Below are 57671 nucleotides of genomic sequence, written 5' to 3'. Positions count from 1 at the left end.
ATCGGTTCGTCGAGGAGCAACAGTTTCGGGCGTTTTGCCAGACTTCTCGCCAGCGCCACGCGCTGACGCTGGCCGCCGGAAAGCTGATGCGGCTTACGTTTCGCAAACTCCTGCATGTGCACCAGGCTCAGCATTTCCGCCACGCGCGCGGCGATTTCCGCTTTCGGCAGCTTGTCCTGCTTGAGGCCAAAGGCAATGTTCTGCTCCACCGTCATGTGGGGAAACAGCGCGTAGGACTGGAACATCATATTGATCGGGCGTTCATAAGGTGGAACGCGGGAGAGATCGACACCATCCAGCATAATTTGTCCGGACGTCGGTTGTTCAAATCCGGCCAGCATGCGCAGCAGCGTGGATTTCCCGCAGCCTGATGCGCCAAGCAGCGCAAAAATTTCGCCTTTATAAATCGTCAGACTGACGTCATCCACGGCGTGCTGGCCGTCGAACGATTTGGTCAGATTACGGACTTCGAGGAGCGGAGTCAGCGCTTTACGGGTTTTCGCCTGCGGGCGGGGGATGGTTTCATTCACGGGGTGCTCTCCGGCAGAAATCTAAAATAGTGCAAACGCACCCGAACGGTGCGTTTTGCCGGGCAGCGCAACGCGTGCCCGGCCTGCATAACCGCTGTTATTTACCGCTTTTCACCTTCGTCCACGCGCGGGTACGCACGCGGTCGATTTTCGGATCCTGCACTTTCAGAGTGAACATTTTGGCGCGCACGTCAGCCGGTGGGTAAATCCCCGGATTATCACGCACTTCCGCGCTCACCAGCGGTGTCGCTTCTTTGTTGGCGTTGGCGTAGAAGACGTGGTCAGAGATATGCGCAATCACGTCCGGACGCAGCAGATAGTTAAGGAACTGATAGGCTTCGTCTTTGTTTTTCGCATCCGCAGGCATCGCGAAGACGTCGAAGAAGGCCATCGCCCCCTCTTTAGGAATCGAATAGGAGATGTTCACGCCGTTTTTGGCTTCTTTCGCGCGATTCGCCGCCTGCCAGACGTCACCCGCCCAGCCAATCGCCACGCAGATGTCACCGTTGGCGAGATCGTTAATGTACTGGGAGGAGTGGAAGTAACGAATGTTTGGACGCAGCTTCAGCAGCAGATCCGTCGCCGGGCCGGTGTAATCATCGGCTTTGGTACTGTTCGGATCTTTGCCGAGGTAGTTCAGCACGGTGGCGAACACCTCTTCAGGCGCATCAAGGAAGGAGACGCCGCAGCTTTTCAGTTTTTCGAGGTTTTCTGGTTTCAGCACCAGATCCCAGCTGTTCACCGGCGCATCCGCACCCAGCGCTTTTTTCACTTTGTCGACGTTATAGCCAATGCCGGTGGTCGCCCACATGTACGGCATGGCGAATTTGTTTTCCGGGTCATGTTTGGCGATAAGCTTCAGCAGCTCAGGATCGAGGTTTTTCCAGTTCGGCAGTTTGCTTTTGTCCAGCGGCTGGAACACGCCCGCGGTGAGCTGACGCTCAAGGAAGCTGGCTGACGGCACGACCAGGTCGAAGCCGGTGCTACCTGCCATCAGTTTGCCTTCCAGCACTTCGTTAGAGTCGAAGACGTCGTAAACCACTTTAATCCCGGTCTCTTTTTCGAAATTCGCAACCGTGTCCGGCGCGATATAATCAGACCAGTTATAGACATGCAGCGTTTTTTGTTCCGCAGCGAGCGTGCCGGCAGAGACAGCCATCAGAGCACCCGCAACCAGACCCGATAACCATTTTTTATTCAAGGCGATCATATCGTTATTCCTTATGAAAGCTCGTTAACTGTTGTTAACAAACGAACTACAACCATGCAATTGGTGATATGCAAGAATCATGCATACTTTGTCGCTCTGCCTGACGCAAAAGAAAAATTCTTTTGGCAGTTTTTGCTCGCTTTTTTAAGCTCCGCAAGAATAACTGTAGCCCGTGCCCCAGGCTATAGCCCAGATTAAAAAACGCCTTTTATCAATTTTTTATGCAGGATCTGTCTATGTGATAAGCCGAAATGGCCTGCGGTGAGGTGAATAATTCTTTAAAGAAAGGTTACAGCCAGAGGAAAATTTTGTGATGCGCAGCCGCCATGGCAGCGACTGCGTGCAGGTCGGAAAGGCTTAGTGCAGGAACGATTCGCGTGAATCGTTATTCTCCATTTCCTCTTCCGTGGTAAAGAGTAAATGGTGCGCGCTGGCTTCCAGCATGACCATGGAAATCTGCTCTTCGCTCTGGCGCATAAACCAGGCAAACTGCTTAAACGACACCCCTGCCCCAGCGAATAAAGACTGGCAAACCACCAGCTTTGGCAGATTATCGTCCTGTATGTCGAGAAATGCTTTCACCGTCAAAGAACCGGCATTAATAGCCGACAAATCAGACGCCAACGCCAGTAATGCCGAGGGCTTGACCTCCGCCAGCGCCGAGAAAAGCACAACGTCGTTAATCAGATCGATTTTGGCATCAAACACGCCGTCGAAATTTTGCATATGTGGCAGGTGCAACGCCTGACAGGAATCACACTCAAAATAGGTGATGCCTGCATCGTCGAGCCATTGACGTAACGTATCCAGTGTTGGAACGACCTGTAAATCCATAGCAGTGCAGCCTCTTAGATAAAAACTTCGCTTAGATTACGCAAAAAATGCAGCCCTAACCACCCGTTTTCAGGCAAAAGCCCGGCGTGGCGTGGCGTTCGATCCAGGAGATCATTTTACCGGCGATATCTATTCCGGTGGTTTTTTCGATGCCTTCAAGGCCGGGTGATGCATTGACTTCCATCACCAGCGGCCCGCGATGGGCGCGCAGAATATCGACGCCTGCAATATCCAGCCCCAGGGTTTGCGCCGCTTTGATGGCAATCTCGCGTTCGCGATCGCTGATGTCAGCGATACGCGCCACGCCGCCCCGGTGAAGATTCGAGCGAAAATCACCGTCTTTCGCCTGACGTTCAATGGCAGCCACCACTTCGTCGCCGACCACCAGGCAACGAATGTCGCGCCCTTTCGCCTCTTCAATATATTCCTGCACCAGAATGTGAGCATTGAGACCACGAAAGGCGTCGATCACGCTCTCGGCAGCCTGCCGCGTTTCTGCGAGCACCACGCCGATACCCTGTGTGCCTTCCACCAGTTTCACCACCAGCGGCGCGCCGCCGACCATGTCGATCAGATCGCTGGTGTCGTCCGGCGAATGGGCAATGCCGGTGACAGGCAGATCGATCCCCTGACGGGCGAGCAGTTGCAGGGAGCGGAGCTTGTCACGCGCGCGGGTAATGGCGACGGATTCATTCAGCGGATAGCTGCCGAGCATTTCAAACTGGCGCAGCGCGGCGGTGCCGTAGAAGGTAATTTGCGAGCCGATGCGGGGGATCACCGCATCGAAGTGCGGCAGATGGCGGCCTTTGTAATGTATCGAGGACGCCGCCGGGCTGATGTTCATATAGCACGACAGCGGATCGAGGATCTCAACCAGATGGCCACGCTTATTAGCTGCCTCAAGCAGACGTTTACACGAATAGAGCGTTCCATCCCGGGACAAAATGGCAATTTTCACCCTGCACCTCTCTAAAGACTCGATAAAAGCCTGCGTATCATACACGCAGGCTGGCACAGGATGAATGGACTTAACGCACAGCCCAGCCCTGTTTATGCAAATAGTCGAGAATAAACGGACGGTTTTCTTTAATGATGGTGCGACGGATGTGATCGCTCCAGGTATCGCGGCGATTATTGCTTCCGCGCGACAGATAGTAGCTGGCGAGCTCTTCGTCATACTGGGCGAGAACCTGCGCATCCACCGGCTGGTAGTGATTTTCGTGCACAAGCATCGCCGCTGGCATACGCGGCTTGAGATCCGGGTTATCTGCCGGCCAGCCGAGGCACAGGCCAAACAGCGGTAAAACATGTTTTGGCAACGCCAGCAGTTCGGTCACGTCGTTGATATTGTTACGCAGGCCGCCGATGTACACGCCGCCTAAACCCAGGGATTCCGCCGCCGTCAGCGCATTTTGCGCCATCATCGCCGTGTCCACGACGCCAAGCAGCAGTTGTTCCGCCAGGCCCAGTTGGGCATCCGGGCAGATTTGCAGATGGCGGTTGAAGTCGGCACAAAACACCCAAAACTCGGCGGCCTGCGCCACGTGCGGTTGACCGCCGGTGAGTGTCACCAGCTTTTCACGCATTGCGGGGTCGGTGATGCGGATAATCGACGTGCACTGCAAAAAGCTGGAGCTGGAGGTTGCTCTCGCGCTGTCCACAATCGCCTCGCGCTCGGCGTCGCTGATTGGCCGATCGGTAAAATGGCGGATGGAACGGTGGGCGCGAATGGTATCAATAGTCGGCGTCATTGGGTCTCACTTTTGTCTGTCTGAACGCGGTTTGACAGCCAGTATAGGCAAAGAAAAGTGTGATGTAATTGGCAAAACATAGTCTGTAAGTATTAAAGCGACAGGTAAAACCTGCTTTCCATGAGCAAGGGTTATCGGGCACACTAAGCGCCATTCGCCGTCGGGCTTACGTTTTGAGGAGAGAGATATGTTTGCAGTGATTTTTGGACGTCCGGGATGCCCTTACTGCGTCCGCGCTAAAGAACTGGCAGAAAAACTGACCGCCGAGCGCGATGATTTTAACTTCCGCTACGTGGATATCCACGCGGAAGGCATCAGCAAAGCCGATCTGGAAAAAACCGTGGGTAAACCTGTTGAAACTGTTCCGCAGATTTTCCTCGATCAGACGCACATTGGCGGCTTCACCGATTTCGAAGCCTACGCGAAAGAAAATCTGGGACTGTTTGCAGCCCAGTAACGCGATAACGCCCTCTCAGGAGGGCGTATTTATTTGTGTCGCCAGCGATGCACCAGGCTGCGTACAAACATAAAACAGAGCGCACCTAACGCACACCAGAAAATCCCGCTCAACAGCCACGCCAGCTCTTGCCATAACGAGCGCGGCGAGACAAAAACGATACGCATCACCACCAGACATAACGGTGCCGCGAGCATCGCGCCAATCAGCGGTTTGACCACTTCTCCCCCGCGCGAGAGAAAACTCGCCACCACGCCTGGCAAAATGAAAAAGAGTAAACCCAGTTCAGGATGACCTGATGCCCTGAATGCCCCCTTCACATGGAAGGCTAAAGAAAGGCATACGGCGATAAACAGTAGAAAACAGCAGACGACACCTGTCCAGTTCCGCTTGATGTTCAAAAATCCTCCTGACTCCATCACTATCGAATACACATTCGTCCAGAGGACGCCCAGTCAGATAATGCAATGTGGCATTCCTTGCCAAAGCTCATAGATTGTTACGCGATCTTTTCTGGCCCTGGATATCTAATACGATTAGACTATCGGCCAGTTATTGTTCTGTGGGATATATTCTGTATGGGCGAAAGGGAGAATCCCTTCACTCACATGGGATAAAACAGTAGCCTAAATCCCCCATCCTTTCAACAGCTTAACGGTAAAAAAGAAGTTAGCCTCCGTGAATATAAACGTCGCAGATTTGTTAAATGGGAATTACATCCTGTTATTATTTGTTGTACTGGCACTGGGACTGTGTCTGGGTAAATTACGCCTGGGTTCAGTTCAACTTGGTAATTCCATTGGCGTTTTAGTGGTCTCATTATTATTAGGCCAGCAGCATTTCAGCATTAACACGGATGCGCTTAATCTCGGTTTTATGCTGTTTATTTTTTGTGTTGGCGTGGAAGCAGGGCCGAACTTTTTTTCAATTTTTTTCCGCGACGGCAAAAATTATCTGATGCTGGCGCTGGTGATGGTCGGCAGCGCCCTGGTGATAGCGTTAGGGCTGGGTAAACTGTTTGGCTGGGATATCGGCCTAACCGCCGGGATGCTGGCCGGTTCGATGACTTCGACGCCCGTGTTGGTCGGTGCAGGTGATACGTTGCGCCACTCGGGTATGGAGAGCGGTCAGCTTTCGCTGGCGCTCGACCACCTGAGTCTTGGCTACGCCCTGACCTATCTGATTGGGCTGGTGAGCCTTATCGTCGCTGCGCGTTACCTGCCTAAACTGCAGCATCAGGATCTCCAGACCAGCGCCCAGCAGATTGCGCGCGAGCGCGGTCTGGACACCGATACCAAACGTAAAGTCTATCTGCCCGTCATTCGCGCCTATCGCGTCGGGCCGGAGCTGGTTGCCTGGGCCGACGGCAAAAACCTGCGCGAGCTGGGTATCTACCGCCAGACGGGCTGCTATATCGAACGTATTCGCCGCAACGGTATTCTGGCTAACCCGGACGGCGATGCAGTGCTGCAAATGGGGGATGATATCGCTCTGGTCGGCTACCCTGACGCGCACGCGCGCCTCGACCCGAGTTTCCGTAACGGTAAAGAGGTGTTCGACCGCGACCTGCTCGACATGCGTATCGTCACGGAAGAGATTGTGGTGAAAAACCATAACGCCGTCGGACGTCGTCTGGCACAGCTAAAGCTGACGGATCACGGCTGCTTCCTGAACCGGGTCATCCGCAGCCAGATTGAGATGCCCATCGACGATAACGTCGTGCTGAATAAAGGCGACGTTCTTCAGGTCAGTGGCGACGCGCGCCGCGTAAAAACCGTTGCCGACCGCATCGGCTTTATCTCCATTCACAGCCAGGTTACCGACCTGCTCGCCTTCTGCGCCTTCTTTATTGTCGGCCTGATGATTGGGATGATCACCTTCCAGTTCAGCAACTTTAGCTTCGGCGTGGGTAACGCTGCGGGTCTGTTGTTCGCCGGGATCATGCTCGGCTTCCTGCGAGCCAACCACCCGACCTTCGGCTATATCCCGCAGGGCGCGCTGAACATGGTGAAAGAGTTTGGCCTGATGGTCTTTATGGCGGGCGTGGGTTTGAGCGCAGGCAGCGGCATCGGACACAGTCTGGGTGCCGTCGGCTGGCAGATGCTGGTCGCCGGGTTGATCGTCAGCCTGCTGCCGGTGGTGATCTGCTTCCTGTTCGGCGCTTACGTGCTGCGCATGAACCGCGCAATGCTGTTTGGCGCCATGATGGGCGCGCGCACCTGTGCACCGGCGATGGAAATCATCAGCGACACCGCCCGCAGCAACATCCCGGCGCTGGGCTACGCAGGCACGTACGCCATCGCCAACGTCCTGCTGACGCTTGCCGGTACGCTGATTATCATTATCTGGCCCGCGCTCGGATAACTCTGAAGTTTGCGCATCCCCGAATTATTTTCGCGATGCGCAGAACTTTTTGTATATGAGGCAGTCATAACTATTGCCACTGCTTTTCTTTGATGTCCCCCATTTTGTGGAGCCCATCAACCCCGCCATTTTGGTTCAAGGTTGATGGGTTTTTTGTTGCCTGAAATTCATAGCCATTTCAAATCAGCTGCGTCCCCCTCCTTTCCTGCTCCGCAAATAACACCGTCGCACTAGCACCATTACCCCATGATATAAGCTGTAACCAGGTTCCTGTTTCCTCCACTTGCCCCTACTCCATTTGCACCCATACTTTGAATTCCCCCTGCCTCTTTAATTGAGAAAAGGCCATGCTGATGAAAACCAAAACCGTTGTCATTTTCGGTGCAAGCGGCGCGATAGGTAGCGAAACCGCGCGAGTACTGGCGCGAGAGGGAGCGCATGTTTTCCTCGTCGCCCGAAATCGGGAGAAGCTGGAGCGCGTGGCTAACGACATCCGTTCTGCCGGTGGAATCGCTGAATCACGTGTTATCGACGTCTTCGACGAACGTTCTGTTCTTGAGCAAACCGCAAAAATGGCTCAGCAGACCGGCGGCATTGATGTGGTCGTTAACGCAACAGGGTTTATGCACGATCAAGGTAAACGCCTCGCAGAGTTATCCCTGGCAGAGTTCAGGCAGGGATTTGATCCGTTTCTCACCGCCCTTTTCACTATATCAAAGGCCGTCGTCCCCTATATGGGTGGCGAGCGCGAGGGCGTGATAATCACCGTTGTCGCACCGGCAGGCCCGATGGCGATACCCGGTCATCTTGGGCATATCGTCGGCTGCGCGGGCATTGAGGCGTTCGTCAACGCGCTCGCCAGCGAACTGGGTCCGAAGAACATCCGCGTTACGGGCGTGCGCTCTCATGCCATCAGCGGCGCGGTTCAGGCGGGTTCTTACACAGGAGAGTTATTCGCGATAAAAGCGCAGTCGATGGGAGTGACGATCGAGCAATTTATGGAAGGTGCCGCGCAAAGCACAATGCTCAAGCGGCTGCCAACCCTGCCGCAGGTGGCCGGTGTGATTGCATTTTTGGCCTCTGAACATGCCCGTGCGATGACCGCGACGATGGTCAACGTGACGGCGGGTGCGACCCTCGGCTAATGCTAAAATCCTGCGATGCGCCTCACTATTGCTCTGATCTCTTCGCGTGACAGCGGCTCCCGGTCCGTCACAAAATGCAGGGTCATGCCCTCGATAAACGCATCGAGCGCACGCGTCGTCACCGGGTCAAACCACTGCTCAAGCGTGCTCTGGCTGGTTTGCATCCAGTCCTGCATCACTTTTTTTAGCGCCGGTTTACGGCTCATCAGCGCATACAGCTGGTACATCAGCTCCATATTGTGCGGCGTGGTCACTTCTGAGCTGTGGATCAGGGTGGTGATCGCCTCACAGGCCATTTCAGGGCCGGTAACACCGGCAAAAAAATCGCGGTATTGCAGCGACATTTGCTGGGTAAAGCCGGTGAACGCCTCTTCGAGCAGCGAGTCTATCCCGTCGAAATAATAGGTCATCGACCCCAGCGGCACGCCCGCGCAGCTGGCGATTTTACGGTGCGTCACGGCATTGATGCCATGCTCTGCAATGGACTCCAGGGTGGCCTGAAGGATCCGCTCCCGACGCTGCGGATCGTTTGGTCGTCTGCTCATCTTTTCCCCTTTCGGTTTGTGTACAAATGTACACAAACTTGCTAGTGTTGTCGCTATTGTTGTACTTCTGGTGCTCCTCAATGACGTTGATCTCTCCCCGTAAAGCCCTGCAGCGCCGCCTGTGGGCACTGTTTATGTTCTTTTTCATCCCCGGATTGCTGATGGCGTCCTGGGCGACGCGCACCCCCGCGATCCGCGATATTCTGTCGGTCTCGACGGCAGAGATGGGCATCGTGCTGTTTGGTCTGTCGATCGGTTCGATGAGCGGTATTCTCTGCTCGGCATGGCTGGTGAAGCGCTTTGGTACGCGTAAAGTGATTCGCACCACCATGTGCAGCGCCGTGGTCGGCATGCTGATCCTCAGCGCCGCCCTGTGGTTTGCATCGCCGGTAATGTTTGCCTTTGGTCTGATGGTCTTTGGTGGCAGCTTTGGCGCAGCAGAAGTGGCGATTAACGTCGAAGGCGCCGCCGTCGAGCGCGAGCTGAATAAAACCGTTCTGCCGATGATGCACGGCTTCTACAGCCTCGGCACGCTGGCCGGTGCCGGTGTGGGCATGGCGTTGACCGCTTTTGGTACCGCCGCGAGCCTGCACATTTTACTGGCGGCGCTGATCTGTATTGTGCCGATTTTGACCGGTATTACTTTCATTCCTGACGGCACGGGCAAAAACAGCGCGGAAGAGCAAAAGTCGACCGAGAAAGGGTTACCTTTTTATCGCGATATGCAGCTGATGCTGATTGGCGTAGTGGTGCTGGCGATGGCGTTTGCCGAAGGCTCCGCGAACGACTGGCTGCCGCTGCTGATGGTCGATGGCCACGGTTTTAGCCCTACCTCAGGTTCACTGATCTACGCCGGATTTACCCTCGGGATGACCGTCGGGCGCTTTACGGGCGGCTGGTTTATCGATCGTTACAGCCGCGTGGCCGTGGTGCGCGCCAGCGCGATGATGGGCGCGCTCGGTATCGCGCTGATTATTTTTGTCGACGTGGACTGGATCGCCGGTGTCTCGGTCATTCTGTGGGGCGCCGGTGCGTCACTCGGATTCCCGCTCACCATTTCGGCGGCCAGCGATACCGGCCCGGACGCCCCGACGCGCGTCAGCGTGGTTGCCACCACCGGCTATCTCGCCTTCCTGGTCGGCCCGCCGCTGCTCGGGTTCCTCGGCGAACATTACGGGTTACGCAGCGCCATGCTGGTGGTGTTAGCCCTGGTCATTGTCGCCGCGCTGGTCGCAAAAGCCGTGGCAAAACCTACAACACAAGATTCAGCAATGGAGAAGGGATATGAGCGTTAAGTTAATCGCCGTCGACATGGATGGAACCTTCCTGAGCGACGCCAAAACCTATAACCGCGAGCGCTTTCTGGCGCAGTATGCGCGCATGAAAGCACAAGATATTCGCTTTGTGGTTGCCAGCGGGAATCAGTATTACCAGCTCATCTCCTTTTTCCCGGAGATTGCCGATGAGATCGCTTTTGTCGCCGAAAACGGCGGCTGGGTGGTGAACGCTCGCGAAGATGTGTTTAACGGTGAACTCACCAAAAGCCAGTTCGACACGGTGGCGCGTTTCCTCTGCTCTCTGCCGGAAGTGGAAGTGATCGCCTGCGGTAAGAGCAGCGCCTATACCCTGAAATCTTATGATGACAGCCTCAAAGAGATGGCGGCGAAGTATTACCATCGTCTGGAAATGGTTGATAACTTTGACCATCTTGACGACATCTTCTTTAAGTTTGGATTGAATCTGCCGGACAGCGAAATCCCGCGCGTGCAGGCGCTGATCCATCAGGAACTGAGCGACATTATGGTTCCGGTGACCACCGGCCATGGCAATATCGATCTGATAATTCCGGGCGTGCACAAGGCGAACGGACTGCGTATTTTGCAGCAGCACTGGGGTATCGACGATAGCGAAGTGGTGGCGTTTGGCGACAGCGGGAATGACGTTGAGATGCTGCGTCAGGCGGGCTTTAGCTTTGCGATGGCAAACGCCAAACCGCATATCAAAGCCGAGGCGCGTTTCGAGGCGCCGCACAATAACGACGAAGGCGTGCTGGACGTGATCGAAAAAGCGTTGAACGGGGAAGCGCCGTTTAACTAGCGCGCGAATTGCCCGGTAAGCGTAACGCCACCGGGCAACAACTTACTGTAACGCGCTGCCGACGCGTTTATCTTTCAGGAACATCACCATCAGCCCCAGCCACAGCACGCCATTGGCGAGGTTAAACAGGCTGAACAGCCCGTTACCGCCAAAGCTGTAGGCGTGTTTACTGACTTCAATGCCCACGGTAAAGATCAGCATCTGCAGCATCCCCATTGCGGCGGATACGGTGCCTTTACTCATCTCGCTGGCAAACAGCGTCAGGCGCACCAGCCCGGCATTCGCCAGACCAATCCCAAAGGCATAAATACTCAGCCCGGCCGTCATCCACAGATAGGCGTGGGAAGAGGCGACGGTCGCCACCGCTGCAACCACCAGCCCGGCCACAATCGGCCAGCCGCCCATAATGATCAGCGAGCGCACGCTGCGACGGGAAGTGAGGCGTGCCAGCACCAGGTTACCGATAATCAGCGCGCCAAAAACAGGCACCTGCAGCAGACCGTATTCATAGCTGCTGAGCTTCTCGCCACTAATAATAATGACCGGTGACTGGGCAATCCACGCCAGCAGCGGCAGGCTGACAAAACCGGTGGCCAGCGCCCCCGCCACAAAGCGGCCATTCCTGAGCACCTCTTTGTAGTCGCGCCCCAGCTCTTTTAGGGACAGTTTTTCGCCCAGGCGGGTGGCGGTCTCTGGCATTGCGCGGTGCAAGCCGAAGAACGAAATCGCCGCCAATGCCGCGAACAGCACAAACATCCCTTCCCACGGCGCAACGTGCACCCACGCCGCGCCCACCAGCGGGCCGAGCAGCGGCGCAATCAGCGCCACGTTCGCCATCAGGGCGGTGATTTTGATACACACCGCCTCCTCGAAAGACTCTTGAATAGCGGCATACCCTACGGCGCCGATAAAGCACAGGCTCACCCCCTGCAAGAATCGCAGCAGCGTGAATTGTTCAATCGTTTGTGCCAGCAGAATGGCGAGGCAGGTGACGATAAACCACACCACGCCGGTCAGCATCACCGGGCGACGGCCAATGCGATCCGACAGCGGCCCCAGCAGCCACTGTAAAAACATGCCGCCAGCCAGATAGGCGGTCATGGATGTCGGTACCCACTCGATCCCGGCGTTGTACTGCTCCACCACGGCCAGCATACCCGGCTGGATCATATCGTTGCCGATATAGGTGGAGAATTCGTAAAGCACCAGACACAGAGGGAAAAGTAACGCCTGACGACCCAGACGGTTACCGGAAGAAGAACGGTTTAACATGCAGTCTCTTTTTGATGAAAAAATCGCGATGAGTTTAATGAAATGACCGGTCGCGAGATAGTGAATTATCGAAGATAAACAGAAATAAAGCACATATCGTCGTCGTTTAAGGTTTCCTTAAGTTGACACCTTTATGATGGGCCTATTTCCCGTCAACGAACGTCATTATGGCTCAACATACTGCCCCTTCGGATTTATCTAAGTCACCGACAACTAAGATAAAACCCCTTTACCGTTTACCGGTGCGCTTTTATGGTTATCAGCTTTTCGCGCTACTGCTGATGGCGGTGCTGTTTACCTGTCTTTCGCGCGATGAGACGCTCGACCGCTGGATCACGGGTTTCTGGTATGACGCCGCCAGCCACCATTTCCCGCTGCAGCAAAACGCGCTGCTGGATCTGCTGAACCATCGACTGGCGAAGTACGTTGCGATTGCGACGGCGGCCGTGGCGCTGATTTATGGCGCCTTTCGTCGCAACATGCCGCTGGTCACCGGAGCGCTGCTGATGGGCCTTGGCACCCTGGTGGTCGGTGTGCTGAAAAGTACCAGCCATCACAGCTGTCCGTGGGATCTGCTGGAGTACGGCGGCAAAGCGGTTTCGTATCCGCTGTTTAGCAGTACGCCTGATGGCAGCGGCCCCGGTCGTTGCTTCCCTGGCGGGCACGCATCGAGCGGCTTTATGGTAATGGGGCTGTTTTTCGCCTTCTGGCGCGAGCGCCCTCGTCTGGCGTGGTGTTTCGTGGCGCTGGGTGCGGTGGCGGGCCTGACGATGGGCTTCGGCCAGGTCATGCGCGGCGCCCATTTCTTCTCTCACAACCTGTGGGCAGGTTGGTGGGTTTGGTTTTCTCAGGTCGTGGCTTACGGCCTTGTTTCTGCCTGGTTTGCAAAAGAGTGAGTTGGAATGCTAGAGAATCTCAATTACGGACTGTTTTATCTGATTAATGCCACCCCGGCGTCACCGGAGTGGATGATTATGTTTGCCAAATTTGTGGCAAAGGATCTGATTAACATCGTGCCCTTGCTGATCGCGATACTCTGGCTGTGGGGGCCACGCAAGCAGGTCAGCGCGCAGCGTCAGCTGGTGATAAAGGTGGCGATGGCGCTGGCGGTTAGCATGACCGCCTCCTGGACGCTGGGGCATCTGTTCCCGCACGACCGTCCATTTGTCGATCATATCGGTTCAAACTTCCTGCACCATGCGGCTGACGACTCCTTCCCGAGCGATCACGGTACCGTGATTTTCACCTTCGCACTGGCCTTTTTGTTCTGGCACCGCGTCTGGTCGGGCGTGGTTCTGATGGCGATCGCACTCGGCATTGCCTGGTCGCGCGTTTATCTCGGCGTCCACTGGCCGCTGGATATGCTGGGCGGACTGCTGGTCGGAATGATGGGCTGCCTGAGCGCACAAATCCTGTGGAATATCATGGGACAGCAGATTTATCGCGGGCTGCAGCGCGTCTACCGTATCTGCTTTGCTCTCCCGATCCGCAAAGGCTGGATACGTGACTAATCCCGGTCCGACAGGTTACACTTGAACCCCCACATTGTGGGGGTTCACCTTTTCGCCCCGAGGATCTATGGAAACACGACGCGACGACCGCATCTCCCAGCTGCTGCAAGCCCTGAAGCGCAGCGATAAGCTGCATCTCAAAGAAGCTGCTACTCTGCTCGGCGTTTCCGAGATGACCATCCGTCGCGACCTGAACAGCGAGAGTGCCCCCGTGGTGCTGCTCGGCGGCTATATCGTACTGGAGCCACGCAGCGGCAGCCACTATCTGCTGAGCGATCAGAAAACCCGCCTGGTTGAGGAAAAACGCAAAGCCGCACGGCTGGCCGCCTCCCTCGTGCAACCGCATCAGACTCTGTTTTTCGACTGCGGCACCACCACACCCTGGATTATCGAAGCCATCGATAACGCGCTGCCGTTCACGGCGGTGTGCTACTCCCTAAATACCTTTCTGGCTCTCCAGGAGAAACCTGAGTGTCGGGTGATCCTCTGCGGCGGTGAGTTTCACGCCAGCAACGCCATTTTCAAGCCGTTGAATCTTCAGGACACCCTGAGCAATCTCTGTCCGGATATCGCCTTTTACTCAGCGGCAGGCGTGAGCGTGCGCCAGGGCGCAACCTGTTTTAACCTCGAAGAGTTAACGGTGAAGCATTGGGCGATGAACGCCGCGCAGTATCATGTGCTGGTGGTGGATCACAGCAAATTTGGCAAAGTGCGTTCAGCAAGAATGGGCGATCTGGCACGCTTTGATGCGATTGTCAGCGACTGCCGCCCTGATGACGAGCTGGTCGCGCACGCCAAAGCGCAGCAGATTAAATTGATGTACTGAGTGGAGGTTTTGCCGGGCTTGGCCGCCAGCGCGGTCTGATGCTCTCACCCTATCCCTCCCCCGTCGGGGGACGAGGCAAACACTCAAAACGATAACCTTGCGGTTATCGTTTTGCTTTTATGAGAACCAGCTACCAAACCACGAGTGGAATTTCATCATCACGAAGTCCCACATCCGGCTGAAGAATCCACCCTCTTCCACCGCTTCCATCACGATCAGCGGACGCTGCTCAATAGATTTGCCGTTAAGCTGGAAATCGATCGTGCCGACCACCTGGCCCTTTTTCAGCGGCGCGGTCAGCTGTGGATCGGTCAGGGTGTAGCTCGCTTTCAGATTTTTCAACTGACCACGCGGGATCGTCACAGAACCCGCTTCACCCGCGCCCAGATTCACTTCACTCTTATCGCCGAACCAGACGCGCTGGCTGATAAAGGTCGCGTCAGGTTTAATTGGCGTCACCGTTTCGAAGAAGCGGAAGCCCCAGGTCAGCAGTTTTTCGGATTCATTAAAGCGGATGCGGTCGGTTTTGGTGCCAAGCACCACGGAGATCAAACGCATATCGCCCTGGGTCGCAGAGGCCACCAGGTTATAGCCTGCGCCTGCGGTGGTGCCGGTTTTCATGCCGTCTACATTCACGTTGCTGCTCCACAGCAGACGGTTGCGGTTCGGCTGGCGGATCTTGTTGAACGTAAACTCTTTCTCTTTATGGATGGCGTACTCATCCGGCACGTCGTGGATCAGCGCTTTGCCCAGCAGCGCCATATCGCGGGCGGTACTGAACTGCCCCGGCGCGTCCAGGCCGTGGACCGTTTTGAAGGTGGTTTTGGTCAGGCCGAGTTTTTGCGCGTAACCATTCATCAGGCCGATAAAGGAGTCCTGGCTGCCCGCGACGTAATCCGCCAGCGCGATACAAGCGTCGTTCCCCGACTGAATAATCACCCCTTTATTCAGATCCGACACGGAAACCTGGTCACCCGGTTTCAGAAACATCACGGACGAGCCGCGCAGGGCCGGGTTGCCGGTGGCCCAGGCGTCTTTGCCAATGGTCACCATGTCGTCGAGCTTAATTTTGTTCGCTTTGAGCGCCTGCCCCACCACGTAGCTGGTCATGATTTTGGTCAGACTCGCCGGATCGAGCTGTTCGTCCGCGTTGCCTTCCGCCAGCACTTTACCGCTAGCGTAGTCCATCAGGATCCACGCGCGCGCGTCGACCGGAGGCGCTTCTGGTGCTGCCGTTTCAGCCGCAAAAAGTGTGGGGGAAAACAGGAAAAGCAGTGCGGAGCCTGCCGCCAGGCTGCGCAGAGAAGAAGTTGTATGCGTCATAAATGCCACCCGAGTGTCCTTTCTAAAAAATCACGTCACATCACCGTGTCGCAAGAAGCGATGAGTAATAACGTACTAATGAGTCTAAAGAAACCTAAACCAGGTAAAGTTTTTAAAGTTTACGCAATAACGGGCCGGGGTGCTGTCCCGGATGCGATTTTTTTGTCTTCTGTTGCGTAAATGTTAGGTTTATCTCACCATGTGCAATCGCAGGCTTTGATTCACCACTCAGGTTATTTCACTCATTCAGGAGTCAATATGATTACGCTGTGGGGCAGGAACAATTCAACCAACGTCAAGAAAGTGCTCTGGACGCTGGAAGAGCTGGATTTACCGTTTAACCAGATCATGGCCGGTTTGCAGTTTGGCGTGAATAACGATGCCGAGTATCTGGCGATGAACCCCAACGGACTGGTGCCGCTGCTGCGCGACGATGAAACCGACTTAACCCTGTGGGAATCGAACGCCATTGTGCGCTATCTGGCAGCGCAGTACGGGCAAAACCGCCTGTGGGTGGACAATCCTGCCCGCCGTGCCGAGGGTGAAAAATGGATGGATTGGGCAAACCAGACGCTCTCCCCCGCGCACCGCCCGATCCTGATGGGCCTGGTCAGAACCCCGGAAGCCGAGCGTGATTATGCGGCGATCGACGCCGGAAAAGCGGCGTGCGAAAAACTGTTTGCCCTGCTGGATGACGCACTCGCGAACCAGCCATATCTCTCAGGCTCCGCGTTTGGCGTGGGCGATATCGCGGTCGCGCCGTTTATCTGGAACCTGACCAACATCGGTCTGGAGTGGGGATCGTATCCAAACCTGGAGCGCTGGTTCGCACAACTCAAAACGCGCCCAGCCTTCCAAAAAGCGATCATGATCCCCGTGAGCTAATCACGCCCCGGACGGGCTGACTTTCAACAGTTGCCCGTCTGATTCATCCGTTAATACATACAGATAGCCATCCGGCCCCACCCGCACATCGCGGATGCGGTTGCCTTTATCTCCCAGAATCCGCCCGTCTTCCGTCACCTTATTGCCGTCCACGCTCAGGACAATCACGTCTTTCTCTTTCAGCGCACCCATGAACAGTTTGTTTTTCCACTGCGGGAAGACGTCGCTGTTGTAGAACGCCATGCCGCTCACCGCGGGCGATACTTTCCAGACAAACAGCGGCGGCTCTGTGCCTTCGACGTGCTCGCCTTTGGCTTCCGGAATTTTCAGGCCGCTGTAGTTAATCCCGTGCGTCGCCAGCGGCCAGCCGTAGTTTTTGCCTTTTTCAGGGATGTTGATCTCATCACCGCCACGCGGGCCGTGCTCGTTCAGCCACAGCGCGTCGGTCCAGGGGTTCATCGCCATCCCCTGCGGATTGCGGATGCCGTATGACCAGATTTCCGGGCGTGCGCCTGCTTTATCGACGAACGGATTATCTGCGGGCACTTTGCCCTGATCCGTCAGGCGTACCACTTTCCCTTGCAGCTTATCCAGATCCTGCGCCGTCGGACGTTGATTGTTTTCACCCAGGCCGATAAACAGATAGCCTTTTCCGTCGAACACCAGTCGCCCGCCGAAGTGATTTCCCGTCGACAGTTTTGGCATCTGGCGGAACACCACCTGGAAAGCCTCGACGCGCGAGAGATCCTCGCTCAGGCGGCCATATCCTACTGCCGTGCCCGCTTTACCATCGTTGCCGGCTTCGGCGTAGCTGAGCCAGATGCGGCGCGACTGTTCAAAATCCGGAGCCAGCACCACGTCCAACAGACCGCCCTGCCCGCTATCCCACACTTTCGGTATCCCGACGATCGGATCTGACAGCCCTTTTCCCGCCTGCCAGTGCTTGAGCTGCCCACCCCTGAGGGTGATCAGCATGCCCTGATTATCTGGCAAAAAGGCCAGCGACCACGGGTGATCGAGTTTAGTTTGCAGCACATCGACTTTAACTGCGCCGGGTGCCGCCATTACGTAAGCGGAGAGAAAGAAGAGAGACAGAGGAATCAGCGAAGATCGGCGCATTACGCACTCCTTTTTTCGACGTTTGGCATAAAGAGTAGCCAGGCCGACCGGGCGCGTGAGCACTTTTACAAAAGCTTAATCAGAAGGGGGAGTCGCCTCCCCCGGAGTTTAGTGCTGATGGAGCGCGGCGTGCTCTTTCAGGCACATAATGCAGAGAGTCAGTGTCGTCAGGGAGTGTTCCAGTTTCTCCGCGCTGACGGCGACAAACGTTGGACAATCATGGTGTCCGGTCATCAGGCATACGGCAGCTTTTGACAACGCGTCAGCCGCGCGTTGCAGGACAAGCTGTTCATCAGCGTCGTAATAATCCCGCAGGATCGGCGCTTTTTCACGCATGTAGTCACACAGTTCAAAACAATTATCACGCAGATGGTCGCTTTCGCTGACTGACATATACCCTTTTGCCATCCTTAACTGCAGGTATGCCGCAAGGTCAATCCGGGCATTGATCAGCTTGTTCAGTAGATCGCGTTTCAGTCTGTCAACGGACATGCTATTTCCTCCCTTGTCAGCCATTGTGCACGATCAGAATAAGCTCATTTTTTGACCAGATTAATGCGTCAGGTCAATAAATCGTAACTGATTAACATTCTTTACAATGTTACAACGTCCAGCCCCCAGCCCTACCCTTTAATCTTCGGGTCCAGCGCGTCGCGCAGGCCGTCACCTAACAGGTTAAAGGCCAGTACGGTAAAGAAGATCGCGAGGCTTGGGAATATCGCCACGTGAGGCGCAATCACCATGTCAGCCCGCGCTTCATTGAGCATCGCGCCCCACTCCGGCGTCGGCGGCTGTGCGCCTAATCCCAGGAATGAGAGGCTCGCCGCTGAGATAATCGACACGCCGATACGCATGGTGAAATAGACCACAATGGACGAGACCGTGCCGGGCAGGATGTGGTTAAACAGGATGGTTGCATCGCTGGCGCCAATACTGCGCGCCGACTCGATAAACGTCTGTTGCTTCAGCACCAGCGTATTTCCGCGCACCAGACGGGCAAACGCCGGAATGGAAAAGACCGCCACGGCGATGATCACGTTAGCCATCCCGCTGCCCATTATTGCGACGACGGCGATCGCCAGCAAAATGCCGGGAAAGGCAAAAAGCACATCGCAGATACGCATGATGATGCGGTCCCACCAGCCTTCGTAGAACCCCGCCAGCAGGCCCAGCACCGTACCGATGGCAGCGCCAATCAGCACCGCGAAAACGCCCGCCGCGAGTGAGATTTGTGCGCCGACCAGCACGCGGCTAAAGATATCGCGCCCGAGAGAGTCCACGCCAAACCAGTGCATCATTGACGGGCCATCGTTCAGTCGATCGTAATCGAAGTAGTTTTCGGCATCGAACGGCGTGATCCAGGGTGCCAGTATCGCCACTACGATCAGCAGCAGCACAAACAGTCCGGCGGTCATTGCCACCGGCTGACGACGAAATCGCCGCCAGAACTCCAGCCACGGCGTGCGGATATGGTCCGGTTTTAACCCCGGCATAGCCTTTAAAATGGCCTGACGACGCCAGTTAAACAATCGCATGTTACTTGTACCTGATAGCCGGGTTAATGGCGGCGTAGAGCACATCCACCACTAAGTTGATAAGAATAAATTCCAGTGAAAATAGCAGCACCTCTGCCTGAATCACCGGATAGTCGCGCATGTCGACGGAATCGACCAGCAAACGACCCAGCCCCGGCCAGTTAAAGACCTTCTCCACCACAATCGAACCGCCAAGCAGGAAGCCAAACTGCAGGCCCATCATCGTGACAACCGGAATCATCGAATTGCGCAGGCCATGCTTGAGGATCACCCACTTTTCGCTCACACCTTTGGCGCGCGCGGTGCGCATATAGTCTTCACTCAGCACATCGACGAACGAGGCGCGCGTAAATCGCGCCATCACGGCGGCCACCGCTGCGCCTAAAGTGAGCGACGGCAGAATGTAGTGCTTCCACGTATCCGCCCCCACCGTCGGCAGCCAGCCCAGTTCGACAGAGAAGATCTGCATCAGCAGCATCCCCAGCGCAAACGCCGGGAAAGAGATCCCGGTGACGGCCAGTGCCATGCCGAGCTTATCCGGCCAGCGGTTGCGCCAGACGGCGGCAATAATCCCCGCGGCAAGACCAAAAATCATCGCCCAGATCATACTGGCAAGAGTGAGCCAGAACGTCGGCATAAAGCGGCTGGCAATCTCCTCAGAAACCGGACGTCGCGACACCATCGAGATGCCGAAATCGCCCTGCAACACGTTGGTGATGTAGTGCCAGAACTGCACATACAGCGGCCGATCAAGACCCAGCTGCTGGCGCACCATGTCGATCACCGTCGCATCCGCCTCCGGCCCGGCGATGAGTCGCGCCGGATCGCCGGGCAGCATATGGACGAACAGAAACACCAGCACCGCCACAATCAGCAGCGTTGGGATCAGCCCCAGCAGGCGTTTAAAAACGTAATTCAGCATGCCTTTCCCTCTCATCCCGCAGACTATCGCCTGCGGGAATGAGTTCTGTTATTTCAAATCCGCGTCTTCAAAACTGAAGCCCGTATCCGGCATGATGTAGAACCCGGTCAGCGCCTTGTTGTGGGCGGAAACCAGTTTTTCCACCACCAGCGGCACCCACGGCGACTCTTTCCACAGAATATCCTGAGCATCCTTGTACAGACGCGCTTTCTCGTCGGTTTTGGTGGTTTTCAGGGCATCCGTCAGATCTTTATCCACCTGCGGATTGCTGTAGAACGCGGTGTTAAACTGCGTCGGCGGCCAGTTTTGCGAGGCAAACAGCGGCGAAAGCGCCCAGTCTGCTTCACCCGTTGATGCCGTCCAGCCGGTGTAGAACATGCGCACACCGCTCTCTTTCTGCCCTTTGCCTTCCACTTCCGCCGCACGCTGGCCCGCGTCCATCGCTGTCAGCTGCGCTTTGATGCCCACCTGCGCCAGCTGCTGCTGGGTGAACTGCAGCACTTTCTGCGCGGTGCTGTGATTATGAGATGACCACAGCGTGGTGCTAAAGCCGTTCGGGAAACCGGCCTCTTTCAGCAGCTCGCGCGCTTTCGCCGGATCGTATGGCCAGGGTTTGTAGCTCTGGGCGTAGGCAATCGACGGCGGCACAATGCCCGTCGCCGGGGTCGCATAGCCCGCAAAAGCCACTTTCACCAGCGCCTGACGGTTAATGGCGTAGTTGATCGCCTCGCGCACTTTTGGATTATCAAACGGCTTTTGCGTCACGTTCATGCTGATGTAGCGCTGCATGATCGACGGGCTGGCCACCAGCTCCAGCTTGCTGTTTTTCTCAAGGATTGCCGCCTGCTCGTAAGGGATCGGGAAAGCAAACTGCGCTTCGCCGGTTTGCAGCATCGCCGCACGGGTGTTGTTGTCGACAACCGGACGCCAGGTGATAGAGTCCAGCTTCGGCAGGCCCTTCTGCCAGTACCCGGCGAATTTCTTCACCTTCACGAAATCGGTCTGATTCCAGGTCACCAGCTCGTACGGCCCGGTGCCGACCGGGTGGAAACCAATCTCTTTGCCGTATTTTTTCAGCGCTTCCGGGGAGATCATCGCCGTCGCCGGGTGCGCCAGGATATTGATAAACGCCGAGAACGGCTCTTTGAGGGTGATTTTCACCGTCGTCGGATCGACGGCCTCGGTGCTGGCGATGTTTTTGTAGAGGTTATAGCGCTTGAGACTGTTTTCTTTATTGCTGGCGCGATCGAGGTTCACCTTCACGGCTTCAGCGTTGAAATCAGTCCCATCCTGGAACTTCACGCCGCTGCGCAGTTTGATGGTGTAGACCAGCCCGTCATCGGAGACGGTATAGCTTTCGGCCAGCACGTTCTTTAGCTTCATCTCTTTATCAAGGCCAAACAGCCCCTGATAGAACGACTTCGCCACCGCCTGCGACAGCGTATCGTTGGCGTCATACGGGTCCAGCGTGGTGAAGTTGGACGCCACGGCGACCACCACATCTTTGGCCGCAAATGCAGGCGTTGCCGCCAGTGCGGCCGTCACGCTCGCGGCTAACAGCCATGAACGAGCAACAAATTTTGTCATTGTATTCTCCTGTTGTTCCCTGTCTGTCAAAAGCTATAAGCGTGAAAAGGCGTTGTGTTGATGCGGCGGTGCCACGAAATGTCCGGGGCCCACTTCGCGCAGAACCACACGCTCCGTCGCCTCGCCGCGTTTACGAATATTGCCCGGCATCTCATCCTGCAACAGCACGCGGTGGCCGTGCCGGTGCGCCGGGTCGGCCACCGGAACGGCGGCCATCAGTTTGCGGGTGTACGGGTGCTGCGGGTTTTCAAACACCGCGCGACGCGGGCCAATCTCCACGATTTGTCCCATGTACATCACCGCCACGCGATGGCTGATGCGCTCTACCACCGCCATATCGTGTGAGATAAACAAAAAGGCGATGCCCAGCTCGCGCTGGAGATCGAGCAGTAAGTTGATGATTTGTGCGCGGATGGAGACATCCAGCGCCGAGACGGATTCGTCGGCAATCACCACCTTCGGATTCAACGCCAGCGCGCGGGCAATGCAGATGCGCTGACGCTGTCCGCCGGAAAACTCGTGTGGGTAACGCCAGGCATGTTCCGGCTTCAACCCCACGCGTTCCAGAAGCCAGGCGACGCGCCGCTGCCCCTCTTCGCCTTTCAGCAGGCCATGCACCCGCAACGGCTCCATGATCGAGTAACCGACCGTCTGGCGCGGATCGAGGGAGGCATAGGGGTCCTGGAAGATAAACTGAATATCCCGGCGCAGGTGCTGTAGCTTGCTGGCAGGCAACGTGTCGATGCGCTCACCGTTAAAGGTAATGCTGCCCTCCTGGGAGTCGACCAGACGCAGCAGCGCCCGTCCGGTGGTGGATTTCCCGCAGCCCGATTCGCCCACCAGCGCCAGGGTTTCGCCCGGCCACAGGTCGAAACTGACGTTTTCCACCGCGTGCACTTCGCGCTTTACGCGGTTAAGCAGCCCGCCGCGCAGTGGGAAACGGGTCACCAGATCGCGCACCTGCAGAATCGGCTCGCCCGGTACCACCGTGTCTTGTTCGGTCTCTTCGCTTTGCGCCACGCCCGGCGAAAGCAGCGGGAAACGACGTGGCAAATCGCTGCCGTTCATCGCCCCGAGACGCGGAACCGCCGCCAGCAGCGCTTTGGTGTAAGGGTGTTCCGGCGCGTGGAAGATCTGCTCCACGCTGCCCGTTTCAACGGCCTCGCCCTGGTACATCACCAGCACCCGATCGGCGATATCCGCCACCACGCCCATATCGTGGGTGATAAAAATCACCCCCATCTCCATCTCCTGTTGCAGCACTTTGATGAGCTGCAGGATCTGCGCCTGAATGGTCACATCCAGCGCGGTGGTTGGTTCATCGGCGATCAGCACCGCCGGACGGCACGACAGCGCCATGGCGATCATCACCCGCTGGCGCATGCCGCCGGAGAGCTGATGCGGGTAGCGCCCGAGAATGGTTTGCGCTTCCGGAATACGCACCAGATCCAGCATGCGTTTGGCTTCTGCCAGCGCCTGCTCGCGGGATAATCCCTGGTGCAGGCGAATAGATTCGGCAATCTGCTCGCCCACCGGAAACACCGGATTGAGCGAGGTCATCGGCTCCTGGAAAATCATCGCCATGTCCGCGCCGCGCACGCTCTGCATTTGCGACTGGCTCAGCTCGGTGAGATCGATGACCTGCTGGTTGCGACGGCGCAAAAGCAGGCTGTCACAGTTGATCATCCCGCCGGCCTGCTCCAGCAAACGCATCAGCGACAGGGCCGTGACGGATTTACCGGAACCGGATTCACCGACAATCGCCAGCGTTTCGCCTCGCTTGAGAGAGAACGAAAGCTGTTTTACCGCCGGGACAGGCCGCCGCTCTTCCTGAAACGCGATGTTCAGGTTGTGGACGGCCAGAACTTCCCGGCTATCCAGATCGTTACTGTGCGGCACGCAGGCTCCCCTTATTCACGATAAATTCCCGTCGAGGGTGCATCGCCCGCATAACCCCAGGCGCGATACATCCCTTCACTGTTAAACGGCAACGCGACGTTGCCCTCACGATCCACAGCAATCAGCCCGCCGCTGCCGCCGAGCGCCGGGAGTTTTTCCATCACCACGCGCTCGCAGGCCTCGGCCAGACTTAAGTTTCCGTAATCCATCAAGGCGGCAATGTCATACGCCGCGAGCGTGCGGATAAACACTTCGCCCGTACCGGTGCAGGACACGGCCACATTGGCGTTATTGGCGTAACATCCCGCGCCCGGCAGAGGGCTGTCCCCGACCCGGCCCGGTAGTTTGTTGGTCATTCCGCCGGTAGAGGTGGCCGCCGCGAGATTGCCCGCTTTGTCCAGCGCCACCGCTCCAACGGTACCCATTTTGGTGCTCTCATCGAGCGGTGCCGCGTGATCGAGCTGGGTGATCCCGGCGCTGCGGGCGTCCAGTAATTGCTGATAACGCTCGGGCGTCGAGAAGGTCTCAGCAGGCACCCGTTCCATGCCGTTTTCTGCGGCAAACTGCTCCGCGCCAGCTCCCGTCATCAGGACGTGCGGGCTTTGCTCCATCACCAGACGCGCTGCCAGAATCGGGTTACGCAGATGGCTGACACCCGCCACCGCACCGGCTTTCAGGCTATTGCCGTCCATCACGCAGGCGTCCAGTTCATGGGTTTCGTCGCGAGTAAATACCGACCCAATGCCCGCGTTAAACAGCGGGCACTCTTCCAGCAAACGTACCGCCTCGGTGACGACATCAAGCGCGCTCTCGCCCGCCTCCAGCATCCGCTGGCCCGTTTCAACAATGGCAGAAAGCGCGTCAACGTAGCGTTTTTCCTGCTCCGGACTCAGCTTCGCACGGGTAATTGCCCCTGCGCCGCCATGAATTGCGATCACCGCATTAACCATTTCCATCACCCATCAGCACAGAGGCGCCGCTTTTTCTATAAATATCATTATCGTTGTCAGATCTTCAGACGAATTTTGAATATAGAAAGACGCAAGGGTGATGTAAAGACTACACCCTCTGTGTCATACAGTTAGGGGCACTTTTCTGTCATAATGCCCGCTTTCGCTGTTATCCCGCAGGAGTAAACCATGGATTTTACCGCCGGACTGATGCCGCTTGAAACGGCACTCACGCAGATGCTCGCCCCCGTCACCCCGTTGAAAGAGCACGAAACGCTGCCTTTGCTGCGCGGCTTTGGGCGAGTGCTGGCGCGCGACGTTGTCTCTCCGCTCAATGTGCCGGGGTTTGATAACTCGGCGATGGACGGTTACGCGGTGCGCCTTGCGGATATTCAGGCGGGAAATGCCTTACCGGTCGCCGGAAAAGCCTTCGCCGGTCAGCCGTTCGCGGGTGAGTGGCCGCAGGGGACCTGCATTCGCATCATGACCGGTGCGCCAGTGCCTGACGGGTGCGACGCGGTGGTGATGCAGGAAGAGACCGAACAGACCGACGCGGGCGTGCGTTTTACCGCCAGCGTTAAAGCGAATCAGAACATCCGCCGCGCCGGGGAAGATATCGCCCAGGGCGCAACGGTGTTCGCGGCCGGAACCAAACTGACAGTCGCAGAGCTGCCGGTGCTGGCCTCTCTCGGCATTGCGGAGATCGACGTGGTGCGCAAAGTGCGCGTCGCGCTTTTCTCGACGGGCGACGAGCTGCAGCTGCCGGGCCAGCCATTGCAGGCGGGCCAAATCTACGACACCAACCGTCTGGCCGTGCATCTGATGCTGGAACAGCTGGGCTGCGAGGTGATCAACCTCGGTATCATTCCAGACGATCCGGAAAAACTGCGCGCGGCCTTTATCGAAGCGGATAACAGAGCCGACGTGGTGATAAGCTCCGGCGGCGTCTCCGTCGGCGAAGCGGATTACACCAAAACCATTCTCGATGAGCTGGGTGAAATCAGCTTCTGGAAACTGGCGATCAAACCGGGCAAGCCGTTTGCCTTTGGCACGCTGGCTAACAGCTGGTTCTGCGGTCTGCCTGGCAATCCGGTTTCGGCGGCACTGACCTTTTATCAGCTGGTGCAGCCGCTGCTGGCGAAACTCTCCGGCGATAACGCCTCAGGCCTTCCTCCTCGCCAGCGCGTGCGAGCGGCGACGCGACTGAAAAAATCCCCGGGACGTCTGGATTTCCAGCGCGGTATTCTGACGCGTAACGCCGACGGCGAGCTGGAAGTGAGCACCACCGGGCATCAGGGCTCGCATATCTTTAGCTCATTCAGCCTGGGTAACTGCTTCATCGTGCTGGAGCGTGAGCGCGGCAACGTCGAAGCCGGTGAATGGGTTGAGGTCGAAGCCTTTAACCATCTGTTCGGAGGCTAAAATGGCGGTGGAGCTGAACGATCAGGAGATGCTGCGTTATAACCGTCAGATTGTCCTGCGCGGGTTTGATTTTGACGGGCAGGAAGCACTAAAGGCGGCGAACGTGCTGGTCGTTGGCCTTGGCGGGCTGGGCTGTGCCGCCGCGCAGTATCTGGCGGCAGCGGGCGTTGGCAGGATGACGCTGCTGGATTTCGATACGGTATCGGTGTCGAACTTACAGCGTCAGACACTGCACAGCGATGCGACCGTTGGCGAGCCGAAAGTGATCTCGGCGCGCGATGCCCTGGCGCGGATCAACCCGAATGTTCACTTTACCCTCATTGATGCGATGCTGGACGATGCCGCGCTGTCCGCCCACATCGCGCAGCACGATATTGTGCTCGATTGCACCGACAACGTGGCGGTGCGCAATCAACTCAACGCGGGTTGTTTTACCCATAAAACACCGCTGATCTCCGGGGCGGCGATCCGCATGGAAGGGCAGATCAGCGTCTTTACCTATGCGGATGGCGAGCCGTGCTATCGCTGCTTGAGCCGACTGTTTGGCGAGAACGCCCTCACCTGCGTGGAAGCAGGCGTCATGGCGCCGCTGGTGGGGGTGATCGGTTCATTGCAGGCGATGGAAGCGATTAAAGTGCTGACCCATTACGGCACACCTGCCGCCGGAAAAATCCTGATGTACGACGCGATGACCTGTCAGTTTCGTGAGATGAAATTGATGCGTAATCCTGGCTGCGAGGTATGCGGGGGGTAACGCTTACCGGGTGAGGCGACGCCAGCACCCGGTTTATTGGGTCAAATCGACGTGCGCCCAAACGCGGTCTGCCAGTCCTGCTCAAACTTCACTACCGCCGCATCCACTGCCGGAGAGCTAATAAACTGCTGCGCCACGTCCAGCGGCAGGGTGATAGATTCACACCCGGCCAGCAGGCAGTCCAGCGCCTGACGCGGCGTTTTGAAGCTGGCGGCCAGCACTTTAGCGTGCGGCGCGTGCAGCGTCAGCAGCTGCTGGAGTTCCACCACGGTCTGAATTCCGTCGCCGCCCTGAGCATCAAGGCGATTTACATAGGGTGCGACATAATCCGCGCCTGCTAATGCCGACAGCATCCCTTGCGCCGCGCCATACACCGCCGTCCCAAGCGTTGGGATCCCTTCCGCTTTCAGCATTTTGATCGCCGCCAGCCCTTCTGCCGTGACCGGCACTTTCACCACCAGATCGTTAATGATGGCGCGCAGTTTACGTGCGTCTGCCACCATGCCCTCTGCGGTCGTCGCCATCACTTGGGCAAACAGACGCCCTTTTCCGCCGAGCGCGTCATGCAGCTCCGGCAGGAGCACCTCCAGCGGCTTTTTACCTGCTGCGACGATGCCCGGGTTGGTCGTTACACCGGCTAACGGGAAAACGCGTGCCAGTTTTTTGACTGCGGCTACGTCAGATGTGTCGAGATAAAATTCCATGATGTCACCCTCAAAATTAACCTGCCGTAACACTACCACGTAAAAACCTTCCTCAGAGTTGACGCACATCAAAATAACTTTCATTCGAAAGTTATTTAATCTTCATACGCAACAAGAGGCGAAAATATGATCTTCAATATTCAGCGTTACTCCACCCACGACGGCCCAGGTATTCGTACCGTGGTGTTCCTGAAAGGCTGCTCCCTCGGCTGTCGCTGGTGTCAGAACCCGGAGAGCCGCTCCCGCACGCGGGATGTGCTGTTTGATGCCCGCCTGTGCCTCGAAGGCTGCGACCTGTGTCAGCAGGCTGCGCCAGGGATTATCGACCGTGCGCTGAACGGAGTGATCATCCATCGCGAAAAACTCAATGACGACCATCTCGACGCCCTCACCGACTGCTGCCCGACCCAGGCGCTAACGGTCTGTGGGGAAGAGAAACAGGTGGCCGATATTATGGCAACCGTCCTGCGCGATAAACCCTTTTACGATCGCAGCGGCGGCGGTATCACCCTCTCCGGCGGCGAACCCTTTATGAGCCCGGAGCTGGCCCATTCTCTGTTTAAAGCCAGCCACGATCAGGGCATACACACGGCGGTCGAAACCTGTCTGCATGTGCCATGGCACTATATCGAACCGTCGTTACCCTATGTCGATCTGTTCCTCGCCGACCTTAAGCATGTCGATAGCGAGGTGTTTAAACAGTGGACTGACGGCTCGGCAAAACGGGTGCTGGAGAACTTAAAACGCCTGGCTGCTGCCGGAAAACAGCTGACCATTCGCGTCCCGCTGATTCAGGGCTTTAACGCCGATGAAGCGTCGATTAAAGCCATCACCCGTTTTGCCGCCGACAAACTGAACGTCCGCGATATCCACTTTTTGCCGTACCACACCCTTGGCATGAACAAATACACCCTGCTCGGCCAACCCTACTCTGCCCCTGACAAACCGCTCGATAACCCTGAGTTACTGGAGTTTGCCCAACAGTATGCGGCCCAGAATGGGTTAACTGCGACCCTACGAGGATAAAGATATGACACAGCTGAATCTGAACACCCTGACAGACCGCATTAAGGCGCACAAAACCGCTCTGGTGCATATCGTGAAACCGCCGGTCTGTACCGAGCGCGCGCAGCATTACACCGAAATGTACCAGCAGCACATGGACAAACCGATCCCGGTGCGTCGCGCGCTGGCGCTGGCGCATCATCTGGCAAAACGCACCATCTGGATCAAACACGACGAGCTGATTATCGGCAACCAGGCAAGCGAAGTGCGCGCCGCGCCAATCTTCCCGGAATACACCGTTTCGTGGATTGAAAAAGAGATCGACGATCTGGCCGACCGTCCGGGCGCTGGCTTTGCGGTGAGCGAAGAGAACAAGCGCGTGCTGCATGACGTCTGCCCATGGTGGCGCGGCCAGACGGTACAGGATCGCTGCTACGGTATGTTTACCGACGAGCAAAAAGGGCTGCTGGAAACCGGCATCATCAAAGCCGAAGGCAACATGACCTCCGGCGATGCGCACCTGGCGGTGAACTTCCCGCTGCTGCTGGAGAAAGGTCTCGACGGCATGCGCGCGAAAGTCGCGGAGCGCCGTACCCGCATCAACCTGACCGTGCTGGAGGATTTGCACGGCGATCAGTTCCTGAAAGCGATTGATATCGTACTGGAAGCCGTCACGCTGCACATCCAGCGTTTTGCCGATCTGGCGCGTGAGATGGCGAAAAATGAGATCCGCGAAAGCCGCCGCGACGAGCTGCTGGCAATGGCGGAAAACTGCGATGTCATTGCCCACCAGCCGCCAAAAACCTTCTGGCAGGCGCTACAGCTGTGCTATTTCATCCAGCTGATCCTGCAAATTGAGTCCAACGGCCACTCGGTCTCCTTCGCGCGTATGGACCAGTATCTCTATCCGTACTACCGCCGCGACGTGGAGCTGAATCAGTCTCTCGACCGCGAACATGCGATTGAGCTGCTGCACAGCTGCTGGCTGAAGCTGCTGGAAGTGAACAAAATCCGTTCCGGCTCGCACTCTAAAGCCTCGGCGGGTAGCCCGCTGTATCAGAACGTCACCATTGGCGGTCAGAAACTGGTGAACGGTGAGCCGATGGACGCGGTGAACCCCCTCTCCTACGCGATTCTGGAATCCTGCGGACGCCTGCGCTCCACCCAGCCAAACCTGAGCGTGCGTTATCACGCGGGCATGAGCAACGATTTCCTCGACGCCTGCGTGCAGGTGATCCGCTGTGGCTTCGGGATGCCCGCGTTTAACAACGACGAAATCGTCATCTCCGAGTTCATTAAACTCGGCGTGGAAAAAGAGGACGCCTACGATTACGCGGCAATCGGCTGCATCGAAACCGCCGTCGGCGGCAAGTGGGGCTATCGCTGTACCGGCATGAGTTTTATCAACTTCGCGCGCGTGATGCTGGCGGCGATGGAAGGTGGCCGCGACGCCACCAGCGGCAAGGTGTTCCTGCCGCAGGAGAAAGCGCTGTCTGCGGGCAATTTCGACAACTTCGACGAGGTGATGGCCGCCTGGGATCACCAGATCCGCTACTACACCCGCAAATCGATTGAAATTGAGTACGTGGTCGACACCATGCTGGAAGAGAACGTGCACGATATTCTCTGCTCGGCGCTGGTAGACGACTGCATCGAACGCGCGAAAAGCATCAAGCAAGGTGGCGCGAAATATGACTGGGTATCAGGTTTGCAGGTGGGCATCGCCAACCTCGGCAACAGCCTCGCCGCCGTGAAGAAACTGGTGTTCGAGCAGGGAGCGATTGGTCAGCAACAGCTGGCGAAAGCGCTGGCGGAGGACTACGAAGGGCTGACGCATGAGCAGCTCCGCCAGCGTTTGATCAACGGCGCGCCGAAATACGGTAACGACGATGACAGCGTGGATCTGCTGCTGGCCCGTGCGTATGAGACGTATATTGAAGAGCTGAAGCAGTATCACAACCCGCGCTACGGCCGTGGTCCGATTGGCGGGAATTACTATGCCGGTACGTCGTCCATCTCCGCGAACGTGCCGTTTGGCACCGCAACCATGGCAACGCCGGATGGCCGTAAGGCGCATACTCCGCTGGCGGAAGGGGCCAGCCCGGCATCCGGTACCGACCACCTCGGGCCGACGGCGGTGATCGGTTCCGTTGGCAAGCTGCCAACAGAGGCGATTCTGGGCGGCGTGCTGCTGAACCAGAAGCTGAACCCGGCGACGCTGGAGAACGATTCGGACCGTCAGAAGCTGATGATTCTGCTGCGGACCTTCTTCGAGGTGCATAAGGGCTGGCATATTCAATACAACATCGTGTCACGTGAAACGCTGCTAGAAGCGAAGAAACACCCTGACCAGTACCGTGACCTGGTGGTGCGCGTCGCGGGCTATTCCGCCTTCTTCACCGCCCTGTCCCCGGATGCGCAGGACGACATTATTGCGCGTACCGAGCATACGCTGTAATTTCACCCGCAACCCCTCTCCCACGCGGGAGAGGCTGAGCACACCAACAACAGCAACCCAAGGGTTGCTGTTTTGCGTTTACTTTCATTCGAAATAAATTTGTGGTTCGGGTCACATTGTTATTAGAATGTTGCTGGTCGCAGTAATATTCTGGAGAGCAATGTATGACCGTAAAAGTTATCGTCACCGATATGGACGGAACTTTCCTTGATGATGCCAAGCAGTACGATCGTGACCGCTTTATGGCGCAATTTCAGCAGCTTCAGGCCCGTGACATCGAGTTCGTGGTCGCCAGCGGAAACCAGTATTACCAGCTCATCTCCTTCTTTCCGGAACTGAAAGAACAGATCTCCTTCGTGGCGGAAAACGGCGCGCTGGTCTTCGATCATGGCGAGCAGATTTTCCACGGCGAACTGACGCGTCACGAATCGCAAATCGTGATTGGCGAATTACTGAAAGACAAACAGCTTAACTTCGTCGCCTGTGGGCTGAAGAGCGCCTACGTCAGCCAACACGCGCCGGACGAGTTTGTCGCGCTGATGTCAAAACACTACCACCGCTTACAGCGCATCAGCGATTATCATGAGATCGACGACGTGCTGTTCAAGTTCTCCCTGAACCTGCCGGACAGCGACATCCCAGGTCTTATCGACAAACTGCACGTCTCGTTAGATGGCATCATGAAACCAGTCACCAGCGGTTTTGGCTTCGTTGATTTGATCATTCCCGGCCTGCATAAAGCGAATGGGATTAGCCGCCTGCTGAAACGCTGGTCGGTCTCTCCGCAGGAGTGTGTGGCCATTGGCGACAGCGGCAACGACGCGGAAATGCTGAAGCTGGTGAAATACTCGTTCGCCATGGGCAACGCGGCGGAAAGCATCAAAACGATCAGCACCTTCAGCACCGATGACAATAACCACCAGGGCGCGCTGAACGTTATTCAGGCCGTACTCGACAAAACCGCTCCGTTTTAACCTCTGATTCCTCCCCTGCCGGGGCAACGCTCCGGCACCTCACTCTTTTTTCATCCTGTGCTGCCCGTCAAGTTTTTAAACTTGCATTAACTTATTTTTAACTTAAAGTATCACTTGTAGATACTTTTACTTTCGAATGAAAGATAGCGAGGCAGTTATGACCTTCTCCAGTGAAATTTTGCCTGCGGACCACAAAGCCGCCATTCGCCAGTTAAAACGTGAATTGCGTGCCCAGATCGGCGACGTTCAGGCCGTTTTTGACCGGCTCAGCGATAAGATTGCGACACGCGTGGCGGAAATTAACGCCATGAAGAATAACGGTGAAACCGTCTGGCCTGTGATTCCGTTCGAGGACGTAAAGAACGGAACGATTACCACGGCCCAGCGTGAAGCGGTAAAACGCCGCGGCTGTGCGGTGATCAAAGGTCACTTCCCGCGCGAGCAGGCGCTGGCGTGGGATAACGCGATGCTCGACTATCTCGATCTCAATCAGTTTGACGACGTGTACAAAGGGCCGGGTGATAACTTCTTCGGCACCTTAACCGCGTCACGTCCGGAAATTTTCCCGATCTACTGGTCGCAGGCACAGATGCAGGCGCGTCAGAGTGAAGAGATGGCGCAGGTACAGTCGTTCCTGAACCGTTTATGGACTTTTGAGAACAACGGCAAACAGTGGTTTAACCCGGACGTCAGCGTGATCTACCCGGATCGTATTCGCCGTCGCCCACCGGGAACCACCTCTAAAGGGCTGGGAGCGCATACGGATTCCGGCGCGCTGGAACGCTGGCTGCTGCCGGCCTATCAGCAGGTGTTTGCCCGCGTGTTTGACGGCAATGTCGATCAGTACGATCCGTGGAATGCGGCGCACCGTACCGAAGTGGAAGAGTACACCGTGGATAACACCACCAAATGCTCGGTGTTCCGTACGTTCCAGGGCTGGACTGCCCTGTCGGATATGATCCCGAATCAGGGTCTGCTGCACGTGGTGCCGATCCCGGAAGCCATGGCCTACATTCTGCTGCGTCCTCTGCTGGATGATGTGCCAGAAGACGAACTCTGCGGCGTCGCGCCGGGTCGCGTTCTGCCGATTTCCGAGAAGTGGCATCCGTTGCTCATCGACGCGTTAACCAGCATTCCGGCACTGGATGCGGGGGATTCCGTGTGGTGGCACTGCGATGTGATCCACTCGGTCGCACCGGTAGATAATCAGCAGGGCTGGGGGAACGTGATGTACATTCCTGCCGCGCCGATGTGCGAGAAAAACCTCGCCTATGCGAAGAAGGTGAAAGCGGCACTGGAAACCGGCGCTTCTCCGGGCGATTTCCCGCGCGAAGATTACGAAAAAAACTGGCAGGACCGCTTTACCCTGGACGATCTTAACATCCACGGTAAACGCGCCCTCGGCATGGCCTAAGCGTCGTACAGCCCTTCCCGCTCCACGGCGGTGCGTCTTTTCCCCTGACGTATCCGCCGTACCGACTCCCGCACCGCCAGCGTGCCGTTCAGTAATAAGGTTCCAACCGGCGCATCCGGGCGCATGAGCCTCTGCTGGAGCATATGCACCGCTTCGGTTCCCAGCTCGTCGCGCGGGACATGCACCGCCGTTAAGGGCACATCCTGAATCGCGGCCAGATTAAAACCGTCAATACTCATTACCGACACATCCTGTGGGACGCGCAGGCCGTGCTTCTGCAGCGCGCGAATGGTGCCCTCCGCCATAAAATCTCCGCCGACCAAAAAAGCGGTGGGCAGCGCTTTTTCCGGCATCTGACTTAGCCACTCGCTCACCTGCTGCTCGGTCTCTTTGGCACTGAAACTGGGGACCACCAGCAGATCGCGTTTGTCATTGAATTTCATATTATGCCCCCGCCATCCGTCGCGGATCCCTGCCAGGCGCAGCTCCATGGTGTAGCGCCGCAGGCACAGGACGTTCATCACTTCCCGGTGCCCCATCTCGAACAGATACTCCGCTGCGCGCTCGCCAATGGCGCGATGATCGGGAGCCACGGCGGGCAACCGCATCCGCTGATCGCGACAGTTAATCAGCATGCAAGGCTTGCCGATATCGACGGCCAGATCGTGAATATGCGGATCGTCGATACCGAGCAAGATCGCCGCCTGGGTATCCGCTTCATTCATACGCGCCAGGAAAAGCTGCGCGTCGCTGTCGTTCTCCTCCAGCGCGCAGTAGCGGAGCCTGACTTCATGTGATGCCAGCCCTTTGCTCACGCTCTGGATCACGCGGTAGTAAAAGATGTCGGACCGCTCGTCAAACGCGCGCTGCGGAGCAAAGACCACCAGACTGTTAAGCAGCAGTCGCCCGGCCGCCATGCCGTCCATCACCCCCAGCTCCCGCGCGCAGGCCAGCACTTTAGTGCGTGCTTTTTCGCTGGTATTGGACTTCCCCGCCAGCACGCGGGAAACGGTGCTAATAGAGAGCTGGGTACGGGCGGCAATTTCCGCGATTTTGAGTCTTTTATCCATTTTGTGATCTCGCTCCATTTGCCAAATGAAAAAATTTTCATAGCGTGAGATTGCGGTAACAGCAGGCTTAAAAGGCATCATGCCAAAATAAGCTGCGCAGTTATGAGAAAGCTTGCACAAAATCCGCTATTTCCCGCTCATTTTCTCCCTTAAGGTGAACTTGTCACACCACTTCCATACTAGTTGTATAGCAACTTGAAGTCATAAAACTGATAACGATCAAAGGCATAAAACCGGTGTGACACCCGATACGTTCATCCCCCTACCGTCCGTCTTGTGGAGAGAAAAATGAGTCAGGACATCAATACCCCTGTCGTGGCAAGCAAAGCCCGCCGCGTCATCAAGAATCTGCGCTGGTACGTGCTGGTGCTGTTTTTACTGGGCGTCACCGTTAACTACATTACCCGTAACTCGTTAGGCATCCTCGCGCCGGAGCTGAAAGAGAGCATGGGGATCACCACCGAGCAGTACTCGTGGATCGTAGGTGCTTTCCAGATTGCCTATACCCTCTTCCAGCCTCTGTGCGGCTGGCTGATCGACGTGATTGGCCTGAAGATTGGCTTTATGGTGTGCGCCGGGATTTGGGCGCTGATGTGTATTTTCCACGCTGGTGCCAGCAGCTGGCTGCATCTGGCAGTGCTGCGCTTCTTTATGGGCGCGTCCGAAGCGGCCGCCACACCGGCGAACGCCAAGACCATCGGCGAATGGTTCCCGAAATCAGAGCGTCCGGTGGCCGCCGGTTGGGCTGGCGTTGGCTTCTCCATCGGTGCGATGCTGGCTCCGCCTATCATCTACTTCGCCCATGCCTCTTTTGGCTGGCAGGGTGCGTTTATGTTTACCGGCGTACTGGCGCTGCTGTGGGTGATTCTGTGGTGGGCGTTCTACCATAACCCGGAACAGCACCCGAATCTGGGCAAGGACGAGCTGGCGTTTATCAAGCAGGATAACGAACCGCCTGCCGTGAAGATGCCGTTCCTGACGGCGCTGAAAACCGTCTCCAAAAACAAACATTTTTACGGCATCGCCATTCCGGCGTTTATGGCGGAACCGGCCTGGGCCGTGCTGAGCTTCTGGGTACCGCTGTATCTGGCGAAAGAGCACGGTATGGATCTGAAACAGATTGCGATGTTCGCCTGGCTGCCGTTCCTGGCCGCCGATCTGGGCAGCGTGGCCAGTGGCTACCTCACCCGCCTGTATACCCGCTGGTTCGGCTGCACTCGCGTGAACTCGGTCGTTGCCAGCTCCGTCACCGGTGCCTTCCTGATGATCTCCCTGGCCGCCGTGGCGATCACTCGCGACCCGTACGTCACCATCGTGCTGATTTCGATTGGCGGTTTCGGCCACCAGATTATCTCCTGCATGTTAAGCGCCCTGGTGGTGGAGTCGTTCGACAAAGGCCAGATGGCCACCGTCAACGGCATGCGCGGCTCGGCGGCGTGGATCGCAAGCTTCTTGTTCTCTCTGTTAATTGGTGTCACCGCCGACAAAATCGGCTTCAACCCGCTCTTCATTGCCATGGGCTTCTTTGACCTGATTGGCGCATTTTTCCTGGTAGCATTTATTGCTGAACGTCGCGCCAAGCGCGCCTGATAGTGGATGTATTGCATATGAAAACCCTGAAAAACTGGACCCTTCTTGAACAGTCCGCGAACCATCTGGAACTGCTCGTCGATAATCAGCACCGTCTGTGTCTGTATATGCTGGAAGAGAATCTGTTCCGCGTGCTGATCAAACGCAAAGGCGAGCTGTCGCTGGATAAAACCTGGAGTATCGCGCCCGCTCAGGACGTGCCGTGGGAGGGCCGCCAGCGCGACGATCTCAGCGGATTTAGCTGCCCGACGTGGACGCTCACGCAGCCAGACGACACGCTCGTCGTCGCGACGGAACAGCTGCGCGTCACCGTCCACCAGCCTCTGTGGCTGGAGTGGCACTACCGCAATGAGGACGGTGAATGGCTGGAGCTGGCGCACGACCGCCCGACCAGCGCGTACCTGCTGAACGCCCACGGCGACGGCGCGGCGCACTATCTGAGCCGCCGCAAGGACGAGCGTTTTTACGGTTTGGGCGAAAAAGCGGGTGATTTGCAGCGCAACGGTAAACGCTACGAGATGCGTAACCTCGACGCGATGGGCTATAACGCCGTCAGCACCGACCCACTGTACAAGCACATTCCGTTCACTATCACCCGCCGCGACGACGTGAGCTACGGTCTGTTTTACGACAACCTGAGCAGCTGCTGGCTGGATCTGGGTAACGAAATCGACAACTACCACACGGCATATCGCCGCTGGCAGGCGGAAGCGGGCGATATCGATTACTACATCTTCACCGGTAAACGCGTGCTGGACGTGACCAAAGCTTTTGTCCGGCTGACCGGGAAAACGCTGTTCGGCCCGAAATGGAGCCTCGGCTACAGCGGTTCGACCATGCACTACACCGACGCACCGGACGCGCAAAACCAGCTGATGAACTTTATCCGCCTGTGTGAAGAGCATGCGATTCCGTGCGATTCGTTCCAGCTTTCGTCCGGTTACACCTCCATCAACGGCAAGCGCTACGTCTTCAACTGGAACTATGACAAAGTGCCGCAGCCGAAGGTGATGAGCCAGGCATTCCACGACGCGGGGCTGAAACTCGCGGCAAACATAAAACCATGCCTGCTGCAGGACCACCCGCGCTATAACGAAGTGGCGGAGCGCGGGTTGTTTATCCGTGATTCAGAAACCGATGCACCGGAACGTTCAAGCTTCTGGGATGACGAGGGTTCTCACCTCGATTTCACCCATCCGCAGACCATCAAATGGTGGCAGGAAGGCGTGACCACGCAGCTGCTGGAGATGGGTATCGACTCCACCTGGAACGACAACAACGAGTTTGAAGTCTGGGACGGCGAGGCGCGCTGCCATGGTTTTGGCCAGGAGATTGCTATCAAGCATATTCGCCCGGTGATGCCGCTGCTGATGATGCGCGCCTCGATGGAAGCCCAGCAGCGCTTTGCGCCGGATAAACGTCCGTACCTGATCTCCCGCTCAGGCTGCGCCGGGATGCAGCGCTACGTCCAGACCTGGAGCGGCGATAACCGCACCAACTGGGACACCCTGCGCTATAACACCCGCATGGGGCTGGGGATGAGCCTCTCCGGGCTGTTCAACGTCGGCCACGATGTCGGCGGTTTCTCCGGCGATAAGCCGGACGCGGAGCTGTTTGTGCGCTGGGTTCAGAACGGCGTGATGCACCCTCGCTTCACCATTCACTCGTGGAATGACGATCACACGGTGAACGAGCCGTGGATGTATCCGGGCGTGACGCCTGCGATCCGTGGCGCAATTGAGCTGCGCTATCGTCTGCTGCCGTATCTTTATACTCTGCTGTGGCAGGCCCATGCCGATGACGAGCCAATGCTGCGTCCGACTTTCCTCGATCACGAGCATGATGCCCAGACATTCAAAGAGTGTGACGATTTCCTGCTCGGGCGCGATCTGCTGGTGGCCAGCGTCGTTGAACAAGGCCAGCGCGAGCGCCGCCTCTGGCTGCCGGACAACGAAACGGGCTGGTACGATTTTTACACCCACGAGTGGTTCTCCGGCGGCCAGTGGATCGTCCGCGATGCGCCGCTGGAAAAACTGCCGCTGCTGGTACGCGCAGGGGCCGGGCTGCCGCTTAGCGAACGCATTACCCATGTGAGCGCCGGGAAAGATGATACCCGCGAGCTGAAACTGTTTCCGGTGAAGGGCGTGGGCACAACGTCGGGCCTGCTGTTTGAGGATGATGGCGAGAGCTGGGGCTATCAGAAAGGAAATGCGCTGTGGTTGGAGTGGGAGATGGTGTGCGATGGCACCACAATCAATCTGAAGGTCGCGGCACGCGGCGATTATCGTCCGGCGTGGCACGCGCTGAAGGTGTCGTTGCCGGTGGGCGAGAAGCGTAAATTGTTGATTAATGGTGAAGCGTGCAGTGAGTGGGCACTCTAATCACTGATTGCCGGGTGGCTGTTGCACCTTAGCCGCCCTGCGTGTTCGGTGCGATGTAAAACACCCATAAAAAACGGCAACCCGTGGGTTGCCGTTTTGCTGTTGCCTGATAGACCAGTTAGCCTTCGATGCCTTTGCTGCGCAGGTAATCTTCATAATTACCGGTGAAGTCCACGATGCGTTCCGGTGTGATTTCAATCACGCGGGTCGCCAGGGAGCTTACGAACTCACGGTCGTGGGAGACGAAGATCAGGGTGCCCTGATACATTTCCAGCGCCATGTTCAGGGATTCGATAGATTCCATGTCCAGGTGGTTAGTCGGTTCGTCCATTATCAGGATGTTAGGTTTTTCCATCATCAGCTTACCGAACAGCATGCGCCCTTTTTCACCACCGGAGAGCACTTTGGCAGGCTTTTTGATGTCGTCCTGGCTGAACAGCAGACGGCCCAGAATGCCGCGCACGGCCTGCTCGTCGTCGCCTTCCTGCTTCCACTGGCTCATCCAGTCGAAGACGGTCAGATCGTTTTCGAATTCAAATTCATGGTCCTGCGCGTAGTAACCGAGCTGGGCGTTTTCCGACCACTTCACGGTACCGTTATCTGGCGCCAGTTCACCCACCAGGGTTTTCAGCAGGGTTGATTTACCCACACCGTTTGCGCCCAGTACCGCAATCTTCTCGCCCACTTCCAGCAGCAGATTGAAGTTTTTAAACAGCGGACCGTTATCAAAACCTTTCGCCAGCGCTTCCACTTCCAGCGCGTTACGGAACAGTTTCTTGTCCTGCTCGAAGCGAATGAACGGGTTCTGACGGCTGGAGGCTTTCACTTCGTCCAGCTTAATTTTATCAATCTGACGCGCACGAGACGTCGCCTGACGAGATTTAGAGGCGTTAGCACTGAAGCGGCTGACGAAGGATTGCAGGTCAGCAATCTGCGCTTTTTTCTTGGCGTTGTCAGACAGCAGACGCTCACGCGCCTGGGTGGCAGCCGTCATGTACTCGTCGTAGTTGCCCGGATAAACGCGCAGCTCGCCGTAGTCCAGATCGGCCATGTGGGTGCAGACCATGTTCAGGAAGTGACGGTCGTGCGAAATGATGATCATAGTGCTGTCGCGGTCGTTCAGCGTCTGCTCCAGCCAGCGGATGGTGTCGATGTCCAGGTTGTTCGTCGGTTCATCGAGCAGCAGAATGTCCGGGTTTGAGAACAGCGCCTGCGCCAGAAGCACACGCAGTTTCCAGCCCGGTGCGACTTCGCTCATCAGGCCGTAGTGTTGCTCAACCGGAATACCGACGCCGAGCAGCAGTTCACCGGCACGGGATTCGGCAGAGTAACCGTCCATTTCGCCGTAAAGCACTTCGAGATCGGCCACTTTATAGCCGTCTTCTTCGCTCATTTCAGCCAGACCGTAGATGCGGTCGCGCTCTTGCTTCACTTCCCACAGTTCCCCGTGTCCCATGATCACGGTGTCGAGCACAGTAAACTCTTCGAAGGCGAACTGGTCCTGACGCAGCTTACCGATACGCTCGTTCGGATCGAGCGACACGTTGCCGAGCGTCGGCTCTAAATCGCCGCCGAGGATTTTCATGTAGGTGGATTTTCCGCTACCGTTGGCACCAATCAGGCCGTAACGGTTGCCGCCGCCAAATTTGACGGAAATGTTTTCGAACAGCGGCTTACTGCCAAACTGCATAGTGACGTTGCTGGTAACTAACACGGGGAGATTCCTGCGAAAAAGTGTGATAAACACGGCATTATGCCACAATTCCGAATTGAAATCCCGTGTTGCAACCAACCACTAAACTTTAACAAAATCGAAAAAAATGTGATTTCGTACACATCTGAATTCCATGCGCGAGGGAATGCACATATAATGCGCTCCCATCAATGATTCAGACTCATCAACTAATCGCCAGAGTGGCAAAGATACCTCGCATAACATGAATATGAAATTATCAACGCTTTTTGCGGCGGCGTTAGCCGTAGTAGGTTTTTGCAATACCGCTTCTGCGGTGACTTATCCGCTGCCGACAGACGGTAGCCGTCTGGTGGGTCAAAACCAGGTGGTTATTGTTCCGGAAGGCAACTCCCAGCCGCTGGAATATTACGCCGCTGAATACCAGCTGGGCCTGTCCAACATGCTCGAAGCAAACCCGGGCGTTGACCCGTATCTGCCGAAGGCCGGTACCGTGCTGAACATTCCTCAGCAGCTGATCCTGCCGGACACCGTCCACGAAGGTATCGTGATCAACAGCGCTGAAATGCGCCTGTATTACTACCCGAAAGGCACCAATACCGTGATCGTTCTGCCGATTGGTATCGGTCAGCTGGGCAAAGACACCCCGCTGAACTGGACCACCAAAGTAGAACGTAAGAAAGCAGGCCCAACCTGGACGCCAACCGCCAAGATGCACGCCGAGTACATCGCTGCCGGTGAGCCGCTGCCAGCCGTTGTTCCTGCCGGCCCGGACAACCCTATGGGCCTGTACGCGCTGTACATCGGTCGTCTGTATGCGATCCACGGTACCAACGCCAACTTCGGTATCGGCCTGCGCGTGAGCCACGGCTGTGTGCGTCTGCGTAACGACGATATCAAGTTCCTGTTCGAGAATGTGCCGGTCGGTACCCGCGTTCAGTTCATCAACGAACCGGTGAAAGCGACCTCTGAGCCAGATGGCAGCCGCTATATCGAAGTGCACAACCCGCTGTCTACCAGCGAAGATCAGATTAACAACAACGAGATCGTGCCGATTACCCTGAAGAGCAACGTGCAGGCTGTCACCAGCCAGGCCGACGTTGAAACCACCGTTGTGGATCAGGCGGTACAGAACCGTTCCGGTATGCCGGTACGTCTGAACTGATTGACTCAGCTTCAAACAAAAAAGCGGGCTGCTTAGCCCGCTTTTTTATTACCCGTTATTCACGATGACGATTCCACCGTGATCGTACCGGTAGTGGCAATGGGCGTATTCCAGCGGCGTGCCATCCTCCAGATAGATCACCTGCTCCACCTCCAGCACCGGGTCGGTTTGCTCGCAGATCAGATGCTGCATATCCAGCGCGTTCGGTTTTAGCGCCCGCACCACCCGATATGACCCCATAATTTTCAGCCCCAGCGTCTCCTGCACGTACTGGAACACCGAGCTTTCAAGATGGGTTTTATTCAGCCCCGGCACCAGATTCAGCGGCATGACGGTGGAATCAAGCGACATCGGCTCACCGTTAAGGCTGCGCAGGCGAATAAAATCATAGATCGGCGTATCGTCGTTTATCATCAGGGACGACTGCTCTTTCTCGTTCGGAAAGCGCAGTTCGAAATGGACCACTTTACTGCTCACCGTACCCAGATGTTCCCAGGTTTTGGTGGCGCCGAAATAGTCGCTGCCGGAGAGATCCCACTGGGAAAGCTGCAGGAAGTTTTTACGAATGAACGTCCCCTGCCCCTGTCGCGTATAGACCAGCCCTTCCACAATCAGCTGGCGCATCGCCTGCTGAATGGTCATCCGGCTGGTGCTGAACTCCGCCGCCAGCGCAAACTGGTCCGGCAGCGGTTCATTGGCGGCATACTGCTGGCTAATAATGCGTTTCTTAATTTCCCGCGCTATGGTGATGTACTTCGCCGCCATCGCCTTTTCCTTATGATTAATCCGCTATCGCACTGTTTTTCAATGCCACCCTCTCAGCAATCTTGAGGAAAGGCAGGTAGAAGAATACACCAAATACAATGATTGCCAACTGAACCACCACCGCCCGCCAGTCCCCCGCCGTCGCCAGCCAGGCGCTGAGTATTGGCGGCGTGGTCCAGGGGATCATGACTACACAGCGCGACATCAGGCCGAGCGTGGTACACAGCCAGGCAAAGTAAATCCCTATCGCTGGCAGCAGCACAAACGGAATCATCAGCGGCAGGTTAAAGACAATCGGCAGGCCGAAAATCACCGGTTCGTTGATGTTAAAGAGCCCCGGAGCCAGCGACAGCCGCGCCACCTGTTTGGCCGATTTTTGCCGTGAGAAGATAAAAATGGCGATCAGCAGCGAGATGGTGCTGCCCGTCCCGCCGATCATCCCGAACGTCGGGACAAAAATGTTATTGATGATATGCGGAATCGGCTGTCCGTTGGCGAAGGCCAGCATGTTCTCATTGGTGTTGATTAACAGGAACGGTTCCAGAATCACGCTGTTCACTACCGACTGGTGAATACCCAGCGTAAACAGGAAATTACCGAAGCTGTAGATAAAAATTGTGCCGGGCAAACTGGTATTAATGAGTCTGAGAGGCTGCTGGATAAAATGGGTGATCAGGTGAATCAGATCCGTATGCAGCACGTTCGCCAGCAGCGCCGCCAGAATGGCGAACAGGGAAAGCGTGATGATCGTCGGGATCAGCGCGGTAAAGGATTTGCTCACCGCAGGCGGGACGTTCTCGCCCAGCGAAATGTGCAACACTTTCAGGCGCGAAATCGCAATAAACACTTCCGTTGAAATCAGACCAATCAGCACCCCGGCAAATATGCCCGTTGAGCCGATATTGCTGAACGTCAGCACCTGGGTGACATTCACCGTCGCCTGGCTGCCGACGGGCACCAGCTGGAGCTGCATCGGCATCATAATGATAAAACTGCTTACGGCGATAACCACTGCCGAAACCGGGTTGTCGAAATCTTTGTTGCGCGCCAGCGACCAGGCAATCATCGGGGCGAGTAACAGCGCCGCGATGTTCAGCGTGCCGTTAATAATCGCCTCACCCCACACCTTAAAGTGGGCGAGCGTTTCCCCTTCGAACACCCACGGAAACACCACGTTGTTCACCAGCACCGCGAGACCGGCAAGGATGAAGATCGGCATTACCGTGGCGAAGGCGTCGCGCAAGGAACGTAAGTGCACCTGGTTTGCCAGGCGCGCGGAGAACTCAACAAATCTGTCGACAAACGACTGCATCGCAGGTGTAATTTTTGTATCAGACATAGCGGATATTCCCATCAATCAGTCACAAAAACCGGTCCGGCAGCGTAAGGCTTACAGCTCGCTTCCGTTGCTATGAATAGCCTGTTTTAACCACGCGTAGCTCTTTTTCGGCACACGTTTCAGATCCTTGAGATCGTGGTTTTCACGGTTGACGTACACCACGCCGTAGCGTTTACGCATATCGCCCTGCGAGCTGAGAATGTCGATCAACCCCCAGCCGAGGTAGCCTACCACCTGCGCACCGTCTTCAAAGATCGCCGCTTTCATCGCCTCGAAATGCTTGCGGTGATAATCGATGCGGTAATCATCTTCTATCGGATTCACCCCGTCCCAGGACTCAATTACCCCGATACCGTTTTCAATCGGGAAGACCGGCAAACGCCAGTCGTTGTAATAGCGGGTGATAATGGTACGAAAACCGAGCGGATCGATTTGCCAGTTCCATTCGGTGGCTTTCAGGAACGGATTGTTCTTCTCGCCATGGGCCAGGTAGTAGTTCACCGGCGTGCCTTCCGGAATCGGGTCGCTGTCGAGGGTTTTACTTGCGTAGTAACTAAACGCCATATAGTCGTTTTTGGTTCGCGCCAGCAGGGCCAAATCGTCCTCACGATAGATATCCCCAAATCCTTGCTGTTCAACCACTGCCATCACCGCCGGGCTGTAGCCCTGACCGGCAAAGACGCGCAGCAGATTCTGGTTGAGGAATTCGTCGTACTGCTGAGCGCAGAAGATATCGCGCGGTTTGCAGGTGGCCGGGTAGATCAACTGATGCGCCAGCATGCCGCCCATCAACTGCCCCGGTTTGGCCTGGTGCAGGTACTCCGTCAGCGCCATGTGCGCCACCATCGTATGATGCTGGATTTCGTAGAGTTCGCGCAGGGTTTGCTCGCCCTTCATGTAGCCTGAGACTCTGAACGCTTCCGGCATATGGAAAATGTTCTGCTCGTTAAAGGTGAGCCAGTACTTCACCCGGTCGCCGTAGCAGTCGATCATCTTTTTGCCGTAGCGCACAAACGCGTCCAGCACCCGGCGATCGTTAAACCCGTTGTACTCCTGCGCCAGGGCCAGCGGCATGTCGAAGTGGTACAAGCAGATCATCGGCTCAATGCCGCGCGCGATGAGATCGTTGATAAAGCGATCGTAAAACGCGATGCCCTCTTCGTTGAAATCGCCGTCACCCTGCGGGCAGACACGGCTCCAGGAGATCTGGAAGCGGTAGCAGTTCATGCCCAGATCCTGCATCAGGTCGAAATCTTCTTTGTAGCGATGATACGAATCGGTGGCGACTTTCCAGTCAGAGGCATTTTCCCCGGCTTCGCGGATGTCATACACCGACATCCCCTTTCCGCCCTCGTTCCATGCCCCCTCGGTCTGCATACTGGAAACCGAGTTACCCCATAAAAAGTTAGCTGGCAGTGATTGCTTCATGGTCTCTCCCTATATGACTAGTCATTTAAATTTCATGACTAGTCATATAGGCAAAGATGAAAAATCAAGCAAACGGAAGGATCGTTTTTTGTGAGCGGGATAGAAATAAAGAAGCCGGATGTCGTGTCATATTAAAGTTATGTCACTAATCACGTTTATCATAATAAAGTTATGTCGCTATTCTGGCTAACCAGATGGATGGCCAGTATTGGTCAGCACTGACGTGTAGTGCCGACAATCGCTTCGTCTCGCTTGCCTTTACCTAATGAATAATTTCTGCAAGCTGTAGTCTCCTTTGAGCAAAAGATTAGTGACAAATAACCTTACTGAAGGGGAATCTACCAACAATTAGTCGCCTGGATTGACCTTAACAATGTCCACCTTGCTGGATTTCAGGTGAGTAATAAGTTCAGGTTCGGGAATTTCATCGGTGAAGAGCGCTTTCGTCTGCGCCACATTTCCTATTTCAACTGCAGCAGTAGCGTAAAATTTTGTATGATCGGCTGCCAACAAGATATGCCGGGAGTGAGCCATCATCATTTTCACCACACTGGCTTCATTAACATCAAACTCCGTCAACGTGCCGTCATTTTCGATACCCCCGACGCTGCTCACCAGGTAATCTGCGCGAAAACCTGATATGAATTCTGTCGCTGTTGGTCCTGTTATTCCCCCATTATGCGGGCGCAACGTACCGCCAGGTACCATGACTTCAAAGCGTGGGTTTTTATATAGGATCTTGGCCACTCGCAGGCTATTGGTGATGATGCGAAGATGATGATGGTGAAGCAGTGCGCGGGCAACATGCTCCACCGTAGTCCCTATAGTGATGAAGATCGTCGAGCCGTCAGGTATATAATCCGCAATGGCCTCAGCAATAGCACGCTTCTCTTCTGTCAATGCCAGTTCACGCTGCTCAAAAGCGGTATTGATTATGCTGGAGGCGCGGCCCGCGCCTCCATGATGGCGTGTTATCAATCCCTGCTCACTAAGTTTACGGATATCACGCCGCACTGTTTGTGTCGATACGCCAAGCATCTCCGCAAGAACATCAATGTTCATATATCCGCGATGAGCGAGCAAATTCAAAAGCTGATCATGTCGTGGATTACCGGTTAGTGCTGTATGGCTCATGGGATGTCCTGTCAAATCATCATGTTCACTATTCTATACAAAAAGTGACATAAAGCATCGGGTTTGATCACTATCAGGTATTCCCGCTCGCCCTCCTGGTCGCGTACATTTTAATGCAGCTACCGCGCTGGCGAAGCGAACAGCATGCTCCAGCGTGTCAGAATCTGTCAGAGCGACCGCAAATGCTCCATGGAAAACGTCGCCAGCTCCGGTTGTATCCACCACTCTTACTGCAAAAGCAGGATGATGTCGCAGAGTATCATTTTCAAGCCAGTAGCAACCCTCTTCGCCGCATGTGACGTATACATGTCCATTTGTGAGCGTTTTTGCTTCTTTAAGTGCAACCGTGCTATCACTGATCCCGGTCAGACGTTCTAAACCTGGTGCAGAAAATACCGCGTGGTCGCTTAACTCGACCAGATCCGCAATATTTTGCGGGGTGGTATCACCATCAAGCACAGTCAAAACACCATGCTTTCTCGCGAGAGTAAACGCCTGTTTGGCACCTTCATGCCAGCGCACATCAGCAAGAATGACATCATATTGTGAGAAATCAATTTCGTTTAGCCAGCCCGCGTCATCTGGTAAATCAGGGCTTGGAAAACTGGCAATAATGCGCTCACCAGCATTATCGACCAGTATTGCTGACTGCGAAGAGCGAGCGTGTTTGATTATCCGGGAATAGCGTGTATTAACACCCCATGTCTCCAGTTCTGTGAGTAGTCTACGACCCGTATCGTCATCGCCTACCCGTCCGATAAAGTCAACTTGTACCCCCAGCTTAGAGGCGGCGACCGCCGCTGTTGCTGCAGGTCCCCCCCCTACCTCGGTGTAGCTTTTCGCAACAAATTTCCCCCCTTCTTTAGGGAGTTCATCGAGATACCAGATGCGATCCAGCACAGTGATACCAACACAAGCGATTCGGGTCATGGTCATTACTCCAGCGTGTTTGAGTTGTCCTCATCTTAATGTCGCAATCTGTTTTTAAATTGACCGACGTCAATTTTATAACCATAAATTACAAATACACTCAAAAACAGACAGCAACAAAATGATCAAAATGACAAAAACTTACACAGCAGTTCAGGAGGCGTTATGTCAGTAATTGCATTTATTGGACTTGGACAGATGGGGGCCCCAATGGCGCGCAATCTGCTCAAACAAGGCCATCAGCTGAATGTTTATGATGTGGCTCCTAAGGCTGTAGAAGCCTTAACACAGAAAGGCGCAATACCCTGTTCCACACCTGCTGTTGCCGCTGAAGGCGCTGAATTCGTCATTACCATGCTGCCGAATGGAGATCTGGTTAGCTCCGTTTTGTTTGGGGAAAATGGTGTTTGTGAAAAGCTATCACCTGAAGCGCTGGTCATCGATATGTCGACGATTCATCCTCTGCAAACCGACCAGTTAATTACAAAAATGATCAAAATGGGATTTAGCATGATGGATGTGCCTGTGGGCCGAACCTCCGATCATGCCATTGAGGGCACGCTGCTGTTGCTTGCTGGCGGAACACCTCAGCAGATAGAACGCGCCAACCCCATTCTGATGGCAATGGGAAGCGAGTTAATTGAAGCGGGAGGACCCGGAATGGGGATCCGCGTCAAGCTGGTCAATAACTATATGAGTATCGCCCTGAATGCATTGGCCGCTGAAGCTGCCGTTTTGTGTGAGGCGCTGGGGCTTTCTTTCAGCGTCGCACTGGACGTCATGGCCGGTACCCCTGCCGGAAAAGGCCATTTTACAACTACCTGGCCAAATAAAGTCCTGAAAGGTGACCTTTCCCCTGCATTCATGATCGATCTCGCGCATAAAGATCTCGGGATCGCTCTGGACGTTGCAAATCAGTTACATGTCCCAATGCCACTCGGCGCAGCCTCTCGCGAAGTGTATAACCAGGCCCGCGCGGCCGGACGCGGTCGTGAAGACTGGACGGCCATCCTCGAACATGTTCGCACATCTGCTGGGTTGAAAATCAACATTGATTAACAAAAGGAATATCGAATGACGACATACTCTCTTAAGGATATCACCCGACCCTCTGGCGGTTTTGCAATGCTCGCCGTCGATCAGCGTGAAGCAATGCGCCTGATGTTTTCTGCTTCAGGCCTGCCCGCGCCGGTGACTGACCAGCAACTGACCGATTTCAAAGTAAACGCTGCTAAAATTCTGTCCCCTTACGCCTCCGCTATCCTGGTTGACCAACAATTTTGCTATCGCCAGATAGTCGAGCAAAACGCCTTAGCTAAAAACTGCGCGATGATTGTTGCGGCAGATAAGTTCATCCCTGGTAACGGCCTCCCGGTTGATAGTGTGATGATTGATAAAAGTATCGATCCACATATGGTCAAACGCGATGGGGGGAAAGCTCTGAAGTTATTGGTTCTCTGGCGCAGCGATGAAGACCCTCAGCAACGTCTGGACATGGTTCGAGACTTTAACCAACTGTGCCATACAAATGGCTTGCTCAGCATCATTGAACCCGTCGTACGACCACCACGACGCTGTAATACGTTTGACAGGGAACAGGCCATTATCGAAGCGGCGAAAGAGCTAGGGAATAGCGGAGCCGACCTCTATAAGGTTGAAATGCCGCTGAACGGTAAAGGATCACAGCAGGAGTTGCTGAAGGCCGCACAGGCACTTAACGACCATATCGCGATGCCATGGGTAATCCTCTCTTCCGGCGTGGATGAAAAATTATTCCCTCGTGCGGTGCGTGTTGCGATGCAGGCTGGAGCATCTGGCTTTCTTGCCGGGCGAGCCGTTTGGTCTTCTGTAGTTGGCTTGCCAGATACTGAACTCATGCTACGCGATATTTCCGTTCCTAAATTACATCGTCTGGGCGAGATCGTCGATGAAATGATGGCCCGCCGTTAATACAAGGAGAGCAAAGATGAAATGGTTTAATACCCTGAGCCATAACCGTTGGCTGGAACAAGAAACTGACCGCATTTTGGATTTTGGCAAAAAAGCTGCAGTACCGACTGGTTTTGGCTGGCTCGGTAATACCGGGCAAGTGAAAGAAGATATGGGAACCCATCTTTGGATCACTGCTCGAATGTTACACGTATATTCTGTGGCGGCGTCTATGGGACGTCCGGGTGCTTATTCCCTGGTCGATCATGGCATAAATGCCCTCAATGGCGCACTACGCGACAAGCAATATGGAGGCTGGTACGCCTGTGTGAATAACGATGGTGTAGTCGATGCCTCTAAACAGGGTTATCAGCATTTCTTCGCTTTACTTGGTGCAGCCAGCGCCGTCACTACTGGTCATCCAAAGGCGCGTCAACTTCTTGATGATGTTATCGAGATCATTGAGACATATTTCTGGAGCGAGCAAGAGAAAATGTGCCTCGAGTCCTGGGATGAAACCTTTAGTAAAACCGAAGATTATCGTGGCGGCAACGCCAATATGCATGCTGTTGAAGCGTTCCTGATCGTCTATGACGTAACGCAAGACCATAAATGGCTTGATCGTGCTTTACGGATCACAGAGGTGATAATCCACGATGTTGCCCGTAAGAGCGAATACAGGGTTAACGAACATTTTGATACTAACTGGAACCCAATCCGGGATTACAACAAAGATAATCCCGCACATCGGTTCCGCGCTTATGGCGGGACGCCTGGGCACTGGATCGAATGGGGGCGGCTGATGCTTCATCTTCGTGCTGCACTGGAAGCGCGTGACGAAACGCCGCCTGCATGGCTTCTGGAGGATGCGAAAGGTCTCTTTAACGCAACCATTCGTGATGCCTGGGCACCCGACGGTGCCGACGGTTTTGTCTACACCGTAGACTGGGATGGCAAACCTATTGTTCGTGAACGTGTCCGCTGGCCAATTGTAGAAGCAATGGGGACCGCCTATGCGTTGTATACCGTAACGGGTGATGAACAATACGAAGCCTGGTATCAGCAATGGTGGGAATACTGCATCAAATACCTTATGGATTATGAAAATGGATCCTGGTGGCAGGAGCTTGATCCCAATAACGAAGTAACGACCAAAGTTTGGGACGGCAAGCAGGATATTTATCATCTGTTGCATTGTCTGGTAATACCGCGTCTGCCACTGGCTCCTGGGCTTGCTCCTGCTGTTGCCGCCGGTTTGCTGGATATCAATGCTCAATAATACCTGTTGAACAACCCACGGGATCACGCAAATGCATAAAAGTGGAAAGACTGTAGAGCTCCGGGCTGGAGACTATCACGCGAAAATAGTCACTACTGGTGCAGGATTAGCTCAGCTGACCCGCTGCGGACGTAATCTTACGCTCCCACACAGACCAGAAGATATGCCTCCTGCACATCTGGGGAAAGTGCTTCTTCCATGGCCGAATCGTATCGCCAACGCAAGTTATGTTTTTGCCAACGAAACATTGCAGCCGGCTATAAACGATCGTGCGTCTGGCGCGGCTATTCACGGCCTGTTGGCATGGCACAACTGGCAGATCGCAAGGAAGACAGACCAGACCGTCATTCTTGAGGCATTTCTGCCGCCTAACTACGGTTACCCTTTTATGCTACATGCTGAGGTTACCTGGACTTTAGACAGTATTGCGGGCCTTCAGGCCCGCATCTGCGCCACCAATATCGGCAATACAGACGCACCATACGGTGCAGGCGCACATCCTTATTTAACCTGCGATTTAGAAAAAATAGACAGTTGTGAACTCCACATGCCGCGGTCACGGCTGTTCGACCACACCACACGACACTACTCCAGCACCGAGGATGCGGCGCTGGATTTCTCAACACCAGCACTCATTAATGCTACCAGTATTGATCATAGCTTTCACATTACTGCACTTACCGAACAGTGGGAAGTACGCCTGGTCAGCCCGCGTCAGAGACTGGCCGTTTGGCTACGTGGCTCACAGCCGTGGATACAGGTCTACAGCGGTGAAAAATTAGGGCGTACAGGCCTGGCGGTAGAGCCAATGAGTTGTCCACCGGATGCCTTCAATTCTGGTATCGATCTGGTTCGGCTTAAGCCTGGCGATACCCATCAGCTGTGGTTTGCCATAGGTGGTGAAGACATCTCACAAAATTAGCAACATACGGATGATATGACAAAGGAGGGTTTGATGAATGCACAGCATGCTGGGTCTAATAATGTATCACTCGATCTCACGACTGACGGGTTTACCCTCACTTATAAACAACGCGTGATTCTGCGCCACAGTGATAAGGTTCCCTGCTTGTGGATTGGCGCTGGCACGGCTGATATTGAGATGTTTCGTGGCAACTTTAGTATTAAGGATCTGCTGCGCGAGAAAATTACGCTGAAAAATATCACCGTTACAGCAAAAAACAACGGATGGGTAATTCGTTTCACCCGAGCCGATGACATAAATGCCACCCTCTTTATCAGTACCGATCAACAGGGCCGTCTGGAACTAAGGGTCAAAAATGACTCTCCATCCTACAACCGTATCTGGCTCCGATTAGCGGCCCAGCCGGATGATCACATTTATGGGGGCGGTGAACAGTTCTCCTACTTTGATTTACGTGGCAAACCTTTCCCACTGTGGACCAGCGAACAGGGTATTGGACGAAACAAAAAGCACCACATCACGTGGCTTGCTGACTGTCATGAGAATGCCGGGGGCGATTATTACTGGACCTTTTACCCACAGCCAACCTTTGTCAGTACACAGAAGTATTACTGTCATATCGACAACACGTGCTATATGAATTTTGATTTCAGTGCGCCCGACTACCATGAACTGGCGTTCTGGGAAGACAACGCAACGCTGCGATTTGAATGCGCCGACACCTATATTGAGCTACTTGAAAAACTCACCGCTTTACTGGGCCGACAGCAAGAACTTCCAGACTGGGTCTACGATGGCGTCACGCTTGGTATTCAGGGCGGCACAGACGTTTGCCAGCAAAAGCTCGATTTAATGCGCAGCAGTGGTGTCAAAGTTAATGGCATCTGGGCGCAGGACTGGTCAGGATGCAGAATGACCTCCTTCGGCAAACGCGTCATGTGGAACTGGTCATGGGATCATGAGCGTTATCCACAGTTAGATAAGCGTATTCAGCAATGGGATCAGCAGGGGATCAAGTTCCTTTCCTATATTAATCCCTATGTCGCCAGTGACAAAAATCTCTGCAAAGAGGCAGCAGAACGCGGATTTCTTACCAAAGATGCCAATAATCTGGACTATCACGTCGAATTCGGTGAGTTCTACGCAGGTGTCATCGACCTGACGAACCCAGAAGCCTATGACTGGTATAAAGGGGTTATCAAAAAAAACCTGATTGAACTGGGTTGCGCGGGCTGGATGGCTGATTTCGGTGAATATCTTCCCACCGACACCTTTTTGTACAACGGCGTAAGCGCCGAGATAATGCATAACGCATGGCCAGTACTATGGGCAAAATGTAACTACGAGGCCTTACAGGAAACCGACAAACTTGGCGAAGTGCTGTTCTTTATGCGCGCAGGTTACACCGGTAGTCAGAAGTATTCCACCATGATGTGGGCTGGGGATCAGAATGTGGACTGGAGTCTGGACGATGGCCTCGCGTCCGTAATTCCTGCAGCGCTATCACTCGCAATGAGCGGGCATGGGTTGCATCACAGTGACATAGGCGGCTATACCACACTTTATGGAATGAAGCGCAGTAAAGAGCTGCTAATGCGCTGGTGTGAATTCAGTGCTTTCACTCCGATGATGCGTACTCATGAAGGAAATCGTCCTGCCGATAACTGGCAGTTTGATGGTGATAGCGAAACGATTGCCCACTTCGCACGCATGACCTCTATCTTCACCACCTTAAAACCTTACATCAAAGATGCCGTCTCGCAGAATGCACTCCGCGGTCTGCCGGTGATGCGCCCGTTATTTATTCACTATGAGGATGATCCACACACATACACATTGAAATATCAGTATCTATTTGGCCGCGACCTGTTGGTCGCTCCGGTTTATGAAGAAGGGCGCAGCAGCTGGACTGTCTATCTGCCTGAAGATGACTGGATCAGTATCTGGACTGGCGAAAGGTTCGCCGGCGGCGAGATTACCGTTTCGACACCCATTGGGAAACCGCCGGTGTTTTACCGTAAACAGAGCGAATGGTGCGTATTATTTGCCTCGCTTCGCCAGATTAACTCCTGAACATACAAGGATTAGTTATGGATTTCTTCACTCTATTTACGCCTGATGGCGTTGTGCTGGACTACACCACAGTGGCAATGGTTATCGCCATTATGTTCCTTTATACCTTCGTTGGCATCTGTGCAGGATTTGGCGGCGCACTGACCACAATGCCACTTATTACATTGCTGATACCTTTAAAAATGGCTGCACCGATGTCAGTGATTGTGGGTACGGCGACTGCTCTTTATGCAACATGGCTTTCACGCAAGGAGACCAACTGGAAATCGGCACTTGTGCTAATTATCTTTTCATTAGCTGGCATCCCCATAGGAATTTATGCCCTTTCATACCTACCCGATCACATTATGAAAATAGGGCTAGGCAGTTTCCTGATTCTTTACTCATTTTACAGCCTGTTCATTCCTCGCTTGCCAGTGTATGACAAAAACTGGATTGCAATGCCAACAGGGGTGATCGCTGGTGCACTGGGATCGGCGTTTTCCACAAATGGGCCACCGGTCGTAATTTACGGCATGCTTCGTAATCTTGCTCCTGCCGCTTTCCGCGGGACATTGAATGCTTTTTTTACCGCAAATAACATTGCCATCATTGGTGGGCTTACCAGTAGCGGAATCCTGACCATCTCCACCGTTAAGCTAGTAGCATTCTGCATACCGACCATGATTCTAGGGTCGCTGGTTGGACAATACGTCCACAAACGTATTCCTGTGAATACTTTCCGCGTTGTAGTGTTTTTGCTGCTGATTACCTCGGGTGCGATGCTTATTAAGGGCGCACTCGGAATCTCAACTCTCAGCGCTCTACTGCCAGTGTTTGCAGTATTAGGGCTTCTGCATCTGGTTTTTGGGAAAAAGGTCGCCGCAATACGTGCAGAAGAACAGGCTAAGTCGCAAAAAAAAGAAGGTGAGAAGGATCATATTCAGTAGTAACCGTGTCTTTAAAGACATCACTTATGGAATGAGCTATGCCAACTAAAAATAGCGCTCTTCGGAGCGCTATGAGGGACGAATATGAATCGAAATCCTAGTCCGCTGACACTTAGGCTCAGCTTGCGTGAAAAGTTTTCCTATGGAATCGGAGATCTGGGCTCAAATCTCATGCTTGGTATCGGGACGCTATACCTTCTTAAATTTTATACCGATGAGTTAGGGATCCCCGCAATTTACGGTGGGCTCATTTTTCTTATAGCCAAATTTTTTACTGCCTTTACCGATATGTTTACCGGTATGCTACTCGACTCGCGACGTAAAATAGGAGCACGTGGAAAATTCAGACCCTTTATCTTGTTCGCCTCTATCCCGGTCGCATTAATAGCAACAGTACAATTTGTCGCTACTGATTTTAATTTATCGGTTAAAACTACCCTCGCAACAATCTTTTTTATGCTGTTTGGACTTTTTTACAGCCTGATGAATTGTTCTTACGGAGCGATGGTACCGGCTATAACTAAAAACCCTGAAGAACGTGCGCATCTGGCGGCATGGCGTCAGGGAGGGGCAACGGTAGGTTTATTGTTATGCACCGTTGGATTTATGCCTATCCAGGCATTATTCACTGTTAATACTTCGTTGGGTTATACTATCGCAGCACTAGTGTTTTCCATCGGTGGTCTGTTGTGTATGTGGTGGTGCTATAGCGGCGTAAAAGAACGATATACCGAAGCTATCCCCACTCATCATAAACCGGGGATAGTGGCATCGTTTTTTACGGTGTTTCACAATCCACCGCTGCTGATTTTATGCATCGCTAATCTTTGTACGCTGGCTGCTTTCAATATTAAACTGGTGATCCAGGTTTACTACGCCCAGTATGTCCTAGAGGATCTTCAATTGCTGTCATGGATGGGTTTCTTCAGTATGGGTTGCATTCTGGTAGGTGTTCTGCTGGTACCTGGCGCTGTTAAGCAGTTTGGTAAGAAGCGAGTCTATCTCGGTGGCCTGTTGCTGTGGGCAATTGGTGACATGTTGAACTTTGCATTTGGAAACAGCTCCCTGTTATTCATAGGATTCTCTTGCATAGCATTTTTCGGTACGGCGTTTGTAAACAGTCTGAACTGGGCTTTGGTACCTGACACCGTAGAGTATGGCGAGTGGAAAACGGGTGTTCGTACGGAGGGATCGGTTTATACAGGTTTTACCTTCTCGCGTAAGATTTCTGCAGCACTTGCCGGATTTTTGCCGGGTCTAATGCTAACCCATATTGGCTATATCCCACAAATAACGCAAAGCGACATGACTATTCAGGGGTTGCGGCAGTTAATTTTTCTCTGGCCCTGCGCGTTAGTCGTCATTGCGGCAATTATCATGGGGTTGTTCTATAAGCTCAACGAGGTTAAGTTTAATCAGATTGTTGAAGCACTGGAACAGAGAAAACGAGATGCACTTCCCGCTAGCCAAACTAAATAAAACCACTCATCAGCTTCAATATAAGCCATTACTCACAAGATGCTATATCATGCAAGTTATCTTAAAAGTAAGAAGTTAATCATTCATGAAAACAGTGATTAACGCCAGGTAAAATAATTAACTGTAATAATTTACTAGTCTTAGACATTGATACTCCCTCTGATCAAGATTCCCCGAATCTTGTTATGTCACTATTATAGGGACCAGGTCACCTTTAAGCTGTAAATCCACTTTAACAGCTTATAGGGTGTAATATAAAATAACAGCTCAGAGGTTGTATTAATTTCAACTATAGCGGTCAGAGGCATAATGAAAAATGTTTATCCGGTAAGAACACTCAATCACTTACGCCCCCTGCTTATAGGTTTTCGCAAATCGCAAGGACTGACAAAATAAGAAGTTGCTGAACGACTAGGCGTGACACAGCAGACATATGCTCGCCTGGAGACCAACCCTGCCAGTGTCAGTATTACACGTCTGTTTAGAGTGTTTACTGTTCTTGGGGTAGAAATTAACCTCTCCTCGGAGTCATGCTCCACAATCAGAAAGGAGACAGAAACAAACAGTGATTTTGTAAATTCGCCTGCCCGAAGGGAGAAATGGTAACGATATGAACCGAGCACAATAGAGTTTAGCGAGATGCATGAATGGCATACAAGCAGGTGCCACCTCAGCACATAATCTCAGAATCATGGATTGAGGGCTTGTATTACATGAGCTCCACTTCTGCATACTCATGTATGTATACGTAGCCCGCACTCAATCGTTGCGAAACCCTTTCAGCAAAAAGTATGCTCAATGCCACTTGAGTCATTGCCAATAAAAACATTTAAAATCAATTAATTAAATTTAATAATAACATAACTTAATTATGAGAATCCCGATTAGTGACATAACTTTTTTATGATACTACACCGGAGGGCCCTGCTGTTTCTCTCAAAACAGCACAGGGTTCTCTCGGATTCGATCATTGTTGAAAGTGATGAACGCTTACCCTTGCCCTAGTAATAGGTGATCGTGACATTCACTTTTGCCGTAAAATCTCCGGAAAAGGTATTATCATTTGCGTCAGTTATCTCGGGGGCTGTCTGTATGGCCGCCGCCTGGAAATACGCCGTATTTTTCCCTTTCTGCCCCACTCCGATATTCTGCTTCACGCCCATTCGCACCACTTTCCCTTCACTGTTATAGAGACCCACTTCGAGGCCTTTCAGCTTTTGACCATTTTGATCGCTCACTGCCGAAATGGTCTCTCGTCCGGGCACAATGGTGTAGGGCTCATCAAAGGTAAACTCGACATTGTTGGTGTAGCTGCTGCAGGTGAAATCCATACCAAAACGGGTCAGCTTCCCTTCACGCGGGAATGAACCGCTGCTGCTTTTGCGAAATTCCCCCAGGTCCACGGTCTGATGTTTGTTATCCAGCGAGCACGACGGCGCTGCCATATAGACACCCGATCCGAGCGGTACGTCGACGCTTGAGGCGCCGCCCAGGCCGTCAATAGAGAACGTGAGGTGCGCCCCCGGCGGAATGACCGCTTCTGAGCGATAATCCACCCAGCCCAGTTTAATCAGCTCCACGCGCATCGATTCGATGGCGAAATTGTATTTGTTATCAAACCGGTACAGGGTTTTTCCGGCGTTGTACTGGGCACCAAACTGCACCAGCGTCGAGTCCTCTTTCCCGTTAATAATCGGGTATTCCACCCCGAGGCGTTTCCCCAGCACCATGCGGGCAGACGGATAGCTGTCCGGCGGGGTCTCTTCGCTTAACGACACCGCCTTGATGTACATCTTCATCTTGATGCCGTTGTTGGTGGTCTGCGCCTCCCCCGTCCAGTCCAGCGCCTTGTCATTCACCGTGCTGAGGCTGAGGGTGATGTTGCCGTCAAAATTCGCCGGGGCGTCCAGGTCCTGACCGTCCGAGGTACAGGACAGGCGCATGTTGGGCAGAAACTGCGCGTAGTCCAGCGACAGCACGACGGTGTAGTCGGGGGTGTTTTCATCCACCGCAATCGGGTTTTCCCGGGTAAAGGGGGCGAACGGCAGCGCCCCCCCGGTGTCAATATC

The 57671-nt window shown here is 54.8% G+C and carries 50 protein-coding genes and 1 pseudogene (1 of these 51 running past the window's edge); 26 read left to right on the top strand and 25 right to left on the bottom strand.

Annotated elements, in window-relative coordinates; all coding sequences use genetic code 11:
• The 5 genes from potG to nfsA all read right to left on the bottom strand — a co-directional run.
• Window positions 1-530 carry the beginning of a putrescine ABC transporter ATP-binding subunit PotG gene (potG, locus tag ETG88_RS00255; protein ID WP_100777048.1) on the bottom strand. It extends 604 nt beyond the left edge of the window, so the window shows 530 of its 1134 coding nt (coding positions 1-530); it begins with the start codon at window positions 528-530; the stop codon falls past the left edge of the window.
• A gap of 97 nt (window positions 531-627) precedes the next feature.
• Window positions 628-1740 (bottom strand): spermidine/putrescine ABC transporter substrate-binding protein PotF, encoded by a 1113-nt coding sequence (potF, locus tag ETG88_RS00250; protein WP_100777049.1) that lies wholly within the window; start codon window positions 1738-1740, stop codon window positions 628-630.
• A 357-nt stretch (window positions 1741-2097) separates the two neighbouring features.
• The gene (locus ETG88_RS00245) at window positions 2098-2574 is read right to left on the bottom strand and encodes a YbjN domain-containing protein (protein WP_100777050.1); all 477 of its coding nucleotides are present in this window, start codon (window positions 2572-2574) and stop codon (window positions 2098-2100) included.
• 55 nt (window positions 2575-2629) lie between these two features.
• On the bottom strand, window positions 2630-3532 hold the full coding sequence (rimK, locus tag ETG88_RS00240) for a 30S ribosomal protein S6--L-glutamate ligase (protein ID WP_100777051.1): 903 nt from the start codon (window positions 3530-3532) through the stop codon (window positions 2630-2632).
• 70 nt (window positions 3533-3602) lie between these two features.
• Window positions 3603-4325: a nitroreductase NfsA gene (gene nfsA / locus ETG88_RS00235; RefSeq protein WP_100777052.1), complete on the bottom strand. Its 723-nt coding sequence runs from the start codon at window positions 4323-4325 to the stop codon at window positions 3603-3605.
• A 187-nt stretch (window positions 4326-4512) separates the two neighbouring features.
• Between nfsA and ETG88_RS00230 the strand changes: the two genes are divergently transcribed.
• Complete coding sequence (locus tag ETG88_RS00230) at window positions 4513-4782, top strand: GrxA family glutaredoxin (RefSeq protein WP_095281388.1); 270 nt, start codon at window positions 4513-4515, stop codon at window positions 4780-4782.
• A gap of 29 nt (window positions 4783-4811) precedes the next feature.
• Here the strand turns inward: ETG88_RS00230 and ETG88_RS00225 are convergent, their stop codons facing one another.
• Window positions 4812-5183 carry an inner membrane protein YbjM gene (locus ETG88_RS00225; RefSeq protein WP_129034309.1) on the bottom strand — a complete coding sequence of 124 codons (372 nt, stop codon included), beginning with the start codon at window positions 5181-5183 and terminating at the stop codon, window positions 4812-4814.
• Between the two features lie 277 nt (window positions 5184-5460).
• Between ETG88_RS00225 and ETG88_RS00220 the strand changes: the two genes are divergently transcribed.
• Together ETG88_RS00220 and ETG88_RS00215 are read left to right on the top strand one after the other, a co-directional pair.
• Window positions 5461-7146 (top strand): aspartate:alanine antiporter, encoded by a 1686-nt coding sequence (locus ETG88_RS00220; RefSeq protein ID WP_100777054.1) that lies wholly within the window; start codon window positions 5461-5463, stop codon window positions 7144-7146.
• A 347-nt stretch (window positions 7147-7493) separates the two neighbouring features.
• Window positions 7494-8291, top strand: a complete 798-nt coding sequence (locus ETG88_RS00215) for an SDR family NAD(P)-dependent oxidoreductase (RefSeq protein ID WP_129034308.1) — start codon at window positions 7494-7496, stop codon at window positions 8289-8291.
• Between the two features lie 2 nt (window positions 8292-8293).
• On the opposite strand, the gene ETG88_RS00210 is transcribed toward ETG88_RS00215, so the two are convergent.
• Window positions 8294-8836: a TetR/AcrR family transcriptional regulator gene (locus ETG88_RS00210; RefSeq protein ID WP_129034307.1), complete on the bottom strand. Its 543-nt coding sequence runs from the start codon at window positions 8834-8836 to the stop codon at window positions 8294-8296.
• An 80-nt stretch (window positions 8837-8916) separates the two neighbouring features.
• Between ETG88_RS00210 and ETG88_RS00205 the strand changes: the two genes are divergently transcribed.
• On the top strand, window positions 8917-10131 hold the full coding sequence (locus ETG88_RS00205) for an MFS transporter (RefSeq protein ID WP_107703959.1): 1215 nt from the start codon (window positions 8917-8919) through the stop codon (window positions 10129-10131).
• Window positions 10121-10933, top strand: coding sequence for a Cof-type HAD-IIB family hydrolase (locus ETG88_RS00200; protein ID WP_129034306.1), 813 nt, complete (start codon window positions 10121-10123; stop codon window positions 10931-10933). The genes ETG88_RS00205 and ETG88_RS00200 overlap by 11 nt, the downstream gene beginning before the upstream one ends.
• 42 nt (window positions 10934-10975) lie before the next feature.
• Here the strand turns inward: ETG88_RS00200 and ETG88_RS00195 are convergent, their stop codons facing one another.
• Window positions 10976-12205, bottom strand: coding sequence for an MFS transporter (locus ETG88_RS00195; protein WP_102105170.1), 1230 nt, complete (start codon window positions 12203-12205; stop codon window positions 10976-10978).
• Window positions 12206-12372: 167 nt separating this feature from the next.
• On the opposite strand from ETG88_RS00195, the gene ETG88_RS00190 reads away from it, so the two are divergent.
• From ETG88_RS00190 to deoR, 3 genes are all read left to right on the top strand, one after another.
• Window positions 12373-13101, top strand: coding sequence for a phosphatase PAP2 family protein (locus ETG88_RS00190; protein ID WP_129034305.1), 729 nt, complete (start codon window positions 12373-12375; stop codon window positions 13099-13101).
• A 6-nt stretch (window positions 13102-13107) separates the two neighbouring features.
• Window positions 13108-13716, top strand: a complete 609-nt coding sequence (gene ybjG / locus ETG88_RS00185; protein WP_129034304.1) for an undecaprenyl-diphosphate phosphatase — start codon at window positions 13108-13110, stop codon at window positions 13714-13716.
• A 67-nt stretch (window positions 13717-13783) separates the two neighbouring features.
• The gene (gene deoR / locus ETG88_RS00180; RefSeq protein WP_102105172.1) at window positions 13784-14542 is read left to right on the top strand and encodes a DNA-binding transcriptional repressor DeoR; all 759 of its coding nucleotides are present in this window, start codon (window positions 13784-13786) and stop codon (window positions 14540-14542) included.
• Window positions 14543-14659: 117 nt separating this feature from the next.
• On the opposite strand, the gene dacC is transcribed toward deoR, so the two are convergent.
• Window positions 14660-15865: a serine-type D-Ala-D-Ala carboxypeptidase gene (gene dacC, locus ETG88_RS00175; protein ID WP_100780743.1), complete on the bottom strand. Its 1206-nt coding sequence runs from the start codon at window positions 15863-15865 to the stop codon at window positions 14660-14662.
• Window positions 15866-16123: 258 nt separating this feature from the next.
• On the opposite strand from dacC, the gene ETG88_RS00170 reads away from it, so the two are divergent.
• On the top strand, window positions 16124-16750 hold the full coding sequence (locus tag ETG88_RS00170) for a glutathione S-transferase family protein (RefSeq protein ID WP_102105173.1): 627 nt from the start codon (window positions 16124-16126) through the stop codon (window positions 16748-16750).
• On the opposite strand, the gene ETG88_RS00165 is transcribed toward ETG88_RS00170, so the two are convergent.
• The 7 genes from ETG88_RS00165 to iaaA all read right to left on the bottom strand — a co-directional run bounded on the left by ETG88_RS00165 (window position 16751) and on the right by iaaA (window position 24762).
• The gene (locus ETG88_RS00165) at window positions 16751-17869 is read right to left on the bottom strand and encodes a PQQ-dependent sugar dehydrogenase (protein WP_129034303.1); all 1119 of its coding nucleotides are present in this window, start codon (window positions 17867-17869) and stop codon (window positions 16751-16753) included.
• A gap of 108 nt (window positions 17870-17977) precedes the next feature.
• Complete coding sequence (gene bssR, locus ETG88_RS00160; RefSeq protein ID WP_100777065.1) at window positions 17978-18361, bottom strand: biofilm formation regulator BssR; 384 nt, start codon at window positions 18359-18361, stop codon at window positions 17978-17980.
• Between the two features lie 131 nt (window positions 18362-18492).
• Entirely contained in the window at window positions 18493-19404 is a 912-nt protein-coding gene (gene gsiD, locus ETG88_RS00155; RefSeq protein ID WP_095281372.1) for a glutathione ABC transporter permease GsiD, read from the bottom strand.
• Between the two features lies 1 nt (window position 19405).
• On the bottom strand, window positions 19406-20326 hold the full coding sequence (gene gsiC / locus ETG88_RS00150; RefSeq protein WP_100777066.1) for a glutathione ABC transporter permease GsiC: 921 nt from the start codon (window positions 20324-20326) through the stop codon (window positions 19406-19408).
• Window positions 20327-20374: 48 nt separating this feature from the next.
• A complete protein-coding gene (gene gsiB, locus ETG88_RS00145; RefSeq protein ID WP_107703965.1) occupies window positions 20375-21913 on the bottom strand; it encodes a glutathione ABC transporter substrate-binding protein GsiB in 1539 nt (512 codons plus the stop codon).
• A 33-nt stretch (window positions 21914-21946) separates the two neighbouring features.
• Window positions 21947-23812, bottom strand: a complete 1866-nt coding sequence (gsiA, locus tag ETG88_RS00140; RefSeq protein WP_102105177.1) for a glutathione ABC transporter ATP-binding protein GsiA — start codon at window positions 23810-23812, stop codon at window positions 21947-21949.
• Window positions 23813-23823: 11 nt separating this feature from the next.
• Window positions 23824-24762 carry a beta-aspartyl-peptidase gene (gene iaaA, locus ETG88_RS00135; protein ID WP_107704295.1) on the bottom strand — a complete coding sequence of 313 codons (939 nt, stop codon included), beginning with the start codon at window positions 24760-24762 and terminating at the stop codon, window positions 23824-23826.
• A gap of 189 nt (window positions 24763-24951) precedes the next feature.
• On the opposite strand from iaaA, the gene moeA reads away from it, so the two are divergent.
• Together moeA and moeB are read left to right on the top strand one after the other, a co-directional pair.
• Window positions 24952-26184: a molybdopterin molybdotransferase MoeA gene (gene moeA / locus ETG88_RS00130; RefSeq protein ID WP_129034302.1), complete on the top strand. Its 1233-nt coding sequence runs from the start codon at window positions 24952-24954 to the stop codon at window positions 26182-26184.
• Between the two features lies 1 nt (window position 26185).
• Window positions 26186-26938 (top strand): molybdopterin-synthase adenylyltransferase MoeB, encoded by a 753-nt coding sequence (moeB, locus tag ETG88_RS00125; RefSeq protein ID WP_129034301.1) that lies wholly within the window; start codon window positions 26186-26188, stop codon window positions 26936-26938.
• Window positions 26939-26979: 41 nt separating this feature from the next.
• On the opposite strand, the gene fsa is transcribed toward moeB, so the two are convergent.
• On the bottom strand, window positions 26980-27642 hold the full coding sequence (gene fsa, locus ETG88_RS00120; protein WP_129034300.1) for a fructose-6-phosphate aldolase: 663 nt from the start codon (window positions 27640-27642) through the stop codon (window positions 26980-26982).
• A gap of 126 nt (window positions 27643-27768) precedes the next feature.
• On the opposite strand from fsa, the gene ETG88_RS00115 reads away from it, so the two are divergent.
• The 4 genes from ETG88_RS00115 to ETG88_RS00100 all read left to right on the top strand — a co-directional run bounded on the left by ETG88_RS00115 (window position 27769) and on the right by ETG88_RS00100 (window position 33493).
• The gene (locus tag ETG88_RS00115) at window positions 27769-28668 is read left to right on the top strand and encodes a glycyl-radical enzyme activating protein (RefSeq protein ID WP_129034299.1); all 900 of its coding nucleotides are present in this window, start codon (window positions 27769-27771) and stop codon (window positions 28666-28668) included.
• A gap of 4 nt (window positions 28669-28672) precedes the next feature.
• A complete protein-coding gene (locus ETG88_RS00110; RefSeq protein ID WP_129034298.1) occupies window positions 28673-31105 on the top strand; it encodes a formate C-acetyltransferase/glycerol dehydratase family glycyl radical enzyme in 2433 nt (810 codons plus the stop codon).
• Between the two features lie 164 nt (window positions 31106-31269).
• The gene (locus tag ETG88_RS00105) at window positions 31270-32079 is read left to right on the top strand and encodes a Cof-type HAD-IIB family hydrolase (protein ID WP_129034297.1); all 810 of its coding nucleotides are present in this window, start codon (window positions 31270-31272) and stop codon (window positions 32077-32079) included.
• 157 nt (window positions 32080-32236) lie between these two features.
• On the top strand, window positions 32237-33493 hold the full coding sequence (locus tag ETG88_RS00100) for a DUF1479 domain-containing protein (RefSeq protein WP_129034296.1): 1257 nt from the start codon (window positions 32237-32239) through the stop codon (window positions 33491-33493).
• Here the strand turns inward: ETG88_RS00100 and ETG88_RS00095 are convergent.
• Window positions 33490-34563, bottom strand: a complete 1074-nt coding sequence (locus ETG88_RS00095; protein WP_129034295.1) for a LacI family DNA-binding transcriptional regulator — start codon at window positions 34561-34563, stop codon at window positions 33490-33492. The genes ETG88_RS00100 and ETG88_RS00095 overlap by 4 nt on opposite strands.
• 288 nt (window positions 34564-34851) lie before the next feature.
• Between ETG88_RS00095 and ETG88_RS00090 the strand changes: the two genes are divergently transcribed.
• Together ETG88_RS00090 and ETG88_RS00085 are read left to right on the top strand one after the other, a co-directional pair.
• Entirely contained in the window at window positions 34852-36153 is a 1302-nt protein-coding gene (locus tag ETG88_RS00090) for an MFS transporter (protein WP_129034294.1), read from the top strand.
• 17 nt (window positions 36154-36170) lie between these two features.
• On the top strand, window positions 36171-38534 hold the full coding sequence (locus tag ETG88_RS00085) for a glycoside hydrolase family 31 protein (RefSeq protein ID WP_129034293.1): 2364 nt from the start codon (window positions 36171-36173) through the stop codon (window positions 38532-38534).
• A gap of 118 nt (window positions 38535-38652) precedes the next feature.
• On the opposite strand, the gene ETG88_RS00080 is transcribed toward ETG88_RS00085, so the two are convergent.
• The gene (locus ETG88_RS00080; protein ID WP_100777078.1) at window positions 38653-40248 is read right to left on the bottom strand and encodes an ABC-F family ATPase; all 1596 of its coding nucleotides are present in this window, start codon (window positions 40246-40248) and stop codon (window positions 38653-38655) included.
• Between the two features lie 223 nt (window positions 40249-40471).
• On the opposite strand from ETG88_RS00080, the gene ldtB reads away from it, so the two are divergent.
• A complete protein-coding gene (ldtB, locus tag ETG88_RS00075; protein ID WP_100777079.1) occupies window positions 40472-41392 on the top strand; it encodes a L,D-transpeptidase in 921 nt (306 codons plus the stop codon).
• A 48-nt stretch (window positions 41393-41440) separates the two neighbouring features.
• Here the strand turns inward: ldtB and ETG88_RS00070 are convergent, their stop codons facing one another.
• The 5 genes from ETG88_RS00070 to ETG88_RS00050 all read right to left on the bottom strand — a co-directional run bounded on the left by ETG88_RS00070 (window position 41441) and on the right by ETG88_RS00050 (window position 46988).
• Complete coding sequence (locus ETG88_RS00070) at window positions 41441-42157, bottom strand: GntR family transcriptional regulator (protein ID WP_129034292.1); 717 nt, start codon at window positions 42155-42157, stop codon at window positions 41441-41443.
• A 16-nt stretch (window positions 42158-42173) separates the two neighbouring features.
• Window positions 42174-43496 (bottom strand): PTS sugar transporter subunit IIC, encoded by a 1323-nt coding sequence (locus ETG88_RS00065; RefSeq protein WP_107703975.1) that lies wholly within the window; start codon window positions 43494-43496, stop codon window positions 42174-42176.
• Between the two features lie 51 nt (window positions 43497-43547).
• Window positions 43548-44924 (bottom strand): glycoside hydrolase family 1 protein, encoded by a 1377-nt coding sequence (locus ETG88_RS00060; RefSeq protein ID WP_129034291.1) that lies wholly within the window; start codon window positions 44922-44924, stop codon window positions 43548-43550.
• Between the two features lie 348 nt (window positions 44925-45272).
• Window positions 45273-46058 carry a DeoR/GlpR family DNA-binding transcription regulator gene (locus ETG88_RS00055; protein ID WP_129034290.1) on the bottom strand — a complete coding sequence of 262 codons (786 nt, stop codon included), beginning with the start codon at window positions 46056-46058 and terminating at the stop codon, window positions 45273-45275.
• A gap of 33 nt (window positions 46059-46091) precedes the next feature.
• Window positions 46092-46988, bottom strand: a complete 897-nt coding sequence (locus ETG88_RS00050; RefSeq protein ID WP_129034289.1) for a sugar kinase — start codon at window positions 46986-46988, stop codon at window positions 46092-46094.
• A 165-nt stretch (window positions 46989-47153) separates the two neighbouring features.
• Between ETG88_RS00050 and yihU the strand changes: the two genes are divergently transcribed.
• From yihU to ETG88_RS00010, 8 genes and pseudogenes are all read left to right on the top strand, one after another.
• Window positions 47154-48047, top strand: a complete 894-nt coding sequence (yihU, locus tag ETG88_RS00045) for a sulfolactaldehyde 3-reductase (RefSeq protein ID WP_129034288.1) — start codon at window positions 47154-47156, stop codon at window positions 48045-48047.
• A gap of 15 nt (window positions 48048-48062) precedes the next feature.
• A complete protein-coding gene (gene yihT, locus ETG88_RS00040) occupies window positions 48063-48938 on the top strand; it encodes a sulfofructosephosphate aldolase (protein WP_129034287.1) in 876 nt (291 codons plus the stop codon).
• A 16-nt stretch (window positions 48939-48954) separates the two neighbouring features.
• Entirely contained in the window at window positions 48955-50196 is a 1242-nt protein-coding gene (gene yihS / locus ETG88_RS00035; protein ID WP_129034286.1) for a sulfoquinovose isomerase, read from the top strand.
• Window positions 50197-50227: 31 nt separating this feature from the next.
• Window positions 50228-51118 carry an aldose-1-epimerase gene (locus tag ETG88_RS00030; protein ID WP_129034285.1) on the top strand — a complete coding sequence of 297 codons (891 nt, stop codon included), beginning with the start codon at window positions 50228-50230 and terminating at the stop codon, window positions 51116-51118.
• A gap of 33 nt (window positions 51119-51151) precedes the next feature.
• Window positions 51152-53194: an alpha-glucosidase gene (locus tag ETG88_RS00025; protein ID WP_129034284.1), complete on the top strand. Its 2043-nt coding sequence runs from the start codon at window positions 51152-51154 to the stop codon at window positions 53192-53194.
• A gap of 17 nt (window positions 53195-53211) precedes the next feature.
• Entirely contained in the window at window positions 53212-54123 is a 912-nt protein-coding gene (locus ETG88_RS00020; protein WP_129034283.1) for a sulfite exporter TauE/SafE family protein, read from the top strand.
• Window positions 54124-54207: 84 nt separating this feature from the next.
• Window positions 54208-55602, top strand: a complete 1395-nt coding sequence (locus tag ETG88_RS00015; RefSeq protein ID WP_129034282.1) for an MFS transporter — start codon at window positions 54208-54210, stop codon at window positions 55600-55602.
• 309 nt (window positions 55603-55911) lie between these two features.
• Window positions 55912-56208: pseudogene (locus tag ETG88_RS00010) on the top strand (helix-turn-helix domain-containing protein).
• 395 nt (window positions 56209-56603) lie between these two features.
• Here the strand turns inward: ETG88_RS00010 and ETG88_RS00005 are convergent.
• Window positions 56604-57671: fimbrial protein (locus ETG88_RS00005; protein ID WP_252152555.1), on the bottom strand; the 1068-nt coding region annotated here is incomplete at its 5' end.

The sequence above is a fragment of the Lelliottia nimipressuralis genome, assembly GCF_004115925.1.
Taxonomy (GTDB): domain Bacteria; phylum Pseudomonadota; class Gammaproteobacteria; order Enterobacterales; family Enterobacteriaceae; genus Enterobacter; species Enterobacter nimipressuralis.
The sequence above is the reverse complement of the archived record's forward strand: the minus strand, read 5'-3'. Positions and strand labels throughout refer to the sequence as shown.

Bases quoted from the DNA above. Each gene is read 5' to 3' on its own strand.
- ETG88_RS00065 (WP_107703975.1), bottom strand. From the start codon at position 43,496: ATGTCTGATACAAAAATTACACCTGCGATGCAGTCGTTTGTCGACAGA.
- ETG88_RS00170 (WP_102105173.1), top strand. From the start codon at position 16,124: ATGATTACGCTGTGGGGCAGGAACAATTCAACCAACGTCAAGAAAGTG.
- ETG88_RS00100 (WP_129034296.1), top strand. From the start codon at position 32,237: ATGACCTTCTCCAGTGAAATTTTGCCTGCGGACCACAAAGCCGCCATT.
- gsiC (WP_100777066.1), bottom strand. From the start codon at position 20,326: ATGCTGAATTACGTTTTTAAACGCCTGCTGGGGCTGATCCCAACGCTG.
- ETG88_RS00195 (WP_102105170.1), bottom strand. From the start codon at position 12,205: ATGTTAAACCGTTCTTCTTCCGGTAACCGTCTGGGTCGTCAGGCGTTA.
- ETG88_RS00050 (WP_129034289.1), bottom strand. From the start codon at position 46,988: ATGACCCGAATCGCTTGTGTTGGTATCACTGTGCTGGATCGCATCTGG.
- ETG88_RS00015 (WP_129034282.1), top strand. From the start codon at position 54,208: ATGAATCGAAATCCTAGTCCGCTGACACTTAGGCTCAGCTTGCGTGAA.
- deoR (WP_102105172.1), top strand. From the start codon at position 13,784: ATGGAAACACGACGCGACGACCGCATCTCCCAGCTGCTGCAAGCCCTG.
- ETG88_RS00230 (WP_095281388.1), top strand. From the start codon at position 4,513: ATGTTTGCAGTGATTTTTGGACGTCCGGGATGCCCTTACTGCGTCCGC.
- gsiB (WP_107703965.1), bottom strand. From the start codon at position 21,913: ATGACAAAATTTGTTGCTCGTTCATGGCTGTTAGCCGCGAGCGTGACG.
- moeB (WP_129034301.1), top strand. From the start codon at position 26,186: ATGGCGGTGGAGCTGAACGATCAGGAGATGCTGCGTTATAACCGTCAG.
- ETG88_RS00060 (WP_129034291.1), bottom strand. From the start codon at position 44,924: ATGAAGCAATCACTGCCAGCTAACTTTTTATGGGGTAACTCGGTTTCC.
- ETG88_RS00030 (WP_129034285.1), top strand. From the start codon at position 50,228: ATGCATAAAAGTGGAAAGACTGTAGAGCTCCGGGCTGGAGACTATCAC.
- yihU (WP_129034288.1), top strand. From the start codon at position 47,154: ATGTCAGTAATTGCATTTATTGGACTTGGACAGATGGGGGCCCCAATG.
- ETG88_RS00205 (WP_107703959.1), top strand. From the start codon at position 8,917: ATGACGTTGATCTCTCCCCGTAAAGCCCTGCAGCGCCGCCTGTGGGCA.
- ETG88_RS00055 (WP_129034290.1), bottom strand. From the start codon at position 46,058: ATGAGCCATACAGCACTAACCGGTAATCCACGACATGATCAGCTTTTG.
- ETG88_RS00095 (WP_129034295.1), bottom strand. From the start codon at position 34,563: ATGGATAAAAGACTCAAAATCGCGGAAATTGCCGCCCGTACCCAGCTC.
- moeA (WP_129034302.1), top strand. From the start codon at position 24,952: ATGGATTTTACCGCCGGACTGATGCCGCTTGAAACGGCACTCACGCAG.
- ybjG (WP_129034304.1), top strand. From the start codon at position 13,108: ATGCTAGAGAATCTCAATTACGGACTGTTTTATCTGATTAATGCCACC.
- ETG88_RS00165 (WP_129034303.1), bottom strand. From the start codon at position 17,869: ATGCGCCGATCTTCGCTGATTCCTCTGTCTCTCTTCTTTCTCTCCGCT.
- ldtB (WP_100777079.1), top strand. From the start codon at position 40,472: ATGAATATGAAATTATCAACGCTTTTTGCGGCGGCGTTAGCCGTAGTA.
- ETG88_RS00190 (WP_129034305.1), top strand. From the start codon at position 12,373: ATGGCTCAACATACTGCCCCTTCGGATTTATCTAAGTCACCGACAACT.
- potF (WP_100777049.1), bottom strand. From the start codon at position 1,740: ATGATCGCCTTGAATAAAAAATGGTTATCGGGTCTGGTTGCGGGTGCT.
- ETG88_RS00105 (WP_129034297.1), top strand. From the start codon at position 31,270: ATGACCGTAAAAGTTATCGTCACCGATATGGACGGAACTTTCCTTGAT.
- ETG88_RS00200 (WP_129034306.1), top strand. From the start codon at position 10,121: ATGAGCGTTAAGTTAATCGCCGTCGACATGGATGGAACCTTCCTGAGC.
- ETG88_RS00020 (WP_129034283.1), top strand. From the start codon at position 53,212: ATGGATTTCTTCACTCTATTTACGCCTGATGGCGTTGTGCTGGACTAC.
- ETG88_RS00070 (WP_129034292.1), bottom strand. From the start codon at position 42,157: ATGGCGGCGAAGTACATCACCATAGCGCGGGAAATTAAGAAACGCATT.
- ETG88_RS00245 (WP_100777050.1), bottom strand. From the start codon at position 2,574: ATGGATTTACAGGTCGTTCCAACACTGGATACGTTACGTCAATGGCTC.
- ETG88_RS00090 (WP_129034294.1), top strand. From the start codon at position 34,852: ATGAGTCAGGACATCAATACCCCTGTCGTGGCAAGCAAAGCCCGCCGC.
- dacC (WP_100780743.1), bottom strand. From the start codon at position 15,865: ATGACGCATACAACTTCTTCTCTGCGCAGCCTGGCGGCAGGCTCCGCA.
- yihS (WP_129034286.1), top strand. From the start codon at position 48,955: ATGAAATGGTTTAATACCCTGAGCCATAACCGTTGGCTGGAACAAGAA.
- ETG88_RS00210 (WP_129034307.1), bottom strand. From the start codon at position 8,836: ATGAGCAGACGACCAAACGATCCGCAGCGTCGGGAGCGGATCCTTCAG.
- bssR (WP_100777065.1), bottom strand. From the start codon at position 18,361: ATGTCCGTTGACAGACTGAAACGCGATCTACTGAACAAGCTGATCAAT.
- ETG88_RS00115 (WP_129034299.1), top strand. From the start codon at position 27,769: ATGATCTTCAATATTCAGCGTTACTCCACCCACGACGGCCCAGGTATT.
- nfsA (WP_100777052.1), bottom strand. From the start codon at position 4,325: ATGACGCCGACTATTGATACCATTCGCGCCCACCGTTCCATCCGCCAT.
- fsa (WP_129034300.1), bottom strand. From the start codon at position 27,642: ATGGAATTTTATCTCGACACATCTGACGTAGCCGCAGTCAAAAAACTG.
- iaaA (WP_107704295.1), bottom strand. From the start codon at position 24,762: ATGGTTAATGCGGTGATCGCAATTCATGGCGGCGCAGGGGCAATTACC.
- ETG88_RS00085 (WP_129034293.1), top strand. From the start codon at position 36,171: ATGAAAACCCTGAAAAACTGGACCCTTCTTGAACAGTCCGCGAACCAT.
- yihT (WP_129034287.1), top strand. From the start codon at position 48,063: ATGACGACATACTCTCTTAAGGATATCACCCGACCCTCTGGCGGTTTT.
- ETG88_RS00110 (WP_129034298.1), top strand. From the start codon at position 28,673: ATGACACAGCTGAATCTGAACACCCTGACAGACCGCATTAAGGCGCAC.
- gsiD (WP_095281372.1), bottom strand. From the start codon at position 19,404: ATGCGATTGTTTAACTGGCGTCGTCAGGCCATTTTAAAGGCTATGCCG.
- ETG88_RS00025 (WP_129034284.1), top strand. From the start codon at position 51,152: ATGAATGCACAGCATGCTGGGTCTAATAATGTATCACTCGATCTCACG.
- ETG88_RS00215 (WP_129034308.1), top strand. From the start codon at position 7,494: ATGCTGATGAAAACCAAAACCGTTGTCATTTTCGGTGCAAGCGGCGCG.